The organism is Bacteroides sp., assembly GCF_019417265.1.
Classification (GTDB): Bacteria; Bacteroidota; Bacteroidia; order Bacteroidales; family Bacteroidaceae; genus Phocaeicola.
Genome location: NZ_DXVR01000015.1, coordinates 1 through 42,437 on the forward strand (window position 1 = coordinate 1; position 42,437 = coordinate 42,437).

The following is a 42,437-nucleotide window of genomic DNA, read 5'->3' on the forward strand; positions in this document are numbered from 1 at the left end:
CAAAATACTGAGTAGCAAAGAAAAGCATAAATTTACCATCAAACTTGGGTTAAGAGTTCTTACAAGCTGTGCGTACGACAGAAATCTGTTGGTATATGCCAGTAGTATGAGTGAAACTGCCGAGAACAGCAAGGCAGGAGTGCTTAAGTTTAGTTCTTCCATATAATTTATGTTTCGTATAGCTTTTATGTATGCAAAGTTAGCTTTTTATTCTGAAAGATTAGTCTTTTTTTGTAATTTCTTATATAGTTCATTGTAAAAGTAAAAAGAATGTTGTTTATAATAAATAAGTCCCAATAAGTATTGATTTATTGGGACTTATATTTTTATATTATTTCTATACCTTTCTGCTTGCAGAGTTCCAGACCTATGTCTTTCAGCTTGAATTTCTGTATCTTTCCGCTTCCTGTCAGAGGGAAACCGTCTACGAAGAAGATGTATTTCGGTATCTTGTATCTGGCTATCTTGCCCTGGCAGAACTCGCGTACGTCGAATTCGTTCATCTCGCATCCTTCGTGCAGGATGATGAATGCACCTACAGCCTCGCCGTACTTCTTCGACGGAATACCTGCCACCTGTACGTCCTTTATTCCCGGCATCTGATAGAGGAACTCCTCGATTTCGCGCGGATAGATATTCTCACCTCCACGGATAATCATGTCCTTGATACGTCCTGTTATGCGGTAGTTGCCGTTCTCGTCTTTCACACCGAGGTCGCCCGAGTGGAGGAAACCGTTTTTGTCGATAACTTCTGCTGTTGCCTGAGGATTCTTGTAGTAACCCTGCATGGTGTTATATCCACGGTTACACATTTCTCCCTGAACACCTACCGGACATTCCTCGCCAGTTTCAGGGTCAAGAACTTTCACTTCGGTAAACTCGAAATCACGTCCTACGGTAGTGCAGCGTACTTCGAACGGGTCGTCTATACGTGTGTGAGTCATACCCGGTGATGCTTCTGTCAGTCCGTAAACGCTGGTGACACGCATGAACATCTTTTCCTCAACCTGACGCATCAGTTCCACAGGGCAGAGAGAACCTGCCATGATACCGGTGCGCAGACTGCTGAGGTCGAACATATCGAACATAGGGTGGTGGAGTTCGGCAATGAACATTGTCGGTACACCGTAGAGTGCCGTACAGCGTTCCTTATGCACTGATGCCAGGACGAGCAGCGGGTCGAAACGCTCCAACATGACTTGTGTACATCCGTGTGTGAGGCAGTTCATTGTGGCAAGCACTACACCGAAACAGTGGAACAGCGGTACACATATGCACAGCTTGTCATCTGATGTAAACTTCATATGTTCGCCTGTCAGGAAGCCGTTGTTTGTGATGTTATAGTGGCTCAACATTACTCCTTTCGGGAATCCTGTTGTACCTGAGGTATATTGCATATTTACTGTGTCGTGACAGCTTACCTGCTTTTTGGCGTTTTCAAGAACCTCATCGTCTATGTTGTTCCCAAGAAGGAGTATTTCCGGAGTGTTGTACATTCCTCTGAATTTCTCCTGACCGATGTAGACTACGTTGCGCATACATGGGAAACGCTTGCTCTTCATGTGTCCGCGACTGAAGGTCTTCAGCTCCGGGAGCATATTGTAAGTCATCTGGACGAAATCGCTGTCCTTTTCGCCGTTTACGATACATAAGGTGTGCATATCAGAGTTCTGGCAGAGATATTCCAACTCAGCCTGCTTGTAGTTGGTATTGACGGTAACTGCCACTGCACCAATCTTTGCACAGGCATAGAGGAAAGTCAGCCAGTCCGGCACATTTCCTGCCCAAATACCTACGTGAGTTCCTTTTTCCACTCCTATGGCAAGCAGACCTTTAGCCATATTGTCCACACGCTTGTTGAACTGGCTCCATGTGAAGCGCAGGTTGCGGTCGGAATAAACTATATATTCTTTATCCGGGGTGACTTCGGCCCAATGTTCGAGCCAGTTGCCAAGTGTTCTTTCTGATAACTGTAACATGGTTTCCGGCTTTTAATTAGATTGGTGTATAGATTACTGCGAGGATGCGTGCTGCCTGGCCTTCGTAGGCATGAACATGATGAGGCACGATAGAGTCGTAATAGATAGTATCGCCTTCTTCAAGAATATAAGTGTTCTTTCCGTAAGTGATTTCCACCATACCTTTCATCACCATTATGAATTCTTCTCCTTCGTGAGCAGACTGGTTGAATGAAGTTTCATCATTCTCATCAATATCTATGATAAAAGGCTCCATGTGGCGGTCGGTCTTGCTGCGAGAAAGTGAGTGATAGTGCATATGCTGGCGAGAATCAGTAGCATTGTTTGAGAAGCTTATAGTGTCGTCGGCTTCTCCCTTGCGGCAAACTACAGGGCCTGACTCGCTGTCCTGGTCGTCGAGGAAAGTACCAAGGCGTACACCAAGAGCACGTGCTATCTTGATAAGCGGAGCAAGTGAAGGGATGTCGATGTTTTCTTCGATTCGTGTAATCTGGTCTACAGACAAGCCTGTGTTTTCAGCCAATTCTTCTATACTGATTCCTTTTATGTTTCTTAGCGATTTGATTTTTTCGCCTATGATATTAGTGTAATCCATGATAAAAAAGTTTTGATTTATATGTTAGTAGGCGCAAATATAATCAAAATTTTATAATACAATGGATTTTTCTTACTTTTTGTAGCCTTTATATGTGCGATAAGATTATTTTGGCAGTGAAAGTCTGCCGTTTTTCTGATATATTATTTCTTCCGAGAGAAGATATGACAGTGCTTTTGCTACATTCTCCTTTTCGTAGGATGCTATATGCTCCATAAGCTCGGATGTAGTCATTTCCTTGTCTTTTAGGGCTTCTTCGATGGCTCTTGAAATCTCGTCGAACATTCCCTGCCTGATGCCTGACGAGTGGGACGAAAGGCATACGTCGCACTGTCCGCAGTTGTGTTCGTTCTTTTCGCCGAAATACAGCAACAGCATGCGGCTGCGGCATTTGTCGTCCGTTTCTGCATATTCTGTCATTGCCTCTATGCGGTGGATGAAGCTCTCTTTTCTGTCTTCATACACTTCTTTTGTGAAAACCAGACGGTCGGCCTCCTGTCTTTCGCGCGTATATATAATATAAGGAGTCTTTTTGCCCGGTATATAGTGGAGTATGCGTCGGCGTGTAAGCGAAATCAGAGTGTCGTACACCTGCTGGCGTGTCATGCCCGAACGCAGGGACAGAGTTTCCTCGTTTATATAGGCATATTCGGTGAATACTCCTGTGTATGAACGGAGTATAATGTTTATCAGCTTCTCGGTTTCGGGGCTTGTTTCATGGATGCGGTAGAGTTCCTCCTTTGTCAGAGTAAACATCAGACGCGAATTGTTGTCCTGTTCGTCTGTATATTCCAAATATCCCGCACGGGTAAGGATTTTCAGGGCACTGTCCACCTGGATAGGGAAGTGCTTGAAGTTTCGGCAGAACTCATCTATGTTGAATTCTCTCGTACAGCCTAACCCGTCGCCCATAGCCATCTGATAGTAGTAGTTCAGATGTTCGTAGACGGTGCGGATATAGTCTTTCTCGGGGAATGTATCTGCTATTCTTTTCTTCAGAGTAGCCTTGTCACTTTTCGAATATAGCAGTACGGCATATGCCTTTTTGCCGTCGCGTCCTCCGCGTCCGGCTTCCTGGAAGTAGGCTTCAGGTGAGTCCGGTGTATCTACGTGGACTACAAGTCTTACGTCCGGCTTGTCGATACCCATACCGAATGCGTTTGTGGCAACCATCACACGGGTTTCGCCTTTCACCCACGATTTCTGCCGCTGGTCCTTAGTGTCGTTGCTTAGTCCGGCATGATAGAATGTGGCGGTAATGCCTTTTTCGTTCAGCAACTGTGCATACTCTTTCGTGCGTTTGCGGTTATGGGCATATACTATGGCCGAGCCTTCCACGTGCTTCAGTATATGAAGAAGTTCTTCCTGCTTGCTCTCTGTCCGGCGGACAATGTATGCAAGATTCTTGCGCTCGAAACTCATGCGGAACACGTTCTCCTCCTTGAAGGCAAGACGCTGCTGTATGTCCTTCACCACCTCAGGAGTGGCTGTGGCAGTCAGTGCCAGAACGGGAACATCCGGCAGAAGGTTTCTTATTTCTGAGATTTTGAGATATGCAGGGCGGAAATCGTAGCCCCATTGAGAAATGCAGTGTGATTCGTCAACGGTTATCATGCTGACTTTCATGCTGCGGAGTTTGATACGGAAAATCTCCGTGTCGAGTCTTTCAGGCGATATGTAAAGGAACTTGTAATTGCCGAAAATACAGTTTTCAAGTGCTATGATAATCTCCTCCCGAGTCATTCCGGAGTATATGGCGATGGCTTTTATGCCACGGTCGCGAAGATTTCTCACCTGGTCTTTCATCAAGGCTATCAGTGGAGTTATGACAATACACAATCCGTCTTTCACCATGGCGGGAACCTGGAAAGCAATGGATTTCCCACCTCCCGTAGGCATCAGTCCAAGTGTGTCGCGCCCGCTTCCTATACTCTGGATAATATCCTCCTGTATTCCACGGAAATTGTCATATCCCCAATAGTCCTTAAGTATTTTACGGTATTCCTCTATCATTTAAAATCCGCTTGGCTTAATGTCTTCTATCTGTAGCTGAATGTCACCGCGCTTGTGTGAGTTCTCTTCTATCGTATAGCAGATGTTGAACGATTGCTTGGTCTTGATGTATCTCACCTGCGAGCTTTGTCCGAAAGCTATTCCGTTCATCACATTGTTCGACTTGTTGTCTACGAGTTCAAGCTTGATATGTTCCTGTTCACGTCCCACAACCTTGCTTGTACCGTAGTCATATACATTTATAGTAGAGAATACCGGTTTGTGGTTCTCCGGTCCGAACGGGTTGAACTTCTTCAGGTCGAAGAAGAATTTCGGAGTGATGTCGCGGAAGTCAAGCTGAGCGTCAATGTCTATTGTAGCGCTGGTCTGTTCCGGCAGAATATGGTTTGTCACATATTCCTCAAATCGTCTTGTAAACTCTTCCACATTCTCCACCTTCATTGACAGTCCGGCAGCATAAGTATGACCGCCAAAGTTCTCGAGCAGGTCGCGGCAATGCTCTATCGCACTATATACATCGAACCCGGAAACAGAACGTGCCGACCCTGTGGCAAGCCCTTCGGTACGGGTGAGTACCACGGCAGGACGATAGTAAATCTCTGTAAGTCGTGAAGCTACAATACCTATCACGCCCTTGTGCCACTCTTCGTTATAAATCACGATGCTTCTTCTTTCGGAAAGATTTTCAAGGGAGTCTACAATCTTATTCGCTTCCTCTGTCATAGTCTTGTCGAGGTCCTTGCGAAGCTCATTATAACCGTTGATAAGATTACCTTTCTCGTGAGCCAACTTGTAGTCCTTTTCTATAAGCAGGTCTACAGCCTCTTTACCTTTCTGGATTCTTCCTGACGCATTGATTCTCGGTCCTATCTTGAACACAATGTCGCTCATGTTTATTTCCTTGTCTGTAAGTCCGCATACGTCGATTATGGCTTTCAGTCCCATACACGGATTGGCGTTGAGCTGTCTCAGACCGTGATAGGCAAGGATTCTGTTTTCACCCATGATAGGAACGATGTCCGAAGCTATACTTACGGCTACGAGGTCAAGCAGCGGGGTGAGCTGATGAAACTCGATTCCGTTGTTCATGGCAAAAGCCTGCATGAACTTGAATCCCACGCCACATCCTGACAGATGTTCGTAAGGGTAGGTAGAGTCAGCTCTTTTAGGATTAAGGATGGCTGCCGCTTCAGGCAGGATATCGTCGGGAACGTGATGGTCGCATATGATGAAGTCTATTCCCTTTTCTTTGGCATAGGCTATTTCATCTACTGCCTTTATTCCGCAGTCGAGCACAATGACAAGTTTTACTCCGGTTTCGTAGGCATAGTCCACTCCCTTGGTTGTCACTCCATATCCTTCGTTATATCTGTCGGGGATATAATAGTCGATATTCGAGTAGAATTGCTGGAGGAGCTTATATACCAATGCCACCGCAGTAGTTCCGTCAACATCATAGTCGCCGTATATCAGGATACGTTCCTTTCTGCCCATTGCCTTGTTGAGCCTTTTAACGGCCGCGTCCATGTCGTTCATCAGGAACGGGTCGTGCAGGTCATGCAGCTGCGGGCGGAAGAATTTCTTTACCGCATCGGCTGTTTTGATTCCTCTCTGTCGCAACAGATGACAAAGTATCGGACTTATCCCGATTTCCTTTGCCAGAGCCCTCGCTTCTTCTCTTTGCTCCAGAGTAGGAGGTTGATAATTCCATTTGTATCTCATTATATTATTTTTTTCTTTTTCCCTATCCAATTCAATCCGTAAAGTTAGGAAAAAGAAAGAATAAAAATGCCGGTTTAGTATAAAAATTAACTAAACCGGCATCATATTATTTGTAATCAGTCTATATTACGATTATTTCAGGCCCAATTTCTTTGCGATTTTTGATGGAATGGCATCTTTGTGTACAAGGATGTTCATAGTCTTGTAAGCAACGAACGCTTTAGAAGCATACCATATACCTTTGTATTTTCCTGCTTCACCCCAAGAGTTCTTAACCATGAAGTATTCTTTTCCGTTCTGATCCTTAGCCAAACCGTAGATAAGCATACCATGGTCGTCAGTAGTTTCCCAGTTATCGAAAGCAGTCTGACGCATCTCCTGAGTTACAGTTACTTCAGGAAGAGGCTTGCTTGTAAGTTCCTTGCGCTTGTCAGCTGCGCTAAGACCCAACCAGTGAGCCATGTCCGAGCCTGTAAGTTCTGCACCCTTAGATGCATCCGGGAATACAGCGATACCGTCGCGGGTAAATCCCTGTTCGCTTACGTCAGAACCCCAAGCGAATGTATATCCTTTTCTTACAGCGTTGTCCATAACTTCCATCAACTCTTCTATAGGAAGGTTGTAAGAAAGAGCGTTACGCCAGTTGTCCTGTACCTCTACGTTGAACTGAGTGTAGAAAGGATGGTGAGTATAAGAAGTCAAAGATATATAGTCATCCATATTCAGTTTCAGAACTTCATCAGCAAATGTTCTTGGAGTGTAAGTCTTTCCATTATAAGTGAATTCTTTCGGACATTCGCCAAGGTAAGTGTCATAAATAGAACGCAAACCGTTTTTCCATACCGGAGTCAGTTTAGAGAATTTGCCTTTACCGATTGCTTCAACATATGCTCCTGCTACTGCGTCAAGTTCGTTGTGTACAGGAAGAGAATCACCGTACATGATACCAGGCATAGCATCTTGTGGAACGAGACCGTGCTGTCTGTAGCATGCTACGATATCTTCGAAGCTGCCACCAGGAGAGAATGAAGCGTCGCCATGATAACGTACATAGTTCACAGCACGTTCTTCCATAGTGTGGTGTACGATAAACATCTCTGAAAGGTCGAATTCACCTTTACCCTGACGGAGCAATTCTGATTCGAAGAATGAAACAGACGAAAACGACCAGCAAGTGCTCGAACGGTTCTGGTTCTTGATAGATGTGATAGGGTTTTCTTTGATGGTTGTAAACACAAAGCCTTCTTCGGCTTTTTTCTCCTCTTTCGCTTCCTGAGCGTTGATGCTGCTGAAACAAAGTCCAAGTGCAGCCAGTGTGATAAATTTGTTCATTTTTAATTTTGAGTTTTTAAGTTTTTAATCCTTCATTATTTCTTCTACATCTTCTACCTTGATAGGAATACGTTTTTCTCCTGTAAATCTTGAGCCTTCAGGAGTAATGAGAATATCATCCTCCAGACGGATACCGCCAAAATCCTTATATTTCTCTATTACGTCGTAATTAAGGAAGTCAGTATGCATTCCTTCAGCTCTCCATTTGTCTATCAGTGCCGGAATGAAGTAGCATCCAGGTTCATCGGTCATGACAAATCCCGGTTGCAGACGGCGTCCCATACGCAGAGAAGCCAGTCCGAACTGGTCGGATGGACGTACTTCATCGTCATATCCCACATAAATCTGTCCAAGGTCCTCCATATCGTGAACGTCGAGTCCCATCATGTGTCCTAATCCGTGAGGCATAAACAGGGCGTGTGCACCTGCTGCTACTGCTTCATCTATATTACCTTTCATCAGTCCGAGGTCTTTAAGTCCTTGAGCTAAAACCTTGCAGACATCTAAATGTACAGACTTATATGTTATTCCCGGTTTAGCCAGCTCAAGAGCTTTCTCATGACATGCATAAACTATATTGTAGATATCTTTCTGACGCTGGGTGAATTTTCCTCCTACAGGTATGGTGCGCGTGTGGTCAGAGCAGTAGTTGTTTATGTTTTCTGCACCGGCATCAGTCAGCATCAGCCTTCCTTCCTGCAATATGTGGCTGTGGTCGTGATTATGGAGAGTCTGACCGTTCTGGGTAAGAATGGTAGCGAACGAAGTCATGCTGCCGTATGAAGCTGCAATACCTTCCAATATACCTGCGATGTATTGTTCAGATACTCCCGGTTTGCAGAGTCGCATGGCAGTGGTATGCATCTCGTAACCTATGTTGCAGGCCTTGTCTATTTCATCGATTTCGCATTGTTCCTTAACCGCTCTCAATGAAACAACGGCTTTAATCAACTCCACTGAAGCATGAGTCTTTACCATTGATGCTTTAATGCCTGTCAGGTCTTCCAGGAGCATCATGTTGTCATAACGATATGGCGGAAGGAAATGAACCTTTCTTCTCTGCGAGAGAGCCTTACCGATTACATCTTTCAGCTTGTCAAACGGAAAACTCTTGTTTACACCAACTCTTTCAGCCAATTCTTTAATGCTTGGCTGAGAGCCCATCCATATGATGTCATCCATATCCACATCGTCGCCGAAAAAAAACTCTTCATTATTGTCGATGTCGATAACTCCGGCATAACCCGGGTGTGAGTGTCCGAAAAAATAAAGGAATGAACTGTCCTGTCTGAATTTGTATGTATTGTCAGGGTAGTTTGCCGGAGCCTCATTGTTGCCGAGAATCAGAATAAGTCCGTTGCTCATTCTTTCTCTTAGGGCCTGGCGACGTTTTTGGTATGTTAAGGTTTCAAACATAGCTATAATATTACACAGTTGTTTCAATAATTTGATATTTATGTTGCAAAAGTAAGAAAAAAATGTCTTATTTTCTATCTGAATGTCTTGAAAAAACATATATTTGCATTTGGCGTGTCTGTTTTAAAAGAAAAATGTTATGAAAGTAGATTTTAGTAAAATGGGCTTAGTGCTTGAAGGCGGTGGCATGCGTGGTGTCTTTACCTGTGGCGTGCTTGATTATATGATGGACAATAGTATTGAATTTCCTTATGGGGTAGGGGTTTCTGCCGGTGCCTGCAACGGACTCTCGTACATGTCGCACCAGCGCGGGCGTGCTAAATACAGTAATATAGATATGCTTGAAAAGTATAACTATATAAGTTTTAAATATCTTTTTCATCAACGGAGTATTTTAGACCAGAAACTTCTGTATGAACTTTTTCCCGAGGAAATCCTTCCGTATGATTACGATGCATACATGAAGAATCCAAACCGCTTTGAGATGGTGACTACCAACTGTGTGACGGGCAGAGCCTGCTATCTTGAGGAAAAGCATGACAAGGAACGCATGTTGCGCATAGCCAAGGCATCAAGCAGTCTGCCGTATGTCTGTCCGATAGTGTATGTCGATGGTTGCCCTATGCTGGATGGTGGAATCATAGATTCTATCCCTGTAATGAGAGCGATAGAGCAGGGGTATGATAAGAATGTTGTTGTACTCACACGTAATCGTGGTTATCGTAAGACCGAAAGAGACATAAAGGTGCCGCATTTCATATATACAAGATATCCGCGTTTGCGAGTTCTGCTGAGTAACCGTTGCCGTGTTTATAACGAACAACTGGAGATGATAGAAAAAATGGAGGATGAAGGCCGGATAATAGCAATCCGTCCGGAAAAGAAAGTCGTTGTAAACCGTATAGAAAAGGATATAAAGAAACTTACGGAACTTTACGAAGAAGGATATCTTTGTGCCGAAAAGGTTTTGAAGCCTTTGATGCAGGATTAGCATTATAATAGCATTCATTTCGTGTTCATTCCTTGTTCAGTGAATGTTCAGTGAACGTGAAATGAATTGCCATGTGAACGTAAAATGAACTATTTAAATCCCATTTAAACGATGTTTAAATAGTGGTAACTCCTCAGTCTGTGAAATATGCAGAAGAACATCTTTTGGCTGCGAAAACTGCTGCTGAACAGTCTGTAATTCTTCTGAAGAATGATGTACAGACATTGCCGTTTACCGATAAAATTAAGACAGTGGCTATTGTCGGTCCTATGGCGGATGCTCCATACGAACAGATGGGTACATGGGTGTTCGACGGTGAGAAAGAACATACACAGACTCCTCTGAAAGCTATCAGGGAAATGTATGGCGACAAGGTTAATGTAATCTTCGAGCAGGGGTTGGCATATAGCCGCGACAAGAATACATCCGGTATCGCAAAGGCTGTGAATGCTGCACGCTGTGCTGATGTAGTGGTATGTTTCGTAGGCGAGGAATCAATCCTTTCCGGTGAGGCTCATTCGTTGGCAAATCTTGATTTGCAGGGAGCACAGAGTCGGTTGATTAAAGCGCTTGCTGCTACCGGTAAACCTGTGGTAACAGTAGTAATGGCCGGTCGTCAGCTTACTATCTCTGATGAGGTTGAGGCTTCGGATGCTGTGCTTTACTCGTTCCATCCTGGAACAATGGGTGGTTCTGCCATTGCTGACATTCTCTTCGGAAAGGTTAATCCGAGTGGTAAGACTCCGGTTACATTCCCTCGCATGACAGGTCAGGCTCCGATTTATTATGCTCATAACAATACAGGCCGTCCTGCAAACCCTACAGAGATGCTTATCGATGAAATTCCTGTTGAGGCCGGACAGACTTCGGTGGGATGCCGTTCGTTCTATCTTGATGCCGGAAACTCTCCTTTGTTCCCATTCGGATACGGATTGTCATATACTAAGTTTGAATACAGCGACTTGAAACTTGCTGCCGACAAGCTTACTGCTGACGGTGAAGTAAATGTAACTGTAAATCTTAAGAATGCAGGTGCGTATGATGGTACTGAAGTCGTACAGTTGTATGTTCAGGATAAGGTAGGTTCTGTAACCCGTCCTGTAAAAGAACTCAAGGCTTTCCAGAGAGTTGAACTTAAAGCACGTGAGAGCAAGACTGTGTCATTCTCACTGCCTGTAGCAGAACTTGCTTTCTGGGGATATGATATGACATACGGTGTAGAACCTGGAGATTTTAAATTGTGGGTAGGAACTAACAGTGCAGAAGGATTGTCTGCCGATTTCGTTGTTACGAAATAATTTCTTAGTACCCCTTATATATACCTCGAACGGTATTTAAACAGCGTTTAAAAGCTGTTTAAATACCGTTCGAATTCTTTTAGGCAGATTTCATCTATTTCATGTACAAAACGCATGCAATTTCACTTTCACATTTTTCACATGCATAGAGAAAAATGGGGTATGATTTGATTTCTTTTTCAGAACAGCACCAATCCTGCTTCTACCGTTGGATTTTTGGAGTATGGCAGATTGTGTTTATATGTCCTTGTCCATGAATATCCTCCGGCAATGAAAATACCTAACTTTTTCAGAGGGTTATATTCCAGTCCGATACGTGGCTGTATGGCGTATAATCGGTCAGGGATATTTTTGTTACCAAGTGTTTCTATATGGCTGTAGCCAATGTCTGTATTCAGATATAGCTTTTCTTTCAATAGAGGAAAGGCAAGTCCGGTTCTGTATATGCCGGCCACGGAAGCCTTGTCGGTAAGTTCGCCAAGAATCATGCCTGCGCCCAACTGCGTATATATCAGTTTGTTTCTGAATCTTACCTCTACATTGGATTTATAAATATTACCTCCCGAAACTATCATCTGGATTCTTGTCTGTGGTTTTAGGTTTATAATACCTACCTGGCGTGCACAGCTGTCATCATTCAGGTTCAATATTCCTATTTGCACCCCTCTGCTGCATTTATTGCTTACATTTGCCAGTCCAAGCTGAAGTCCCTTGTTATCGCCGGAATAGTTGGCTATACCGCTTATCTGTACACCTTTGTTTATTACGCTGACATTGCTCAGTGCCGCTAACTGCAGACCTTTGTTCTCGTTGCCCGCTATGTTCATCAGCGATGAAATCTGAGCTCCGTACATGTTATTTCCACTTACGTTTGTCATACCGCTAATGGCAATGGCTCTCTGCTCATTTCCGGAAATGTTTGCCAGACCTGATATAAGAAAGCCTTTATTGTCGACAGAACTCATATTGATAAGTCCTGTAAGCATAAATCCTTTCTGATTATTGCCGGCTATATTTCCTATACCGGATATCTGTACGGCATAAGAAGCCCTTCCGCTGATGTTGAACAACCCGGCAACTCGTACACCGTGCGACTTTATTCCCGAAATGTTCGCCAGTCCGGCAACCTGCATTCCCGAACTTCTGTTACCTACTATGTTCACAAATCCTGAAGCCTGAAAGCCGGATGTTTTCTGATGGACTACATCGGATATGATGTTCACGCTGGCTCCTGTAAGATTCAGGTAATTGCTGAACAGGCCGAGATTGAAATAGGTATTGCGGTTTTCACCCTTTGGGCCTTTTATACTCAGGGATATATTTCCTCCCTTTTTCAGACCATATTCCTGGGCATGCATGGGGGAGGATACAGTTCCTGTCAGTGCCATGACTGACAGGAACATGATGATATTTTTGGAGTATTTTTTCATTGATTATTTGACGTCTTGATACAGGAAGCGTTTGATACTCTTCTTTGGTGTCTTCTCGAATTCCTCCGGATATATCTTCACGCGTGCTATCTGCGAGTATGCCGGAAGTTCTGAGTTCAGTGCCACACGGTTTTCCTCCATAGCCTTTTCAATATCGCTTGCGCTCATACCGTGTGCATAAGCATCGTCGAAATCCGGATAAATCAGAGCTGCCAGTTTGTGGTCTTCCTGCTGTATGACAATACTTTCGCATACGAAAGGAAGGTTGTTCAGTTTGTCTTCTATTTCTTCCGGATATATGTTCTGGCCTGAAGGACCGAGGAGCATGTTCTTGCTGCGTCCTTTTATGGTGATATTACCTTCTTCGTCCATTATACCCAAGTCGCCTGTGTGCAGCCATCCGTCTTTGTCTATGGCCTGTGCTGTGGCTTCAGGATTCTTGTAGTAACCAAGCATCACATTGTCGCCTTTTGTCTTGATTTCTCCTACAATGTTTGCAGGGTCCGGACTGTCAATTTTTACTTCCATACGTGGAGCAGCCTTACCGCATGAGCCTGGCTTGAAACGCTGCCAATCTTCGTAACAGATAATAGGGCCACATTCAGTCATTCCGTAACCTACTGTATACGGGAAATCTATACTTTTCAGCAGTTTTTCCACATCCTGATTGAATGCCGCTCCACCGATAATTACTTCGTAGAAGTTTCCTCCAAAAGCCTGTACCATATGTTCTTTTACGGCAGCCTTTATCTTGTCGTTGATGATTGGTACTTTCAGGAGAATCTTCATCTTGAGTGTTTCCAGTTTAGGAAGCACGTTTTTCTTGATGATTTTCTCTATAATCAGAGGTACAGATATTACGATGTTCGGTTTGACATCGGCAAATGCCTGGAAAATGATTTTCGGACTTGGCATGCGTGTAAGGAAGTATATGTGGCATCCTATACACATTTCGTATATGAATTCGAATGCCAGACCGTACATATGCGCCATTGGAAGTATTGAAATAACCTTATCGCCAGGTTTGAGCGACAATACTTCGATTGCAAACTGGGTGTTCGACCACAACGACCTGTATGGAAGCATAACTCCCTTGGAGAAACTTGTTGTACCTGAGGTGTAGTTGATGATGGCAAGTTCCTCAGGAGTGTCCCTACGATAGGATACATGTTCGCGTCTGAAATTTTTCGGAAATTTCTTCCCGAACATTTCGTTCAGATGTTCTCTGGCATACAAGAGTTTCTCGCTGCGGCATACCAGTAGAGTGAAGTCTGTCATTAGGATGATACCTTCGAGTGCAGGCATTTCTGCTTCGTTGAGGTTTTCCCATGCCATGTCGCCCGCAAACAGTATGCGTGCATCGGAGTGGTTTACAATGTTGTGTACATTGTCAGGCTTAAACTCATGCAGAATAGGGACAGCCACGGCTCCGTAAGTAAGGATTGCCAGGAATGCTACTCCCCAGTGAGAACTGTTTCTTCCGCATAATGCCACCTTGTCTCCGGGTTTTACGCCACTTTCTTCTAAAAGAATATGAAGTTTTTCGATTTTTCTGGCTACGTCCTTGTATTGAAGTGTAGCTCCCTTATAGTCTGTAAGGGCATCAAGGTCCCAGTTCTTCTTGATACTTTCTTCTATGAAAGCTATGAAACTTTTTTCCATAATTGATTTTTTGAGTGTGCACAAAATTCAGTGTGTTGTGCAAATATACGATTTAGTTATAAGTTTTCAAATTATTTGTCAATAAAACGTAATAAAATGAAAGGCGTTCTCGATAAATAGTTTTTATAATCTTTTTTAACTATTGTCGGGAACACCTCTCCGGCTCTATTTCAACTTATAAGTATTTCTTATATCATTCGTGGTTGCTATAGTATTTCATGAACTGTGTTCTTTCGAATGGATTTATGCTTCCGGCAGCCTTTGCGTTCATGATTCCCTTCATGCTTTCAATGCTTTCGTAACCTTTTGATTCCATCCAGGCAGATAGTTCTTTTGTCATTTCAGCTATTTCTTTTTCGCCGTACTTGTAGATTGCACTGCACACTTCCACAGCACTTGCTCCGGCAAGGATTGACTTGATTACTCCCTTACCGCAGTGTACACCACCTGAGATAGCATAGTCTATCTGAGGGACTTCTACTGATGCGATAGCTGTCCATCTGATTTTTTCTGCAAGTTCGTTCGACTCACTCATCACATTAGTGCTTGTGAATGTCATTGTATCTATGTTTATGTCCGGCTGATAGAAACGGTTGAACAGTACCACTGCTGCAGCTCCGTTGGCATAAAGCTGGTTGATAAGTGCCACTGGATTAGTAAGGTTGCTGCCAAGTTTCATTATCACAGGGATGCTTACTGCTTTCTTGATATTTTTCAGAACATCGATATGCATCTGTTCGAAACTTCCGTAAGTGTAGTCTTTGTCAGACTGCAATGAAAGGATATTGACTTCCAGTGCATCTGCTCCGGCTTCTTCCATATGTTTGGCAAAGTCTGTCCATTCGCTTGTAGAATAGCAGTTGATACTTGCTATCACAGGTATGCCGCATGCCTTTTTTGCCTCTTTGATTAGTTCGATATGCTCGTTAAGCGCATTCGAACGTACATATGCATTAAGATAATCGTCTGCGTCAGGAGCACCATAACCGCTCATCTGTCCTGCCTGTATGCTGATTTGTTCCTCGAATACAGATTTCAGAACAACGGCACCGGCACCTGCAGCTTCCAGTTTCTTAATCTTCTCTACGCTGTTTGTCAGACCGGAACTGCTTACGATAACAGGATTCTTAAGTTTTAATCCTGCAAAAGTTGTTGTTAACTGTGTCATAATATAAATATGATTTTAATAGTTTCTCATTCCGAATATTTTACTACCGATTCTTACGAGTGTGCTGCCATGCTTTATTGCCAGAGGATAGTCGTCGGACATTCCCATCGACAGCTCTCTGAATGAATCACATCCCTTGAAAAATGTTGATTTCAGCTCATTAAAGTATGCTGCAAGCTTTTTGAACTCGCTTTCTATCATTGCGTCATCATCGGTGTTTGTAGCCATACCCATGATTCCGCTTATACATACGTTTTTGAGCTCTTTCCAGCTGCCTTCGTTCAGCATGTCAGTACATTCTTCCGGTGTGAATCCGAATTTTGTTTCTTCCTTTGCTATGTGTATTTCCAGCAGGCATGGTATTACTCTGTCTGCTTTTGCTGCCTGCTTGTTTATTTCGGCCAGCAGCTTGTAGGAATCTACGGCATGAATCATAGATATATAAGGTGCAATGTACTTCACTTTGTTAGTCTGCAAGTGACCTATGAAATGCCATTCTATGTCTTGCGGGAGGACTGTATGCTTTTCCTCCAACTCCTGCACTTTGCTTTCTCCGAAGATTCTCTGTCCTGCATCGTATGCCTCCTTGATGGCTTCGGCAGGGTGGAACTTCGATACGGCAACGAGTTGTGTGGTCTGTGGCAACTCCGCTTTTATTTCACTTAATATTGCTTTAATATCCATGATTGAATTTTTTTCTTATCTGTTAGCTGCATCCGGGAATTCCGGTTTCACGTCCGGTTCTGCCGAGTATGGATAAACATCCATTATGGCTGTCTCGGCTACGGATGCTATCACGTAGTCAGCCATTGTACCTTTCATGCCTTCGTCCAGCTTTTTGATAGAATCCTTCAGGTCGGCAGCCTGTACAAGTACGTTTGTTGCTGTTTTCTTCTCAGCTCCGCTCTTTTCGTCGAGGGTTATGAAATAGAGCTTGCATTTATACCATTTGTCGGCTTCATCGTCCTCGCAGAAAAAGAGTTCGCTGTAGTTCGCTCTCTTGATGTCCGAAACGGTAAACTCTCCGCTGATGAATGGTGTAATCTCTTCTATTATTCTTGATTCGGCTTCTGTAAAGCTCAGTGCATCTACTAAATAAGGCTCTGTCACCTTCTTGTTCATGCCGTTTTCCGCTGCTTTCTCGTATTTGATTTTGCATTCAAACCAATTATGCATCATGTCGTTTTACGTTTTTTTATTTAAATAGTACATATAAATTAATTCGACAAAGATAGTATTTATTTGTAAACAGTGTACGAAAACGGACAAAACTTTCTTGTCTGTTAGTTGTTTTATTTAGCTAATCAGTTTATATTTGCAGTCAAAATTTTATATAACATAATAAATTATGCCACAAATATCCATAAGAGGAAACGAAATGCCGGAATCGCCAATCAGGAAATTGGCACCATTGGCCGAAGCTGCGAAAGGAAGAGGGATTCATGTGTATCACCTGAATATAGGTCAGCCTGACCTGCCAACTCCACGAGCGGCCTTGGACGCAATTCGTAATATAGACCGTACTGTGCTTGAGTACAGTCCGAGCCAGGGATATAGGAGCTATCGTGAGAAATTGGTTGGTTACTACAAGAAATATGATATAAACCTTACGGCTGATGATATTATCATTACCACCGGAGGCTCGGAAGCTGTGTTGTTCGCTTTTATGAGCTGTCTTAATCCGGGCGATGAAATCATTGTGCCGGAACCTGCATATGCCAACTATATGGCTTTTGCCATTTCTGCAGGTGCCGTAATCAGAACCGTCACCACTACTATAGAGGAGGGCTTCTCGCTGCCTAAGGTAGAGAAGTTCGAGGAACTGATAAACGAGCGTACAAAAGGTATTCTGATATGTAATCCTAACAATCCGACAGGCTATCTTTACACTCGCAGGGAGATGAACCAGATTCGCGACCTTGTGAAGAAATATGACTTGTTCCTGTTCTCGGACGAAGTCTACAGGGAATTTATCTATACAGGTTCGCCATATATTTCGGCGTGTCATCTGCAGGGAATAGAACAGAATGTAGTCCTTATCGATTCTGTATCAAAGAGATACTCTGAATGCGGTATCCGTATCGGTGCTCTTATCACAAAGAATCCTGAAGTGCGCAAGGCGGTGATGAAGTTCTGCCAGGCCAGACTGAGTCCTCCACTGATAGGTCAGATAGCGGCGGAGGCATCGCTTGACGAGCCGGAAGAATATTCACGTGAGACATACGACGAGTATGTGGAACGCAGAAAGTGTCTGATAGACGGACTGAACAGAATACCGGGCGTATATTCGCCTATACCTATGGGAGCTTTCTACACTGTGGCAAAACTGCCTGTAGACGACAGTGAGAAGTTCTGCGCGTGGTGTCTGTCAGAGTTCGAGTATGAAGGCGAGACTGTGATGCTTGCTCCTGCCAGCGGTTTCTATACCACTCCGGGTGCGGGCAAGAACGAAGTGCGTCTGGCATACGTTCTGAAGAAAGAGGATTTGGTTCGTGCGCTTTTTGTATTGAGAAAGGCGTTGGAAGCATATCCGGGAAGAGTAGACGAATAACATATGAACTGGAAACTATTTATAGCACGTCGTATCTACAAGAATAACGACGGTAGTAAAGAGGTATCAAAGCCGGCTGTGCGCATTGCCATGGCCGGCATTTCTATTGGCCTTGCCGTAATGATAGTGTCGGTAGCGGTGGTTATCGGCTTCAAGAATCAGGTGCGCGACAAGGTGGTGGGGCTTGCATCGGAGGTTATAGTGACCAGCCTGGATGATGCACAGCTTTATATGACCGCACCCATTGCTGCAGGCGACAGCCTTATGGAGGCACTGTCCGTGAAACCGGACATCAGCCATGTGCAGCGTTATTCCGTCAAGCCGGGAATGATAATGACAGACGATAGTTTCCAGGGTATGGTGGTGAAAGGAGTGGGGCAGGAGTACGACCTCAGCTATATCCGCAAGCATATAATAGAGGGGGAAATACCTGAGTTTACAGACACGGCGGCCACGAACAGGGTGCTTATATCGAAGTCTATGGCCGACAAGCTGCATCTCAAGACCGGTGACAGGATTTACACTTACTATGTAGATGACAATGTGCGTGCCCGCAGACTTACGGTGTCGGCCATCTATCAGACCAATTTCTCCGCTTTCGATGATTATTTTCTTCTGACAGATATTTATACCGTTAACCGCCTGAACAAATGGGAGCCGGATCGGGTGAGTGGTATAGAAATAGATGTGGACGACTATTCGCGCATTGATGCCGTGAACGATGATATCCGCACCGGCCTGTTCGATTCATCCGACAAGTACGGTCAGAGCTATTTCTCGCGTACCATTGTCGAAGCCAATCCTCAGATTTTTGCATGGCTGGACTTGCTTGACCTCAATGTGTGGGTAATCCTGATACTTATGACCGGTGTGGCAGGGTTTACGATGATTTCCGGTCTGTTGATAATAATTCTTGAGCGTACGAATATGATTGGGGTGCTGAAGGCTATGGGAGCCGACAATAATTCCATAAGGAAAATCTTCCTCTCGTTCTCCGTATTTCTGATAGGCAGGGGGATGTTGTGGGGAAATGTGGTAGGTCTGTCGCTCTGCCTGATACAGTATTTCTTCGAGCCGATAAAGCTTGCCCCTACCGTATATTATGTAAGTTCTGTTCCTATAGAGCTGAATGTCCTTGTCTACATTCTGCTGAATGTCTTTACGCTGATAGTGTCCGTTCTGATGCTCGTAGGGCCTTCTTATCTCATTAGCAGGATTCATCCGGCACGTTCAATCCGATACGAATAGTAAAGCGGACGTATATTTCATTTGAAATCTCTAAGAAAAGAAACCGTGACACGTACGTGTTCCGCGCGTTGTACGTTCGTGTTCCGCGCGTTGCACGTTCGTGTTCCGCGCGTGACACGTTCGTGTTCCGCCCGCGTCACGTTCGTGTTCCGCCAAGTCTGTTTCGGCGTTTTTTGGAATGAAACGGCAAATTCAGTATTATCCTTTTAGGAAATATCTGAAAAAAACGAAATGTCCGATACACGGGGAACAAACCTTGTATCGGACATTTCGTTTCCAAATATCATCTTTGGCGGTTCAGCCTATTTTGCTTATTTTCTTCAGTTTCTCTTCGTTGATAAGTTTTATCTTTCTTCCGTCAATGATTATAAGTTTCTCTGAAGCAAAGTTTGACAGTGTGCGAATGGCATTCGAAGTAGTCATGTTCGAAAGGTTTGCCAGGTCTTCGCGCGAGAGGTAGATACTCAGCGTACACTGGTCCTCTTCCACTCCGTATGTATCTTTCAGGAACAGCAGCGATTCAGCCAGTCTTCCGCGAATGTGCTTCTGCGTAAGGCTTACTGTTCTTTCGTCCGAAATACCCAAGTCTATGGACAACTGTCTGATGAAGAACAGTCCTAATTCGGCATTTTCTTCAAGCAGTTTCACTATGCATGTCATTGGTATCAGACATATTGTGCAAGGCTCGAATGCAGCAGCTGCGGTAACAAAGTTTTCGTTGGCAAAATACGCTCTGTAAGCGAAGTATTCTTTGTCTTTGATAACTCTTATTATCTGGCTTCTTCCGCCGACCCCGTCTTTATATATCTTCACCTTCCCTTTCAGCAGGCACATCAAGTGCTTAGGTGTTTCTCCTTCACAATATATAGTTTCGTTTTTCTTGTACTTCTGTATTGTGAAGTTCTGCGCTAAATAATCTTTTTGAGCGTCTGTTAATGGTTGCCATAAATCGGGAATACTCTCGGCAATCTCAGTTTCAGATAATTCTTTTTTCACCATAGATGTTATAAAAACGTGTTATATAGCACAAAGGTAAGAATAAAAATTAAAAAAAACTCTTTTTACGATTAAAAATAAAAGTTTCATAGGTGTTTTGTGTATTTTTGTTTCTGATATGAGGTGTATGTTCAAATATCTGAGAATTGAATTGACGCATCTGCTTTTGCTTATTGTCTGCATGATGCCTTTTATTGGGAAATCGGAGAATATAATCTCGCTGTTTCCCAAGGACTGCGTTGTTCCCGACTCGATTCTCGGCAAGGTCTATTCGTCTGCATCCATGTACTCCAACGAGGTGAAGGGTTTTAAGGCAAATCTTTATCTGAAGGGTGTCGTTACGGTGCATCACAGGAACAGGATAATAAAGTACATACCGTCGATGTTCAAGCTTGAGGACAGTATAAGCAATTATATGCACGAATCTATCAGTGAACTCCAATATACGGCTCCGTCCATTTACGACAGAAAGATTAAGGCAATGGTCTCGACCTTCAAGAGCCAGAAAGGACACGTGTTTGATATTATGGACTATATAAAGTTCAATATCTATTCATCGTCGCTGATGGGGGACAAGGTGATGTCGCCGCTTAACAACCAGTCGAAGATACATTATAAATATATACTCGACAGCCGGACGGTGATAGACAACAAAAACTGTTACAAGATACGTGTGCAGCCAAGATACAAGAGTACAAAGTTGGTGGAGGGGTATATATGGCTGTATGCCGACGACTGGTCTGTATACAGTTTCGATTTCAGCGGAGAGTATGACCTTGTTGACTTCAGGATTAAGGCATTCATGGGCAATACGCCTCAGACGAAATATCTTCCGTGCTATATGGACCTCGATATGCATTTCAGGTTTCTGAAGAACCATTTGCAGATGAGGTATTCAGGATGGCTGGATTATACGGAAGTGAAATTTGCCGAACAAGGAGAGGTTATGCGACTTAAAAAGGACAGAAACAAGTATAATCTGTCAAGCTCATACACTCTGACGTGTGACACCAGCCGACTTGTTACGGACATAGATTCGTTTTCAAGAATGAGGCCTTTCCCTCTTACGGATGAAGAGGAACTTATGTACAAGGATAAAATTGAGCGGAGGATTGAGGACAGGCAGAAGCAGATACAGGATTCTATTGATAATCTGAGTAAGCCTAAAAGTCAGGTATTTCTCGGACAGGTGGGCGATGCGCTTATCAATTCATACGATATAGACCTCCCGAAAGTGGGAAGTATCAACTGTTCGCCTATCATAAACCCGTTGCTCCTGAGCTACAGTCACCGCAACGGTATATCTTACAGGCAATCTTACAAATATAACAACCTGTTCTACGACGGACGACTTTTGAGGATAGCTCCGCAGATAGGTTTCAACTTTACGAAGAAGGAACTGTATGCAAAGGTCGATGCCGAGTATGTCTATAATCCGCGTAAGCATGGGGCGGTGGAGCTGCATGTGGGAAACGGTAACAGAATCTACAGTAGTGTGGTGCTCGACCAGCTTGAGGCTATGCCTGACAGTACTTTCTCGTTCGACGGTCTAAACCTGGATTACTTCAAAGATATCTATGTAAACCTTTCGCACAATATAGAGATATTGAACGGGTTCAGTCTGTGGACCGGTCTGTCCATGCACTGGAGATATACGAAAAGTACTCCTGAACTTGATGCAAGAGTACGTTCGCGGTATAACAGTTTTGCGCCGCGCTTGCGTGTGGAATGGACTCCGGGAATGTATTACTATATGAACGGCAACAGAAAGGTGAACGTAGGCTCGTATTACCCGACTTTCATAGCCGATTATGAAAGGGGAATACGTGTGTTCAAGAGTTCGGGTGGATATGAAAGACTGGAACTTTCGGCAGAGCAGGTTATAAAGGTAAGGAATATACATCACATAGCCTATCACATAGGGTGCGGTTTCTTCCTCAATCAGGAGGATATGTACTTTGTGGATTATATAAACTTCTCAAACAGAAATCTTCCGCAGGGATGGAATGACGATATCGGGGGGACTTTCCAGATGCTGGACAGCAGATGGTATAATGCTTCGAGTCATTATGTGGGGGGGAATATGACTTACGAGTCGCCTTTCATATTGTTGTATCCTGTCAGCAAGCTTCTTTCCTTCATTCAGAAGGAAAGAATATATGCAGGTATATTGTTTATGCCTCACCTAAACCCTTATTTTGAGGTAGGATATGGTATCGGAACCCATATCTTCGATGCCGGTATCTTCGTAGGAAATGAGCGTGGCAAGTTTACTTCGATAGGTTGTAAGTTTACATTTGAGCTGTTCAATAAATAGAACAGTCTGATTGACTGCTGTCATTTGCGCATATAGTCGCTCTTGTTGCGGGTGATATATCCGGTTTTCAGACTCATGCTGTAGAGCGGTCTTAGCAAATCGTAGATGAAAAGGAATGCTGACACCTTTTCTCCCATAGCTTTTGCAGTCTTGCAGTAAACGGTCATTGCAATGATGGTTCTTATTATCCATACAGCGCACACGCTTGCCGTGAATATCCATTCCCTGCATACTATGCCGATGCACAACGATACTATGAAGGAAATATTGAAAAGCATGGCCGACCATGTCTCTATGCTGTTGGAGAGCCTTGCCATTCCTTTATAACGGCTTCCGGTTACCTCGTAGCTTATTTTATCGTCTTTCCAGATTTTCCTGTATTTAGGTGTAGGCATACGCATTATGCTGTCCGAGCAGGCGCAGACTTTAGTATTGTTCCTGTCCGCAATCTCGTTTATGAACAAATCGTCATCTCCTCTCGAAAGGGTAAGCTGGTTGTAGAAACCTTTGTGCTTGAGGTATATATCCTTGCGGTATGCCATGTTTCTGCCTATTCCCATGTATGGATTTCCGCTGATAGCTTTCCCTAAAAATCTCATTGACACGATGAGCATGTCCGAAATGATTCTTTTCAGGAAGAAGCCTTTACCGCCGTAATAATTGCAGTACCCCAATACGATGTCTGTTCCCGGTAAGAAGTTTCTTGCCATGCTTTTCAGCCAGTTCTTGCTTACAGGCTTGCAGTATGGTTCGGTCACTACTATCCAGTCATATTTGCTGGCTTTTATTCCCATGGCTATTCCGAGTTTCTTCCGGCTTACATATCTGGCGGATTTCGGTATAAACGTGCGGTAGAGGTGCGGATACCGGCTGCACAGAATCTTCAGTATGTCCTCATCCTCGCCTGCCGATTCGTCGTTTACCACTATCACCTCGTACTCCGGATAGTCCTGTTCGAGTATGGAAGGCAGGTTTTCCTTGAGCATACTTGCAGAATCTTTTGTCACCATTATTACGGAGAGTGGGGGACAGTTGGTGTTCTCGGGTAGTTTGTCCTGTTGTCTGTTGCTCCTGAACAGTCTGCTGTAAGGGACCAGAAAATAATATAACTGTACTAAAAACAGGAGTCCGCAGAAAGACATCATGATTAGTATAACCGGATTGTAGTCTATGTGTGTCATGTTTCTATTAGGTTTTCTGAAAAATCATGCAAAAGTAGTTCAAAAATTTCAGAAAAAAGGCTCCTCCGATGGTTTTATTTTTCACCATGAAGGAGCCTGTTGATGTGTGTGTTTTGTTTCTTTAGATAAGTTCGTCGGAAGTATAACCTTGTGGGAGAGTTCTGCAGTTGTATGCAGAAGCCATTATCTCACCGTATGCTCCGGCTGAACGAAGTGCTATCAGGTCGCCTCTCTTAGTCTTGTTCAGGTCGATAGCTTTTCCGAAAACGTCGGATGATTCGCAGATAGGACCTACCACGTCGTATGCCTCTACAGCTTCGTCCGATGTGATGTTTTCTATCTTGTGGTATGCCTGATAGAGTGCAGGACGGATAAGGTCTGTCATACCTGCATCAACGATGGCAAACTGCTTGTTTGTTCCCTGTTTAACGTATGTCACTTTTGTGATAAGACTACCGCACTGTCCTACGACTGCACGTCCCAATTCGAAATGCAGTGTCTGCTGCGGACGAAGGCGCAGATGTTTGTGGTATGTCTTGAAGTACTCTGCAAAATCAGGTATCGGCTGACGGTTAGGGTGAGCATAGTCTATACCGAGTCCACCGCCTACATTGATGTGTTCTACTATAATCTGGCGTGCAAACAGCTTTTCCTGCAGTTCGTTTACTCTGTTGCAGAGAGCAACGAAGTCGCCCATATCAAGAATCTGAGAACCGATGTGGAAATGAAGTCCTACGAACTTCACATTATTCATCTCCAGTGCACGGTCGATTACATAGTCCATATCGTTCATGCTGATACCGAACTTGTTTTCTGCCAGACCGGTTGTGATATTGGCATGTGTATGTGCGCCCACATCAGGATTGATACGGAAAGCCACTCTCGCAATCTTGCCTTTGGCTGCAGCAAGCTCGTTGATTATTTCAAGTTCCGGAACAGATTCTACGTTAAAACAGAATATGTCATAGTCCAGTCCGAGGTTTATCTCCCAGTCTGTCTTACCGACTCCGGCATATACTATCTTGCTTGGGGGAAATCCGGCTTTGATGGCCGCCTTGATTTCACCTCCGCTCACACAGTCGGCACCGAGTCCGCTTTCGCGTATAATGCTAAGTATTTTTGGATTGGCATTAGCCTTAACTGCATAGTGAACGCAGAACTTGTTGTATTTGCCACTCTCATTCTTTATTGTCTGGAGAGTTTCGCGAAGCAGGTTTGCATCATAATAGTAGAATGGTGTTTCCATTTCGCGGAATTTTCCTATAGGGAATGTACCTTTCATAAAATGTTCTGTTTTTTGAAGTTCGTTTGTAGCTATTATCTTTATGAAAAAAGCGAATGGTCTGGATATTTTTATCCACAGCCATTCGCCTTTATATTATAGATGTTTATTTGTTGTTGAATAAAACATCGCTCAGAGACTGCAGTGCGCGTTTCTTATCTTCTTCGCGGATAAGGAAAGAAATGTTGTAGTTGCTTCCTCCGTATGAAATCATACGAACAGGAACTTCCTTCATTGCTTGAAGAGCTCTTGATTCGAAACCTACATTTTCCCATTCCAAATCACCTACTACGCATATGATACACATATCCTGGTCTACAGTGACTGTACCGTATTTCTTCAGGTCGTCTACTATCTCGTTGAGGTGCTTGGTATTGTCGATAGACATCGATACGCCAACTTCTGAAGTACAAACCATATCGATAGCAGTCTGGTAGCTTTCGAAGATTTCGAATACCTTGCGGAGGAATCCGTGAGTAAGCAGCATACGGCTTGACTTAATCTTGATAGCAGTGATATTGTCCTTAGCTGCTACAGCCTTGATTTTGCCTTTCTCTGTTTCGTTAGAGATAAGAGTACCAGGTGCGCTTGGCTCCATAGTGTTGAGCAGTCTTACAGGGATGTTTGCATATTTGGCAGGCTGTACACATGTAGGGTGAAGAATCTTTGCACCGAAATAAGCCAGTTCTGCAGCTTCTTCGAAGTGTAACTGACGTACCGGAGAAGTTTTTTCAACGATACGAGGGTCGTTGTCGTGCATACCGTCGATGTCTGTCCAAATCTGGATTTCAGAAGCGTTGACAGCAGCACCGATAAGAGATGCTGTATAGTCGCTACCGCCTCTCTGCAGGTTGTCTATTTCTCCGTAAGCGTTGCGGCAGATATATCCCTGAGTGATATAGATTTCGTATCCCGGATTAGCTTCAAGCTGAAGAGCCAATTTCTCACGGATATAAGTCAGGTCAGGTTCGCTGTTCTTGTCTGTACGCATATATTCCAATGCAGGGAGAAGAACTGCGTTGACTCCTTGTTCGCAAAGGTAGTTTGTCACCATATTTGTAGAAATGATTTCTCCCTGTGCAAGGATAACCTTTTCTTCGAACAAAGTGAAAATGTCTTTTGTATATGAACGGATATAGTCAAATACTGACTTTACGAACTCCAATGTCTTCTGTTTATATTCTTCAGTAGAATAAAGTTCATCGATATGCTGTTTATACTTTGATTCCAGCTTGTTGATGATTTCATTCGCACCTTCAGGATTTTTCTTGTACAGATAATCCGAAATTTCAACTAATGTGTTAGTTGTACCCGACATTGCGGAGAGTACTACTATTTTCTGCTCACCGTCAGAAATCAATTTGGCAACATCTTTCATTCTCTGTGCAGAGCCTACTGATGTTCCTCCAAACTTTAAAACCTTCATTTTACGTTTCGAATTTTAATGGATTGTTAATAATTAAATATCAGAACGCAAATTTAGCAATAATAATCAATTCCTATTTGTTTTTATGCCATTTTTACGCTCCTGTTTGTCTTTTTTATGAATTTTGCTGCTCTTCTAACTTGTGTGACTCACATTTGTACACTTTGCCGGGGTATTCAGAGAGCAAATTCATGTTATGTGTGGTCATAATTATGGCAGAGCCTTGCGAACAGATTTCTCTTAGAAGTTCCACTATGCGGTGGCCTGTTTCTACGTCGAGATTTCCGGTAGGTTCGTCGGCCAATATCAGTTCCGGCTTGTTCAGAATAGCTCTTGCAATTACTATACGCTGCTGTTCGCCTCCTGACAGTTCGTTAGGCATCTTGTAGCCTTTGGTGTCCATCCCTACCTGGGTGAGAACTTCGGATATTCTTAACTGAATATCATTGTTGTTTTTCCACCCTGTAGCTTTAAGGACAAATTCCAGGTTTTCTTTTACCGTACGGTCTGTAAGAAGCTGAAAGTCCTGAAACACAATGCCTATCCTTCTCCTTAATGCAGGGATATGCTTTCTCTTGATGGTTTTCATATCATATCCCAAGACTGTTGCGTTACCGTCCTTTATGTCAAGTTCGCCGTAGATTGATTTCAGGAATGTGGATTTTCCGCTGCCCACCTTACCTATAAGATAGACAAACTCGCCGGGATTGATGCTGAAGTTAATACCCTCAAGAACTTCCTGCTCCTGCTGCCAGATGCTTACATTATTGTATGATATAAGTGCTTCTTCGCTCATCGATTAATGTTTTTTCCATGTCTCACTGTGGCGTTCCTTCAGTTCTCTTGCCAAATCTTCAATGCGGTAACCTTTTGAAGTAAGCAATACTATAAGGTGATAGATAAGGTCGGCTCCCTCATAAATCAGTCTTTCGTCGGTTCCGTTGCAAGCCTCGATTATTGTTTCAACGGCTTCTTCACCTACTTTCTGCGCCATTTTATTGACACCTGATTTGAACAGGCTTGTAGTGTATGATTTTTCCGGCATTTCTTCGTGACGCTTGTCGATAAAATCCTGAAGTTCTTTAAGGAACATGATATCCTGTTCGTTCTTTTCGCCCCAGCAAGTGTCTGTACCAAGGTGGCACACAGGACCCACAGGGTTTACCATAATAAGAAGTGTGTCGTTGTCGCAATCGGCCTTTATTGATACTACGTTCAGAAAGTTACCGCTTTCTTCGCCTTTGGTCCATAGTCTGTTTTTGGTGCGGCTGAAGAAAGTTACTTTGCCTGTTTCAACGGTTTTCTGATATGCTTCTTCATTCATAAAGCCTAACATGAGCACTTTCTGAGTGTAGTTGTCCTGTATGATGGCCGGAACGAGTCCGTTCATTTTGTCAAAATTCAATTCCATAAATTTATAAATAGTTTTTGGTTAATGTATAAGTTTAAAGTCTTACTGAAATACCTTCTTTATGAAGATACTCTTTCAGTCTCATAATAGGTATCTCTCCGAAATGGAAGACGCTTGCCGCAAGTGCCGCATCGGCTTTCCCTAAAGTAAAGGCATCCTTGAAGTGTTCCATCTTTCCGGCTCCTCCGGATGCTATAACGGGGATGTCGAGCGTGTCACTCAGATGTGCCAAAGCTTCGTTTGCGTATCCTGTCTTCACGCCGTCGTGGTCCATGCTTGTGAACAGGATTTCTCCTGCACCACGTTCGTTCACTTCCTTTGCCCATTCGTAGAGATATCTGTCTGTTTCCACTCTTCCTCCGTTCAGATAGCATTTCCATCCGGAGGCAGTGCTGCGGGCATCGATAGCCACCACGCATACCTGGGAGCCGAAATGTTTGGCTATATCATCTACAAGCTTCGGATTTCTTATGGCAGACGAGTTTATGGAAACCTTGTCGGCTCCGGCGTTCAACAGTCTGTCTACATCGCTCAGCTCATTGATTCCTCCTCCAACGGTGAAAGGGATGTTTATATGGGCTGCAATCCGTTTCACAAGGTCTGTGAATGTCTTTCTTCCTTCATGACTTGCTGTGATGTCAAGATACACAAGCTCGTCGGCTCCCTGTTCGCTATAGGCTTTTCCTAATTCCACCGGGTCGCCGGCCTGACGAAGATTGACGAAGTTTGTGCCTTTCACGGTCTGTCCGTCCTTTATGTCAAGGCATGGTATAATTCTTTTTGCAAGCATATTCAGTCCTGTTTGTCAGAGTTTGATAAATCGGCCAAATCTTTGAGTCTGATTTTGCCTTCATAAATGGCTTTTCCGAAGACTACAGCAGGAATGCCTGCCTCGTCAAGTCTGTAAATATCATCCAGACAGCTTACTCCTCCGCTGGCTATAAGATGCATTCCAGGGTGGTTGGCCATTATGCTTTTATAGAGTTCTATGGAAGGACCTTCCATCATTCCGTCCTTGCTTATATCGGTACAGAGGACTTTTGATACTCCTTTTGATTCGTATTCTTTCAGGAAATCTTCAAGCATTATGTCGCTTTCTTCCTTCCATCCGTTAATGGCGATTTTGCCGTCCTTAACGTCGGCTCCCAAGATAATCTGTTCATGGCCGTATCTGTTCAGCCATTTCTCGAACAGTTCCGGCTTCTTTACAGCAATGCTGCCTACGGTGACCATCTGTGCTCCGTTGTCGAAAGCTATAATAAGGTCTTCATCCGATTTTATACCTCCACCGAAATCAATTATAAGAGAAGTCCTTCCGGCTAACTGCTCCAGAATCCTGTAGTTGACAATATGATTTGATTTCGCACCGTCGAGGTCCACCACATGCAATCGTCTTATGCCGTATGCTTCAAATTCTTTAGCTACCTCAACCGGATTTTCGTTATATATTTTCTTTGAGTCGTAGTCACCTTTTGAAAGACGGACACATTTCCCGTCTATTATATCTATGGCTGGAATTATTTCTATCATAATAAAATATGTTTTATAGTTCTATGAAATTCCGCAGGATTCTTTCTCCCGTCTTTCCGCTTTTCTCAGGGTGGAACTGTGTGGCATAAAAGTTGTCTTTATGCAATGCCGAACTGTAAGGCAGAATATAGTTTGTCTGTGCAGCCGTGAAATCGTTTAGCGGAACATAGTAGCTATGTACGAAATACACATATTCGCTTTTGTCAAAACCTTTGAACAATGGGCTGACTGTATTGTCGATGGTGTTCCATCCCATATGTGGCACCTTGTCGTGATGATTTTCCGGACAGAATCTTTTTACTTCGGTGTCAAATATACCAAGGCAGTCGGTATTTCCTTCTTCCGAATATCTGCACATCAGCTGCATTCCAAGGCAAATTCCGAGAACCGGTTGTTTCAGATTCTTTATCAGGGTGTCAAGATTCTGTTCCTTGAGATATCTCATGGTAGTTCCCGCTTCACCCACTCCCGGGAAAATCACTTTGTCAGCTTTAAGTAGTGTTTCCTTGTCCGATGTAATGACAGGTGTTATTCCTATACGCTTTAAGGCATAGTCCACAGAGAATATGTTTCCCGCATTATATTTTATGATGGCTACATTCATATGTTTGTCTTATTTCTGGCTTCTTCATTCATTTTTGCAAAAGTAACTAAATAATATTGAATTCCTAACTTTTATGTCAAAAAGTTTGCTTTACGGCATATTTTATTACAACATATGATGCGATTATCATTTTTTAGGTAGATTTGGAATAATACTCTCTATCCTGTTTTCCACATCGTCCGGCAGTTTCGAGAAGAAGTCCATTCCTGTTACATTTTCCACACTGTCCACTGTCACCATGTATTTGTCTATATCTTGTGAATGGGCGATATTCCTGAAAATAAATCCCATTGCGATAGGGTTCTTTCTATTGTAGATAAGTACAACCTTGAAGAATCTGTCAGGTACGGCAACCTTGTGTCCACCTATTCTTTTCGGTGATTTGGAATCGAATATAGGGCCGCATGCGATGTATATCCTTCCGTATTTCTCTGCCCAATCTCTGCATAATTCCTCTAAATCGTTCCAGTCGCCACGGTTCAGATTGCCTGTCTGGGGACAGATGTTGCTCATGTAGAATGACTCTATCATAGCCTGTTTGCTCCATTTCATATCCGCTGCCGGAGCCATATGTCCCCTGTCATATCCGCTTTTAGTATAGTCTTTGTGTACCACTCTCGGCTCAGACAGGTCCGGGTCAGGCATGAATTTGTCGTATCTTTCCGTTTCTCCTTTGGTTTCTTCTCTGGTCAGTTCCCATGCCACCCAGTTAGGATTCTTATAGTATTCATTATACGAAACAGTATATCCAGTTCTGTAAAGCACTATCTCTTTTTTGTATCTCCTCGGATATGTATATACGGGTATTTCTAAATTCAGTTTCGGTGCTTCGACTGTGCTTGTTTCTGTATCGTTGCCTGTTCTGATGTTCTCAACTATTGGCTTAATGTTTTCCGCCTTCGAGATAAGTTCATCTTTCAGTTTGTCGGCCTCGTGTGCGGTCTTTTCTAATGTTTGCTGTATATCCGATTTGTCGGGCAGTTCTACTCTCATTCCGTTTGATGAGTAGATATAATATGCTCCTGCGCCTAAGATTATTGCTGTAAGTATCAGGAGTTTCCACTTCATACCGCTATTGCCTTTTTTCTTTCTTCTTTTATTTGAATGCTTCATACCAGTTTAAATCTAATTCTTAAAATACCTTCGTTGTAATCGTGGCTGATAATTTTGAATGTTCCTATTTCGGAGGTATTGTTTACGTGAAGTCCTATGCACAGGCATTCATCATAATCGCCTACTTTCACAATTCTGACAGTGTCTGATGCATTTTCCGGCAGTCGTTTCATGTCGAAGCGTCCTACGGCTTCTTTCTGCGTTATATACTCTACAGTCACGTCTAAGTGTTGGGCAATAACGCTGTTTACTGTTTCTTCTAATTTAGTGATGTCTTCGTCGCTCAATGGCTGAGGCAAGGCATAGTCCAGTTTACTTTTCTTCTTTTCTATATGTGCCGATACTGCTCTTCCGCATCCGAAGAGGTTTATCATTGTTCGGTTCACAATGTGTTCGCAGGTGTGCATAGGAGGGTATTCCTGCTTGTTGTGTTCATTTAACTGAGAGATTTGATTCATATTGGATATTATTTTTGTTTACTTTGCAAACATAAATAAAATTATTAATTGATGGACCTTAAAAAGGATTTAAATGGTATTTAAACAGTATTTAAAAGGCGTTTAAATCTTGTTCGAATGCTTACATTAAAATGATTTCATCGGTTCATTTTCTCTATATATAGATTATAGATATATAAAAACAGACTTTGTTTTTATAAATATAAGTTGTATTTACAAAAACAAAGTCTGTAGATAGAGAAAATGCCGGTTCGCTCAGAACTTTATTTCTTTACATTTTCCACTTTCTTTTCGCATGCATTTTTGAGTGCGCATCCGGCACATGAATCGCAGGCGGACTTACCTTTGCCGGATAACAGTCTGTATATGCGAAGTCCTACGAAACACATACACAGAATTATTATTATACCTATTATTATAGTCTGTATATCCATTTACAAGAAGAGTTTTCCGATTTGAAATACAAGGAAAGAAACTATCCAGGCCAGGACTGTAGTATATACAGCGGCAAATACAGCCCATTTCCAGCTTCCCGATTCCTGTTTTATAGCCACTATCGTAGCTACGCAAGGGAAATATATCAGAGTAAACAGCATGTAGCCGAATGCCACCAATGGGGTAATGTTCAACCGTTCGGCAAGGTTCTCACTGCTTACTTTCTCATCGCCGGCATACAACACACCTAATGTACTTACTACAAGCTCCTTGGCACCTACTCCGGAGAGTATTCCTATTCCCATCTTCCAGTCGAAACCGAGAGGCTCAATCACCGGCTCAATGGCTTTACCTATCTGGCCGATGTATGAGTTTTCCTGCTGTTCTGCCTGAGTGGAGTATTGCTCATGGTTCGGATAATATCCTAAGAACCATATGATGATGGATGCCACCATTATTATACCTCCCATCTTTTTCAGATATTGCACACCTTTCTCCCATGTATGTCTTAACACGGATTTGGCTGTAGGCATTCTGTAAGGCGGCAGCTCCATTACGAACGGCGTATCGTCATCCTTCACTATGAATTTGCTGAGTATCCTTGCCATGATTATAGCCAATATGATGCCGATACTGTAAATGCCGAGCAATACAAGGCTGGCGTGGCTCTGGAAGAAGGCTCCGATAAGTATCAGATAGATTGGCAGACGTGCGCTGCACGACATGAGTGGGGTGATAAGCATTGTGACGAGTCTTGACTTGCGGCTTTCTATGATGCGTGAACCCATTATGGCAGGTACGTTACATCCGAATCCCATGATAAGAGGAATGAATGATTTTCCGTGAAGTCCCATCTTGTGCATTATCTTGTCCATGATGAACGCCGCACGTGCCATGTAGCCTGAGTCTTCCATTATGGATATGAACATATACAGTATGAGGATGTTTGGAAGGAACACTATCACACCTCCCACACCTCCTATGATACCGTCAATGACAAGGTCTTTCAGAGGTCCTGCCGGCATGAATGATTCAGCAGCCTGCGCTATTACGCCAACCAACCATTCTATGGCCTGCATAGGGTAGTCGCCTATGACGAATGTACCTTCGAACATGATGTACAGGAATATGAAGAAGATAGGGAAGCCCCAAATTCTGTGAGTCACGATGCTGTCCACTATCCGGGTGAACATCTCTGTATTCTGGTTGTTGTCCGTATATGTTTCTTTCAGTGCTCCGGATATGAAACCGTACTTGGCGTCCGTGATAGCCTGTTCGCTGTCCTCGTTCATTACCGTCTTCAGCCTTTCAGCCTCTTTGTTTCTGATGTCTATTATGGTGTCGGCGTTAGGCATATCGGAAATGATACGGCGCTCTATATCTTTGTCGTTTTCAAGCATCTTTATAGCCAGAAAACGTGTGGAGTATTTATGCCTGATATTCTCTATCTTTCCGATTTCCTTTTTGACGGCCTCTATACTTCTTTCCAGTTCAGGACCATGGTTGATATGGATATGTCGGATAAAGTTCTTTGGAGTGAAATCGTTTTCCTCCTCCTTGTGGCTTCCGTATTTGTGGTCAGGCACATAAGCGTCGTGCCATTTGCGGTATTCCTGAAGAGCCTCGTTCTGTATCTCCTCTTTCTGTCCCATGAAGTCGGCACCTTCGTACAGCCCGATAATGACGTGGAACAGTTCGTCTATACCTTCGCCCGTGCGGCTTATGGTAGGTACGGCAGGTACTCCGAGCAACTGGCTCAGTTTCTTTATGTCAAGAGTGTTGCCGCTGTTTTGAAGTGCATCGTACATGTTCAGTGCGATGACCATTCTCACGTTCATGTCAATGAGCTGGGTTGTGAGGTACAGGTTACGCTCTATGTTTCCTGAGTCCACCACGTTGATTATCACGTCCGGAGTCTCTTCTATGATATGTTTTCTAACGTACAGCTCTTCCGGACTGTAGGCCGAAAGGGAGTATGTTCCCGGCAAGTCGACAAGTCGGAAATGATAGCCCTGGAAGTCGAAGAAACCTTCCTTGGCATCCACTGTTACGCCGCTATAGTTGCCTACATGCTCATGTGCGCCTGATGCGATATTAAATAAGGAGGTCTTTCCGCAGTTCGGGTTTCCCACCAAAGCTACGTTTATAGTGCGTCGTTTCCCTTGTGCAAGGGCTTTCATCTGTTTTTCAGTTACAGGGATATTTTCCGATATCGGGTCGTACAGCGATGTAGCCGAATTGGTGTTGCGTGCTTCTTCCTCACTGATAATTTCTATCATTTCCGCTTCCTGACGGCGTAATGATATCTCGTATCCCATTATTTTGTATTTGATAGGGTCTTTAAGCGGAGCGTTCAGTATCACTTCCACGGTTTTCCCTTTGATAAATCCCATTTCGATTATCCTGCGGCGGAAACCTCCGTGTCCCAATACTTTTACTATAACTCCTTTTTCTCCGGTTTTGAGTTCAGATAGTTTCATTGATTTTGTATTTTTCGGCAAAGATAGAAGATAGTAACTGTTTATGCAAGCTATTTAGATTGTTTTTAAATAATAAAGTTTGTCTGGCGGTTTTCTCCTAAAGGATATTATTCTTCTGTTGCAATAAAATATATGCTGTTTTATACGTTGTCCGTCCAAAAATGCATACATTTGCAGTATGTTAAAACGAAAGATAGAAAGATATATAAACGAGAAAGTGCTGTTCGGTCGTGATGACAGGCTGATTGTTGCTCTTAGTGGCGGTGCCGATTCGGTGGCTTTGCTTAGGGTTCTGTTGTCGTTGGGTTATGACTGTGTGGCTGCACATTGTAACTTCCATTTACGTGGTGAGGAATCGGACAGGGATGAGGCTTTTGTCAGGGCATTGTGTACGGAAGTTTCTGTTCCTCTTGAGGTCGTGCATTTCCAGACAGCCGATTATGCAAGGAATAATGGATTGTCGATAGAAATGGCTGCACGTGAACTAAGATATGCCTGGTTTGATGAAATCAGGCAAAAGCATGAGGCTGCATATATTGCCGTGGCGCATCATAAGGATGACAGCGTGGAAACATTCCTGCTGAATCTTTCGCGTGGTACAGGAATAAACGGTCTGAAAGGGATAATGCCTAAGAACGGTTTTATAGTAAGGCCTCTGCTTGAAGTGGGGCGTGAGGATATTTTAGAGTATCTGCACCGTTTGAATCAGGATTATGTTACGGACAGCACGAACTTGGAGAATGTATATACCCGTAACAAGATAAGGCTCGACATTATACCTTTGTTCAAGCAGATAAATCCTTCATTCTGTGATTCTGTTTCAGAAACCGCTTCGCGTCTGGCCGATGTGGCTGCTGTTTACAGACATGCTATGGCTGCATCATTGGAACGTGTAATGCTTGCTCCGGATACTGTCTCTATAGAGAAACTGATGAATGAGGTTGCTCCCCAGGCTGTCCTGTTCGAGTGGCTTTCGCCATTGGGATTTAATTCATCGCAGATAAAGGATATAGAAAGAAGCTTGAAGTCTACATCCGGAAAAATGTTCTATGCAAATGAGTGGACATTGCTGAGGGACAGAAACAGCCTTTTGCTGAAGAAAAAGGATTCGGACGATGATAACGTCAAACTCAGTGTGAGAAGGCTTAAGGCAGATTCCGGATTTGTGGTTCCAAAGAGAAACGATATAGCCTATATTGATGCGGACAAACTATGTGGTGAGCTTAAACTGCGAAAGTGGCAGTCCGGCGACAAGTTTGTTCCTTTCGGAATGAAGGGATTCAAGAAAGTCCGTGATTATCTTCGCGACAGGAAGCTTTCGTTGTTCGAGAAAGAGAAAGTGATGGTGGTTACTTCAGGCGAAGAAATAGTGTGGCTGGTAGGCGCGAGGACTGACAATCGTTTCCGTATTGATTCCACCACGGTAAATGTTTTGGAGATTGAGGTGGTTTGTATAAAATAGTATTTTCTTCATCATTTTTTTTCTGTTTTGTAAAAAAACGGAACATACTAATAGATAATAAGATATAAGATTGTGACTTTTTGGTTAAATGATGTAAAATATTATATCTACCATGATGCAAATCCAAGTTTTTGTATTTACTTTGGGAATACTAAGCGGTTTATTATAAACGGTTTTGGTATTTAAAAATTTAATAAATTATAATTTATGAACGAATTAATTGTAAAGATTCAGGAATTGAGCGCAGCTCTTATTGCTGATGCTACTCAGCAGGCTGAAAAAGGTAACAAAGCTGCAGGAACACGTGCACGCAAGGCATCTTTGGATTTGGAAAAAGTGTTGAAAGAATTTAGAAAAGTTTCTTTGGAAGAATCTAAGAAATAATGTTTGGGCAACGCTTTATTTAGAGGGTTGTATTACTTCGGCTAAGTGGGAGTGATACAACCTTTTTGTTTAAATGATTGTATCTATTTATTCTAAATAATATAATGGAGGTGGATATGAAGAGAATCTTCGATTTGTTGGTTATGTTTACGTTGCTTATGGCCGTTTTTTCATGCCATAGGTATAGGGTAGATGATGCCGTAACTTCTGAGATTGATTCTTTGAATACACTTTCATATCATTTGAGGTACAAGGACCTTTCCAAGTCAGCGTCTTTGGCGGAACAGGCATATCAGTTGGCCGCTCCGAACTATTCGGTATATCCTGAAGTGTTGAACAATATGGGCTTTTGTGCATATATGAAAATGGATTTTGAGAAATCCATGAAACTGTTCACCTCGGTCGTCGAATTGTCGGACAATGAGGTCGAGTGTCTTGTGGCAGATGTGGGGCTGATGAAAATCTGCCAGCGGACATCTTCAAACAAAGAGTTTTATGACTACAGAAACAGGGCGCAGAGGCGTATCAAGAGGATTAAGCAGGACAAGGTGGTGGAAACAGATTCTGTTCTTTCCGCCCGTTTCAATTATGCCTTGTCTGAATTTCATATTACGTCCGGAGTATATTTCTACTACTTACAGCAGGAAAAAGAGTCTTTGTCGGAAATCGATGCCATAAATGTAGACAAGATAGAAGCAGATACAGCCCAGTTCCTGTATTATATGTATATGAGGGGCTCAGGCGGTATGTATTCCGCAGCAACACCGGAAGATATTGTGATAGGTGAGTTTGGCTATCTTATGGACTGCCTCAGATTATCACATGATTTGGAATACAAGTATTTTGAGGCTAATTCCCTGCAGGCTATGGCAGAGATTCTTAACTTCAGATCTAACAGGAACTTGCTCTTGCAGAAGCGTAAAGGGTGGCTGGAAATTGTAAATGAGGACGAATGTCCGGTTGACAGTCTGCCGCTTAATCTTGCGGAACGTTCGTTGAAACTATTCCGTGAATATGGCGACTGGTATCAGATTTCGGGGGCATACAGAACAATGGCTACATATTATAATTATACCGGTACGCCGGAACGTGCACTTCCATTGCTTGACACTGCGCTTCAGTTAGTGAATAAGCATCACGAAAAATATTATGCCTGCACCGATACTACCGACAGACTGAAGACCTGCATAAAGGATTTCCCTTATTCACTGGAACTGAAATGGATAAACAATGATGGAATAAAGACTGTGCCTGAGTGGATTGCACGACTAAGGGAGCAGCTGAGCCGTACTTACTCCGCCATGGGTATGAAACCTCAGTCCGATTACAACAGAAACATCTATCTTGACATTCTTGACTATACGCGCCAGGACAAGGAACTGGAAAGCCGTTATGCAGCACTTGACAGAGAATCGTATCTTCTTAATATACTGCTATTGATGGTGGTGCTTGGCTTTTTTATCCTTGCCGTTGTTCTTATTCTGTTGAACAAGTTCTGGAGAATACGCAATAATCTGTATATCGACAAACTTAATAAGGTTCTGTTAGTATGCCGTAATATTACTGCTGCCGTACCTGAAGAGGCTTCCGGTCCTGAGGATGTGGTATGCGCAGTGGAGAAGGCGGTAAGACTTGATGTGTTAAGCATAACCGGGTCTGATGATTTGTGGATAGAACTGTTGTCGTCCGAAAACGATGGTGAAAGGCCCGAATGGGTGGTAGACGGAAAAACTCCGGTTCTCGACATGACTGCTCCCGGCAAGAATGAGTCTGTAGGGCGGTTGTGGCTCAAAAAGAATGGTAGGTTAAGGCGTGACGAACTGTCTATGATGAGGCTTATCACTCCGTATATGGCATGGACTTTGGAGAACGGATTGAATCTGATGATGCTTGCCGATACCAGAATACGTCTGGAACAGGAAGAATATATCCACCGTATGCATATAGCCGACAATAAGCGGCAGAACGAAATGAAGAAAGCCTGTGTGGCTATAGTGAACGGTATTGTGCCATACATAGACAGGGTGATAAACGAGGTGAAGAAACTCAGAAATGCCTCGTTTGCCAAGGATGATGCCGTGAGAAACGGAAAGTTACAGTATATAGACGAACTGTTGTCTAAAATCAACGATTACAATGACATCCTGGCTGTATGGATAAAGATGAAACAGGGTGATATAAGTCTGAATATTGAGAATTTCGATCTTGACAGTCTGTTTTCTGTCATAGCAAAGGGCAAGCGTGCTTTTGAGATAAAAAAGCAGACTCTGAATATCCACGATTCTGATTTGGTGGTAAAGGCCGACAAGGCTCTTACTCTGTTTATGATAAACACCCTTGCTGAGAATGCACGTAAGTACACTCCGGCAGGTGGGGAAATAACTCTTTCTGCCGTTGAGGGTGAAAACTATGTGGAGGTTTCTGTAAAGGATAACGGACCGGGCTTGTCATCGTCGGATGTAGACCGTATCCTGAAAGAGAAAGTATATGATTCCGGCAGCATAGGTATGGAAACGGCAAGCAATTCTGCCGAATTGACAAAGCAGAAAGGGCATGGTTTCGGACTAATGAACTGCAAGGGGATTATCGACAAGTATAAGAAGACAAGTCCTGTGTTTAGCGTATGTACGTTCGGTATCGAAAGTGAACCGGGAAAAGGAAGCCGTTTTTATTTCCGTTTGCCTAAAGGTGTAAGGAAAGTATTGTCCGTAATAGCATTGTTGGTTTCATTCTCATCCGCGTTTGCAGCTTCGGCAGACTCTTCTTTAAATACTGTTCCGTCTGTAGAAGAAAGTTATGTTGTGACCGGGTATGACAGTCTTTTGTCAATAGCCAATACTTATGCAAATATGGTTTACGAAAGCAACGTCAGGGCAGATTATCAGAATGCATTGACTCTGGCCGACAGTGCTTTCCATTATATGAATATGCACTATCTGAAGTATTCAGGCAGGAAAGGACCATTGCTTGATACTAATAGCAAGGATGATGCTCCGGAGCTGGTATGGCTGAACGATAGGTTTGATACTGACTATTATATAATCCTCGATATCAGAAACGAAGTGGCGGTAGCCAGTCTTGCTGTCAAGAACTTTTCAAAATATTATTACAACAACAAGGCTTATACTACATTATACAAACAGATAAGCGAAGATAAATCACTGGAACACTATTGCCAGAATATGCAGAAATCTGCAAACAACAAGATGGTGGCGATAATGCTTTTCGTGGTACTGATTGTTGTAGGTTTAGTGGCCTACTATGTGATATATCTCCGACGCATGCTGCATTACAGGTATAACATGGAGCAGGTTCTTACCATCAATCAGACAGTGTTTTCCGCATCTGTCTATGGCGAAACTCCTGAAAAGACTTCTGAAATCTGTTCAAGAACCGTCGATACATTGTTCCGTGATATCAATGAGCTGATTACCATCGAGAATCTCGTAATAGGGATATTTGACGAAGCGGACGGCAAGTTGGAATATTCATGGTATTCTGACTGTAGTGATGAAACTCTTTTGGATAAGCTTGATAAATCGTATATTCGCAGAAGTATTATATATGACCGCGACAAACAATGGTTTTTTCTGCCTTTGCGTGTTGATTCCCCCAATGAGGTGAAGTGTATAGGGGTTATCGGACTGAAGTGCGATGAAAAGTCGGTACGCGAGGAAGACAGGATTTTGCTTGAATTGGTGAGTGAGTACCTTGGCGTGGCATTGTATCATACAATAGTCCAGGTGGAGAAACGTTTTCAGGACATTGAACTTGCCAAGGATGAAACAGCAAGGGCCGAACATGAGGAAAATACCTTGCACGTTCAGAATCTTGTGCTTGATAATTGTCTTTCGACCATCAAGCATGAAACTATTTATTATCCCGGAAGACTTAGGAAGATAGTGGAAGAGGTGAAAGACGGTTATGCCGGAGATGGTGACGCAAGGAGCATGGAAACAAGGCTTGGCGATATGGACGAATTGGTGACATATTATAAAGAAATATTTACACTTCTTTCGTCGTATGCTTCACGTATGCTTGATGGAGTAACATTTCGTCGCTCGTTTGTAAATGTTTCAGACCTTATGGCTTATGCAGAGAAATATTATCGCAAGTCGGTAAGGCGAATGTCTGACTATCCTGACTTGAGAATCTCTGTAGACAAAGAATATACGGTAGTTGGCGATGAAATCCTTCTGCGCTTTATGTTTGAGAATCTTATAAATGAAGCATTGAGGTACAATGGATGTGGTGAGATATCGTTGTATGCAGGAGCTGAAGATGGTTTTGCCAGATTTGACTTTGTTGACAGAAGGCGTAATTATACACAGCAGGAACTGAATCTGCTGTTTTATCCGGACAGTGCCAAAGTGAAAAGGTCGGATAACGGAGATGTGCTTTCCGGAGCTGAGTACCTGATTTGCAAACAGATTATCAGAGATCATGATGAGTTTGCCGGACGAAGAGGATGCAGGATTAATGCAAAGGTGATGGACGATGGAAAAGGTTTTTCAGTATGGTTTACCGTACCGTTGAAAAACAGTAAAAAGGAAGAGTTTAAAATTGAAATTTAAGATACACACAATATGGAAAAGTTTAAAGTAATAATAGTTGAGGACGTAAAGCTTGAGTTGAAAGGTACGGAGGAAATCTTCCGTCATGAGATACCAAATGCCGAGGTGATTGGAACAGCCATGACAGAGGCTGAATTCTGGTCGCTGATGGAAACGAAGACTCCAGATTTGGTATTGCTGGATCTTGGATTGGGCGGTTCCACCACAATAGGCGTGGAGATATGTGCACGACTTCACAGAGAGAGGCCTGAAATAAAGGTTCTTATATTTACAGGGGAGGTGCTTAATGAGAAATTGTGGGTTGATGCTCTTAATGCAGGTGCCGACGGTATAATTCTGAAGACCGGAGAACTGTTGACGGCCGTTGATGTGCAGGCCGTGATGGAAGGTAAGAAGCTTGTATTCAATTATCCTATTCTGGAGAAGATAGTGGCACGATTCAAACAGAGTGTTGCTGCGGAACAAAGACGTCAGGAAGCCATAATCAATTATGATATCGATGAGTATGACGAACGTTTACTCCGCCATCTGGCTCTTGGATATACCAAAGAGATGATAACAAATCTTAAGGCTATGCCGTTCGGAGTGAAATCAATCGAGAAAAGACAGAATGAACTGATAAACAGACTGTTCCGTTCGGACGAGAGGGTAGGCGTGAATGCCTGCAGGCTCGTGACACGCGCATTCGAACTCAGAATACTTGATATCGACAATCTTGAACCTGATGAGGAATAGAAGCATAATACATCCCGCTACAGTGTTTTTCCTACTCTGGTGGCTCGTGGCTGTGCTTTCATGGGTGGGTAGTGTATATGCATGGAATGGAGTAAAGAATATAATAAGTACGGAAGCGTTAAGATGGTTTCTCAGATATACAGAAGAGAATCTTATGTCGTCGCCGGCTCTTTATATTGTAATAATTTTTTTCATGTCAGTAGGACTGTTTACGCATTCCGGCCTGGGCGGTGTGTTGTGGCGTATTGTCCGACGGGAGAGAAAACTGTCCGGTAAGGAAAAGAAATCGCTCGTGTCAGCAGCATTTGTGTCAGCAGCATATTTTACTGCATATGCACTGTTGGCCTGGGGGCCGTGGAATATCGTCCGTGGAGTAACGGGCAGGTATGTCGATTCGCCACTGCACGACGGAGCGCCATGCATATTGTCGATAGGGATAGGGCTTGCGTCAGTGATTTATGGTTATAATTCTGACCATTATCGCAGCGACACAGATATAGTGAAAGGTATGTCATACATGTTTTCGCGCTTTGCTCCGTTCATGGTTTCACTGTTTTTTGTCATTCAGTTTATGGCGGCATTTAACTATAGCGGTTTACCGGTATGTATGGGGCTTGATGGCGTAACTATGGACTGGATTTACC

34 protein-coding genes and 1 pseudogene are annotated in these 42,437 nt (G+C 43.2%); 10 read left to right on the plus strand and 25 right to left on the minus strand.

The features are described 5' to 3' along the window. The 7 genes from QZ379_RS03470 to QZ379_RS03500 all read right to left on the minus strand — a co-directional run. The coding region (locus QZ379_RS03470) for a DUF2721 domain-containing protein (RefSeq protein WP_291558477.1) at positions 1–162 on the minus strand (162 nt) is incomplete at its 3' end. 164 nt (positions 163–326) lie between these two features. Continuing rightward, positions 327–1,979, minus strand: a complete 1,653-nt coding sequence (locus QZ379_RS03475) for an AMP-binding protein (protein WP_291558408.1) — start codon at positions 1,977–1,979, stop codon at positions 327–329. Positions 1,980–1,995: 16 nt separating this feature from the next. Further along, the gene (locus QZ379_RS03480) at positions 1,996–2,574 is read right to left on the minus strand and encodes an XRE family transcriptional regulator (protein ID WP_291558410.1); all 579 of its coding nucleotides are present in this window, start codon (positions 2,572–2,574) and stop codon (positions 1,996–1,998) included. Positions 2,575–2,679: 105 nt separating this feature from the next. Then, a complete protein-coding gene (locus tag QZ379_RS03485) occupies positions 2,680–4,587 on the minus strand; it encodes an ATP-dependent DNA helicase RecQ (RefSeq protein WP_291558413.1) in 1,908 nt (635 codons plus the stop codon). After that, positions 4,588–6,309, minus strand: coding sequence for a single-stranded-DNA-specific exonuclease RecJ (recJ, locus tag QZ379_RS03490; RefSeq protein ID WP_291558415.1), 1,722 nt, complete (start codon positions 6,307–6,309; stop codon positions 4,588–4,590). A gap of 132 nt (positions 6,310–6,441) precedes the next feature. Further along, complete coding sequence (locus tag QZ379_RS03495) at positions 6,442–7,641, minus strand: C1 family peptidase (protein WP_291558418.1); 1,200 nt, start codon at positions 7,639–7,641, stop codon at positions 6,442–6,444. A 24-nt stretch (positions 7,642–7,665) separates the two neighbouring features. Then, positions 7,666–9,057, minus strand: coding sequence for an aminopeptidase P family protein (locus QZ379_RS03500; protein WP_291558420.1), 1,392 nt, complete (start codon positions 9,055–9,057; stop codon positions 7,666–7,668). A gap of 139 nt (positions 9,058–9,196) precedes the next feature. On the opposite strand from QZ379_RS03500, the gene QZ379_RS03505 reads away from it, so the two are divergent. Both QZ379_RS03505 and QZ379_RS03510 read left to right on the plus strand, forming a co-directional pair. Next, positions 9,197–10,048 carry a patatin family protein gene (locus tag QZ379_RS03505; protein ID WP_291558422.1) on the plus strand — a complete coding sequence of 284 codons (852 nt, stop codon included), beginning with the start codon at positions 9,197–9,199 and terminating at the stop codon, positions 10,046–10,048. Positions 10,049–10,176: 128 nt separating this feature from the next. Next, positions 10,177–11,346: pseudogene (locus tag QZ379_RS03510) on the plus strand (glycoside hydrolase family 3 C-terminal domain-containing protein); the annotation flags it as partial. Between the two features lie 179 nt (positions 11,347–11,525). On the opposite strand, the gene QZ379_RS03515 reads toward QZ379_RS03510, so the two are convergent. From QZ379_RS03515 to QZ379_RS03535, 5 genes are all read right to left on the minus strand, one after another. Beyond that, on the minus strand, positions 11,526–12,776 hold the full coding sequence (locus tag QZ379_RS03515; RefSeq protein WP_291558424.1) for a hypothetical protein: 1,251 nt from the start codon (positions 12,774–12,776) through the stop codon (positions 11,526–11,528). Between the two features lie 3 nt (positions 12,777–12,779). Then, entirely contained in the window at positions 12,780–14,438 is a 1,659-nt protein-coding gene (locus tag QZ379_RS03520; RefSeq protein ID WP_291558427.1) for an AMP-binding protein, read from the minus strand. Between the two features lie 193 nt (positions 14,439–14,631). Continuing rightward, positions 14,632–15,606: a dihydroorotate dehydrogenase-like protein gene (locus QZ379_RS03525; protein WP_291558429.1), complete on the minus strand. Its 975-nt coding sequence runs from the start codon at positions 15,604–15,606 to the stop codon at positions 14,632–14,634. 15 nt (positions 15,607–15,621) lie between these two features. After that, a complete protein-coding gene (locus QZ379_RS03530) occupies positions 15,622–16,290 on the minus strand; it encodes a YggS family pyridoxal phosphate-dependent enzyme (RefSeq protein WP_291558431.1) in 669 nt (222 codons plus the stop codon). 15 nt (positions 16,291–16,305) lie between these two features. Then, positions 16,306–16,785: a DUF4494 domain-containing protein gene (locus QZ379_RS03535; RefSeq protein WP_291558432.1), complete on the minus strand. Its 480-nt coding sequence runs from the start codon at positions 16,783–16,785 to the stop codon at positions 16,306–16,308. A 169-nt stretch (positions 16,786–16,954) separates the two neighbouring features. Here QZ379_RS03535 and QZ379_RS03540 point away from each other — a divergent pair, with 169 nt between their 5' ends. Next, a complete protein-coding gene (locus QZ379_RS03540; protein WP_291558434.1) occupies positions 16,955–18,157 on the plus strand; it encodes a pyridoxal phosphate-dependent aminotransferase in 1,203 nt (400 codons plus the stop codon). A 3-nt stretch (positions 18,158–18,160) separates the two neighbouring features. Further along, positions 18,161–19,405 (plus strand): ABC transporter permease, encoded by a 1,245-nt coding sequence (locus QZ379_RS03545; RefSeq protein ID WP_291558436.1) that lies wholly within the window; start codon positions 18,161–18,163, stop codon positions 19,403–19,405. A gap of 297 nt (positions 19,406–19,702) precedes the next feature. Here the strand turns inward: QZ379_RS03545 and QZ379_RS03550 are convergent, their stop codons facing one another. After that, positions 19,703–20,404, minus strand: a complete 702-nt coding sequence (locus QZ379_RS03550; protein WP_291558438.1) for a Crp/Fnr family transcriptional regulator — start codon at positions 20,402–20,404, stop codon at positions 19,703–19,705. 115 nt (positions 20,405–20,519) lie between these two features. On the opposite strand from QZ379_RS03550, the gene QZ379_RS03555 reads away from it, so the two are divergent. Continuing rightward, on the plus strand, positions 20,520–22,718 hold the full coding sequence (locus tag QZ379_RS03555) for a DUF5686 family protein (RefSeq protein WP_291558440.1): 2,199 nt from the start codon (positions 20,520–20,522) through the stop codon (positions 22,716–22,718). A gap of 20 nt (positions 22,719–22,738) precedes the next feature. Here QZ379_RS03555 and QZ379_RS03560 read toward each other — a convergent pair whose 3' ends face one another. The 12 genes from QZ379_RS03560 to feoB all read right to left on the minus strand — a co-directional run bounded on the left by QZ379_RS03560 (position 22,739) and on the right by feoB (position 34,638). After that, entirely contained in the window at positions 22,739–23,899 is a 1,161-nt protein-coding gene (locus QZ379_RS03560; protein WP_291558442.1) for a glycosyltransferase, read from the minus strand. A 121-nt stretch (positions 23,900–24,020) separates the two neighbouring features. After that, positions 24,021–25,181, minus strand: coding sequence for a diaminopimelate decarboxylase (lysA, locus tag QZ379_RS03565; RefSeq protein ID WP_291558444.1), 1,161 nt, complete (start codon positions 25,179–25,181; stop codon positions 24,021–24,023). A 106-nt stretch (positions 25,182–25,287) separates the two neighbouring features. Beyond that, positions 25,288–26,607, minus strand: coding sequence for an aspartate kinase (locus tag QZ379_RS03570; protein WP_291558446.1), 1,320 nt, complete (start codon positions 26,605–26,607; stop codon positions 25,288–25,290). A gap of 115 nt (positions 26,608–26,722) precedes the next feature. Next, positions 26,723–27,403 carry an ATP-binding cassette domain-containing protein gene (locus QZ379_RS03575; RefSeq protein ID WP_291558448.1) on the minus strand — a complete coding sequence of 227 codons (681 nt, stop codon included), beginning with the start codon at positions 27,401–27,403 and terminating at the stop codon, positions 26,723–26,725. 3 nt (positions 27,404–27,406) lie between these two features. Next, a complete protein-coding gene (gene hisIE / locus QZ379_RS03580; protein WP_291558450.1) occupies positions 27,407–28,018 on the minus strand; it encodes a bifunctional phosphoribosyl-AMP cyclohydrolase/phosphoribosyl-ATP diphosphatase HisIE in 612 nt (203 codons plus the stop codon). A gap of 34 nt (positions 28,019–28,052) precedes the next feature. Next, entirely contained in the window at positions 28,053–28,808 is a 756-nt protein-coding gene (hisF, locus tag QZ379_RS03585; protein WP_291558452.1) for an imidazole glycerol phosphate synthase subunit HisF, read from the minus strand. A gap of 2 nt (positions 28,809–28,810) precedes the next feature. Further along, a complete protein-coding gene (gene hisA, locus QZ379_RS03590; RefSeq protein ID WP_291558454.1) occupies positions 28,811–29,548 on the minus strand; it encodes a 1-(5-phosphoribosyl)-5-[(5-phosphoribosylamino)methylideneamino]imidazole-4-carboxamide isomerase in 738 nt (245 codons plus the stop codon). Between the two features lie 13 nt (positions 29,549–29,561). Further along, positions 29,562–30,152: an imidazole glycerol phosphate synthase subunit HisH gene (gene hisH, locus QZ379_RS03595; protein WP_291558456.1), complete on the minus strand. Its 591-nt coding sequence runs from the start codon at positions 30,150–30,152 to the stop codon at positions 29,562–29,564. A 126-nt stretch (positions 30,153–30,278) separates the two neighbouring features. Further along, positions 30,279–31,265, minus strand: coding sequence for a DNA/RNA non-specific endonuclease (locus QZ379_RS03600; protein ID WP_291558458.1), 987 nt, complete (start codon positions 31,263–31,265; stop codon positions 30,279–30,281). Then, a complete protein-coding gene (locus tag QZ379_RS03605) occupies positions 31,262–31,723 on the minus strand; it encodes a hypothetical protein (RefSeq protein WP_291558460.1) in 462 nt (153 codons plus the stop codon). The genes QZ379_RS03600 and QZ379_RS03605 overlap by 4 nt, the downstream gene beginning before the upstream one ends. A gap of 263 nt (positions 31,724–31,986) precedes the next feature. Then, entirely contained in the window at positions 31,987–32,157 is a 171-nt protein-coding gene (locus QZ379_RS03610) for a FeoB-associated Cys-rich membrane protein (protein ID WP_291558462.1), read from the minus strand. Then, positions 32,158–34,638 (minus strand): ferrous iron transport protein B, encoded by a 2,481-nt coding sequence (feoB, locus tag QZ379_RS03615; RefSeq protein WP_291558464.1) that lies wholly within the window; start codon positions 34,636–34,638, stop codon positions 32,158–32,160. It lies immediately after the preceding gene. A 178-nt stretch (positions 34,639–34,816) separates the two neighbouring features. Between feoB and tilS the strand changes: the two genes are divergently transcribed. From tilS to QZ379_RS03640, 5 genes are all read left to right on the plus strand, one after another. Further along, the gene (gene tilS / locus QZ379_RS03620; RefSeq protein ID WP_291558466.1) at positions 34,817–36,100 is read left to right on the plus strand and encodes a tRNA lysidine(34) synthetase TilS; all 1,284 of its coding nucleotides are present in this window, start codon (positions 34,817–34,819) and stop codon (positions 36,098–36,100) included. 207 nt (positions 36,101–36,307) lie between these two features. Further along, the gene (locus QZ379_RS03625; protein WP_291558468.1) at positions 36,308–36,484 is read left to right on the plus strand and encodes a histone H1; all 177 of its coding nucleotides are present in this window, start codon (positions 36,308–36,310) and stop codon (positions 36,482–36,484) included. Positions 36,485–36,600: 116 nt separating this feature from the next. Next, positions 36,601–41,058, plus strand: a complete 4,458-nt coding sequence (locus QZ379_RS03630) for a DUF5113 domain-containing protein (RefSeq protein WP_291558470.1) — start codon at positions 36,601–36,603, stop codon at positions 41,056–41,058. A gap of 12 nt (positions 41,059–41,070) precedes the next feature. After that, the gene (locus tag QZ379_RS03635) at positions 41,071–41,793 is read left to right on the plus strand and encodes a DUF5932 domain-containing protein (protein ID WP_291558472.1); all 723 of its coding nucleotides are present in this window, start codon (positions 41,071–41,073) and stop codon (positions 41,791–41,793) included. Next, positions 41,783–42,437, plus strand: a 655-nt coding sequence (locus QZ379_RS03640; RefSeq protein ID WP_291558474.1) for an AbgT family transporter, incomplete at its 3' end; no start/stop codon positions are given. The genes QZ379_RS03635 and QZ379_RS03640, both read left to right, overlap by 11 nt.

What these genes read in the sequence shown, in the direction of transcription:
- QZ379_RS03475 (WP_291558408.1), bottom strand. Translation starts at nt 1,979, where the DNA reads ATGTTACAGTTATCAGAAAGAACACTTGGCAACTGGCTCGAACATTGG.
- QZ379_RS03480 (WP_291558410.1), bottom strand. Translation starts at nt 2,574, where the DNA reads ATGGATTACACTAATATCATAGGCGAAAAAATCAAATCGCTAAGAAAC.
- QZ379_RS03485 (WP_291558413.1), bottom strand. Translation starts at nt 4,587, where the DNA reads ATGATAGAGGAATACCGTAAAATACTTAAGGACTATTGGGGATATGAC.
- recJ (WP_291558415.1), bottom strand. Translation starts at nt 6,309, where the DNA reads ATGAGATACAAATGGAATTATCAACCTCCTACTCTGGAGCAAAGAGAA.
- QZ379_RS03495 (WP_291558418.1), bottom strand. Translation starts at nt 7,641, where the DNA reads ATGAACAAATTTATCACACTGGCTGCACTTGGACTTTGTTTCAGCAGC.
- QZ379_RS03500 (WP_291558420.1), bottom strand. Translation starts at nt 9,057, where the DNA reads ATGTTTGAAACCTTAACATACCAAAAACGTCGCCAGGCCCTAAGAGAA.
- QZ379_RS03505 (WP_291558422.1), top strand. Translation starts at nt 9,197, where the DNA reads ATGAAAGTAGATTTTAGTAAAATGGGCTTAGTGCTTGAAGGCGGTGGC.
- QZ379_RS03515 (WP_291558424.1), bottom strand. Translation starts at nt 12,776, where the DNA reads ATGAAAAAATACTCCAAAAATATCATCATGTTCCTGTCAGTCATGGCA.
- QZ379_RS03520 (WP_291558427.1), bottom strand. Translation starts at nt 14,438, where the DNA reads ATGGAAAAAAGTTTCATAGCTTTCATAGAAGAAAGTATCAAGAAGAAC.
- QZ379_RS03525 (WP_291558429.1), bottom strand. Translation starts at nt 15,606, where the DNA reads ATGACACAGTTAACAACAACTTTTGCAGGATTAAAACTTAAGAATCCT.
- QZ379_RS03530 (WP_291558431.1), bottom strand. Translation starts at nt 16,290, where the DNA reads ATGGATATTAAAGCAATATTAAGTGAAATAAAAGCGGAGTTGCCACAG.
- QZ379_RS03535 (WP_291558432.1), bottom strand. Translation starts at nt 16,785, where the DNA reads ATGATGCATAATTGGTTTGAATGCAAAATCAAATACGAGAAAGCAGCG.
- QZ379_RS03540 (WP_291558434.1), top strand. Translation starts at nt 16,955, where the DNA reads ATGCCACAAATATCCATAAGAGGAAACGAAATGCCGGAATCGCCAATC.
- QZ379_RS03545 (WP_291558436.1), top strand. Translation starts at nt 18,161, where the DNA reads ATGAACTGGAAACTATTTATAGCACGTCGTATCTACAAGAATAACGAC.
- QZ379_RS03550 (WP_291558438.1), bottom strand. Translation starts at nt 20,404, where the DNA reads ATGGTGAAAAAAGAATTATCTGAAACTGAGATTGCCGAGAGTATTCCC.
- QZ379_RS03555 (WP_291558440.1), top strand. Translation starts at nt 20,520, where the DNA reads ATGAGGTGTATGTTCAAATATCTGAGAATTGAATTGACGCATCTGCTT.
- QZ379_RS03560 (WP_291558442.1), bottom strand. Translation starts at nt 23,899, where the DNA reads ATGACACACATAGACTACAATCCGGTTATACTAATCATGATGTCTTTC.
- lysA (WP_291558444.1), bottom strand. Translation starts at nt 25,181, where the DNA reads ATGAAAGGTACATTCCCTATAGGAAAATTCCGCGAAATGGAAACACCA.
- QZ379_RS03570 (WP_291558446.1), bottom strand. Translation starts at nt 26,607, where the DNA reads ATGAAGGTTTTAAAGTTTGGAGGAACATCAGTAGGCTCTGCACAGAGA.
- QZ379_RS03575 (WP_291558448.1), bottom strand. Translation starts at nt 27,403, where the DNA reads ATGAGCGAAGAAGCACTTATATCATACAATAATGTAAGCATCTGGCAG.
- hisIE (WP_291558450.1), bottom strand. Translation starts at nt 28,018, where the DNA reads ATGGAATTGAATTTTGACAAAATGAACGGACTCGTTCCGGCCATCATA.
- hisF (WP_291558452.1), bottom strand. Translation starts at nt 28,808, where the DNA reads ATGCTTGCAAAAAGAATTATACCATGCCTTGACATAAAGGACGGACAG.
- hisA (WP_291558454.1), bottom strand. Translation starts at nt 29,548, where the DNA reads ATGATAGAAATAATTCCAGCCATAGATATAATAGACGGGAAATGTGTC.
- hisH (WP_291558456.1), bottom strand. Translation starts at nt 30,152, where the DNA reads ATGAATGTAGCCATCATAAAATATAATGCGGGAAACATATTCTCTGTG.
- QZ379_RS03600 (WP_291558458.1), bottom strand. Translation starts at nt 31,265, where the DNA reads ATGAAGCATTCAAATAAAAGAAGAAAGAAAAAAGGCAATAGCGGTATG.
- QZ379_RS03605 (WP_291558460.1), bottom strand. Translation starts at nt 31,723, where the DNA reads ATGAATCAAATCTCTCAGTTAAATGAACACAACAAGCAGGAATACCCT.
- QZ379_RS03610 (WP_291558462.1), bottom strand. Translation starts at nt 32,157, where the DNA reads ATGGATATACAGACTATAATAATAGGTATAATAATAATTCTGTGTATG.
- feoB (WP_291558464.1), bottom strand. Translation starts at nt 34,638, where the DNA reads ATGAAACTATCTGAACTCAAAACCGGAGAAAAAGGAGTTATAGTAAAA.
- tilS (WP_291558466.1), top strand. Translation starts at nt 34,817, where the DNA reads ATGTTAAAACGAAAGATAGAAAGATATATAAACGAGAAAGTGCTGTTC.
- QZ379_RS03625 (WP_291558468.1), top strand. Translation starts at nt 36,308, where the DNA reads ATGAACGAATTAATTGTAAAGATTCAGGAATTGAGCGCAGCTCTTATT.
- QZ379_RS03630 (WP_291558470.1), top strand. Translation starts at nt 36,601, where the DNA reads ATGAAGAGAATCTTCGATTTGTTGGTTATGTTTACGTTGCTTATGGCC.
- QZ379_RS03635 (WP_291558472.1), top strand. Translation starts at nt 41,071, where the DNA reads ATGGAAAAGTTTAAAGTAATAATAGTTGAGGACGTAAAGCTTGAGTTG.